The sequence below is a fragment of the Nonomuraea sp. NPDC004702 genome, from assembly GCF_053601695.1.
The window spans coordinates 1-55,253 of sequence record NZ_JBSGCE010000010.1; the positions used below are offsets into that span (position 1 = coordinate 1).

Consider the following 55,253-nt stretch of genomic DNA (forward strand, 5'->3'; position numbering starts at 1 on the left):
GCCTGCTGCCAGAGGGAGGCGCGGGTGCCGGGCCAGCCGGCGATCAGTACGGCGTCCAGGCCCGAGACGTCCACGCCGAGTTCGAGGGCGATCGTGGTGCCCAGCCAGCGCCAAGGCGGCGGGCACCGTCTGGGCGGCGCCCACGCCGTAGCTGTAGACGTGGTCGAGCAGCGCGGCGTCCAGCGCGGGCACCGCGCCGAACGGGTCACCCGCCTTCCGCGCCGCGGCCAGCGCCACCCGGGCGTTGTGCCCGATGGCGGTGTCGCCGGGCAGGACGGCGAGCGCCGCCTCCACGGCCTGGCCCACCGAGCCCGACGCGACCGCGGCGGCCACGGCGGCGGCCATGGCCTGGGCCCCGAGCAGGCCGTCGCCGGCGTTGGTCACCTGGGCGTCCTCGGTCGGGTCCTTGCCCAGGGCCCCGAACGCGACCGCCCGTACGGCGGCGGCGTCGTCGAAGTGGTGGGGATTGTCGTGCCCGGAGGCCGGCGGCTCGACGCCCCTGGCCAGGTTGTCCAGCGCGGTGGCCACCGAGATGCGCGCCCGGACGCCGGTCAGCTCCCGGAACGCCGCGGCCCGCGGCCGGTCGATCGTCAGCAGCGTCCAGGCCAGCCATTCGGCGTCGTCGGACGGCCCGACGGCCAGCGGCGCGATCGGCTGGTTGAGCGCGAACGGCACCGGCAGCGTGGTGACCCGGTGCTCCTCGGCGAAGGCGTCCAGCTCGCGGTGCAGGCGCCGGCTCCAGGGCGCGTGCAGGGCGGCGCGGTGCCTGGCCGCGGGCCAGCCGGCGGCGTCGCCCACGGCGAGCCCGATGAAGGCCCCCCTGATTCTGTCCCCCGACATGATGATCTACAGTCCTTCCGCCAGTTCGTCGGCGACGTCCAGCACGTGTCTTCCGGCCACGACGGGCAGGCATTTGCCGCTCACCGGGCCGATCCGGGCGGCCCATCGTCCGGGCACGCCCTGCTCTCCCTGGATCGCGCCGGCGACCGCGCCGGCGATGGCGCCGATCGTGTCGGCGTCCCGGCCCAGGCTGACCCCGAACGTCACCGTGGCCTCCACCTCGCCGCCGCCCGCCAGGACGGCGCCCAGCGCCAGCGCGACGGCCTCGGGCGCGAGGTCGGTCCAGGGGTAGTGCCGGACCACGACGGCCTCGTGCAGCGCCTCGATCAGGGCCAGGTCGTCGTCCGCGCCCGTCGCGAGCACGTCGCGCGCCCTGACGATCGCGCGGGCCGTCCAGGAGTCGGCGGGGATCACCGACAGCGCGGCGGCCACGGCCTCGGCGGGCGTGCCGCCCGCCATGGCGGCGGCCACGGCACCGGCGACCGCGCGGCCGCCGAGTATGCCCTCGCCCGACCCGCTGACCAGCCCGTCCTGCTCGATCAGGCGGGCCGCCTCGGCCGGGTCGCCGGGGCAGAAGATCCCGTACGGCGCCGCCCGCATGGCCAGCCCGTCGGACCAGCCGTGCTGGTGGACGCGCCCGGTCAGCGGCGGCTCCAGCCCCCGGCGGAGCGCTTCGATCGTGCCCAGCTCGGAGAACCCGGCGCCGCGCATCGGCCCGGTCACCGACGGGATGATCTCCTGTCGGTACGCCCGCGCGACGTCGGCCGCGGTCAGGGCGTGCCCGTGCCGGACGAGCAGCGAGGCGGCGAAGATGGCGTACTCGGTGTCGTCGGTGCCGCCGCCCTCGATCTCGGTGAGCCGGCCCCACCGCCGCCGGATCTCCGACGGCGACAGGTTCTCGGCGGGGGCGCCGAGGGCGTCGCCGGCCGCCAGGCCGAGCAGGCACCCCCGGGCCCTCAGGCGATGAGTCACTGCTGGTACCGCTCCAAGACCTGGTTGCCGTCCTCGACGAGCCGCTTGGCCGCGTCGTCGATGGTGATCTTATTGGCGAAGTACTCCTGGAGGACCGGCGTGGCGACCTTGCTCTTCCACTCGTCGAAGCCGTTCACCTTCAGGAACGGGGCCACGACCAGGTTCTTGGCGGAGGCGGTGGCGACGTCCCAGCCGTTGTCCTGGGTGGTCATCGCCGGGTCGGCGGCGGCCGTCTGCGAGGTCGGCAGCAGCCAGTCGCCCTTGGCGAGCTTGGCCTGGTTGGCGCCGTTGAGGAAGAACGAGATGAACTTCATGGCCTCGTCCGGGTGCTTGCTGTCCTGGGCGATCGACAGCGTCTGCGAGACCGCGCCCTGCTGGGCGCTGGTGCCCTTCGGCGCGGGCAGGGTCACCCAGTCGAAGTCGTCCGGGGCCTGCTCGGCGACCTGCTGGCGCAGGTAGACGCCGGCCGGCAGCAGCGCGAACTTGCCCTTGTAGAAGGCGGGCAGCGGGTCGGCGGTGCCCTGGCCGAGCGCGGCCGGGTCGGCGGACTTGTCCTTGTAGAGCTGGTCGTGGATGCGCTGGAGCACCTCGCGCTCCTCCGGTCCGACCTTGACCGTGGTCTTGCCGTCGGCGGTCTGGAAGAACGTGCCGCCGAAGTTGAGCGCCAGGTTGAGCGTCTTGTTGACCGGCGACTTCATCGGCCAGGCCACGCCGAACGTGCCGCCCTTGGTCATCTTCTTGGCGGCCTCGGAGAACTCGTCCCAGGTCCACGGGTTGTCCGCGGTGGGGACGCGCACCTTGGAGGCGTCCAGGAGCTTCTTGTTGGCGATGATGACCTGCGACTCCTGGAGGAACGGCACGCCGTAGATGCCCTGCTCGCCCTTGCCGCCGTTGAAGGTGACGGTGTCCCAGGCGGACTGCGGGATGTCGCCCTTGAGGTCGGCGGGCAGCTTGCTCGTCAGGTCGAGCAGGTAGCCGTCGGAGGCGAACCCGGCCAGCGCCGGCGAGTCGTTGTGGATCACGTCCGGCGCGGTGCCGCCGGCGAACTGGGTGACGAGCTGGTCGTTGACGTTGTCCCAGCTGCCCTGCACGTAGGTGACCTGGGTCTTGGGGTTGGCCTTGTTCCACTCGTCGACGATCTGCTTGTTGGCCGCGACGGACTCCTTCTGCCAGGCCAGGCTGAGGAAGTTGAGCTTCACCGGCTCGCCGGACGAGGCGGCCTCTCCACCGCCCCCTCCTCCGCTGCCGCCACACGCGGCGGCGAACGCGACGACGGCCGCCGCCGCCAATGCGGACTTGATTCGCATATGAGCCTCCTACTAGCCCTTCACGGCGCCGGCCATCAGGCCGGACTTCAGTCGCCGCTGAATGATTGCGAAGAAGATCAGGCTCGGGATCGTCGCCATGAGCGACGCCGCGGCCAGCGGGCCGAGCCTGGCCACCCCCTCGGGGCCGGTGAACCGCACCAGCGTGAGCGGGAGTGTCATCACGTCGGGGTCCTGGAGGATCACGAGCGCGAACAGGAACTCGTTCCACGACGAGATGAAAGAGAACAGCAGCGTGGCCACCACGCCGGGCGCGAGCAGCGGCGCCACCACACTGGCGATCGAGCGCAGCCGGGTCGCGCCGTCGACGGCCGCGGCCTCCTCCAGCTCGCGCGGCACGGCCCGCACGTAGCCCTGGAGCATCCACAGCGCGAACGGCAGCGTGAACGTCACGTGCACGACGACGAGCCCCGGCAGGGTGTTCACCAGCTCCAGATCCCGCAGGATCATGAAGAGCGGGATGATGATCAGGATGAACGGGAAGACCTGGCTGACCAGCACCCACCCGATCGCGACCTTGTTGAGCAGGCTGCGGTAGCGGGCCATGGCGTACGAGGCCGGCAGCGAGATCAGCACGGTGATCACGCTGCTGAACAGCGCCACGACCAGGCTGCGGCCGGCCGCGCCGATCAGGTCCTGCTCGCCGAAGGCGTCGGAGAAGTTCGACAGCGTCGGCTCGCGCGGGATCCACGTCGGGTCGGCCAGCGCCATCTCCTGCGGCGTCTTCAGCGCCGTGGACAGCAGCCAGAACAGCGGGAACGCCAGGAAGACGATGTACGCGACCAGCGCGACGTACTGCGGGGCGCGTCTCATCGGGTCTCCCTCATCTGGCGCCACAGGTACAGGCCGAGCACCGTGAGCACGACGATCGCCATGGCCAGGCCGAGCATCGAGGCGTATCCGGCCATCCGGTAGCGGAACGCCTCCTCGTAGGCGAACAACATCGGCAGCCGGGTCTGGCCGCCGGGCCCGCCCTGGGTGAGCACGTAGACCAGGCCGAACTGGTTGATGTTCCACACGAAGTCGAGCGAGGTGATAGACACGATCACCGGCCGCAGCTGCGGGAGCGTGATGCTCCAGAACCGCCGCCAGCGGCCTGCGCCGTCGACCTCGCCGGCCTCGTAGAGCTCCTTCGGGATGCCCTGGAGCCCGGCGAGCAGGACCACGGTGGTCTGCGGCATGCCGGTCCAGACGCCCACCACGATGATCGCGGGCAGCGCGAGCGAGAAGTCGGCCAGCCAGTTGACGTGCGTGCCGAGCAGGCTGTTCAGGATGCCCGCGTCGGGGTGGTAGACGAGCTTCCACATCAGGCCGATGACCACCGGCGGCATCGCCCACGGCACCACCGCGAGCACCCGGGCCAGGGTCCTGAAGCGCAGGTTCTGGTTGAGCAGCACCGCCAGGCCGAGCGCGGCCAGGAACTGCAGCACGGTCACCGAGACCGACCAGATCGCGCCGATCCGGAAGGAGGCCCAGAAGTCGTCGTCGGTGAGCAGCCGGCCGAAGTTCTCCAGGCCGACGAAGCTGGTCTCGTGGACGCGCGTGTTGCGGGCGTCGGTGAAGGCCAGGCCGATGCCGTACAGCAGCGGGCCGACGCTGAACAGCGCGACGGGCACCAGCGCGGGCAGCATGAGCAGCCACATCTCGCGGTTCCCGCGCGACTTGGGACGCCGCCGGGAAGGCGGGCGCCGGGGCGGTGCCGCCGTCGTCACGGTCGCGGTCACGTCCTGCCTCCCTCATGTCCGTAGGTCTCGCCCGCCGTCGAGGCCCGCACCACCAGGCGCGGCGGAACGGTGATCACGCGCGGCGCGGCGTCGTCGCCGTTCAGGCGGTCGAGCAGCAGCTCCGCCGCGGCCTTGCCGCGTTCGGCCGAGCCGAGCGAGACGCTCGACAGCGACGGCCAGGACGCGGCGGCCAGGTCGGTGTCGTCCATGCCGACCACCGCCACGTCCTCGGGCACCCGGCGGCCGGCGGCGCGCAGCACGTCGAGCGCGCCGAGCGCGATCAGGTCGTTGGCGCACATCAGCGCGTCGACGTCGGGCGCCCGGTCCAGCAGCTCGGCCACCGCGCGGCCCCCTTGCGCGCGGTAGAAGTCGCCGATCTGGACCAGGTCGTCGTCGTAGGGCAGGCCGAGCTGCTCCAGCGCCTCGCGGTAGGCCGCGCCGCGCGAGGCGCCGGGCCAGGTGTCGGGCGGGCCGTTGACCAGCGCGATGCGCCGGCGTCCGAGCGCGTGCAGGTGGTCGACTGCGAGCTTGACGCCGGTGCGCGAGTCGGCCCGCACGTTGTCCACCGGCGTGCCCTCCGGCACCGTGCCGATGATCACGACGGGCGCCCTGGCCGCGGCCAGCATCTGCAGGTGGGCGTCGGTGACCCGGAGCGGGCTCATGATCAGCCCGTCCACGTACCGCTCGCCCAGGCTGTGCAGCACGTCGATCTCGTCGGCCACGACGGCGTCGGTCGAGTGCAGGACGAGCCGGTAGCCGGCCGCCTTGAGCACCGGCTGAATCTGGCGCAGCATCGCCAGGTAGGCGGGGTTGCCGACGTCGGCCATGGCGAAGGCGACCTGGTGGGTGCGCCGGGACTTGAGCGACCTGGCCACGGCGTTGCGCACGTAGCCCAGCTCGTCGGCGGCGGCCATCACCTTGCGCACGGTCTCCTGCCTGGTCGGCAGGCCGTTGAGGACCCGCGAGACGGAGGCGATCGAGACACCGGCGCGCTCGGCGATCGTGGTGATCGTGGGTCCGTCGGCCAAGGCTGTCCTTCCAAGAAGGTAAACGTTTACGGGAAAGTGTCTGTAAACGTTTACCGTGTTTCGCACATGAAACCGGGCCCTCACTTCCGGGTCAAGTCACGATCCCATAACGCCAGGTCAGCGGGCATATGGGCGAAAGAAGAGCGCCCGCTCCCCCAGGTTCGGGGAAGCGGGCGCGTCAGAAGCGACCCAGGGCCGCGGGGAACGCCCGAGCGGCCACGCGGAACGTCCGGGGCCGCGCGGGACGCCCCGGGCCACGCGGGACGCCCCGGGCCGCGCGGGGCGTTCGGCCGCTACGCGGGGCGTTCGGCGGGGACGGGGGCGGGCGGCGACTGCCGGGTGAGCAGGCGGATCCCGGGGGCGCCGCTGAGCGCGACGACGGCGGCCAGGACGGCCGGGATGATCAGGGCGACGGGCAGCGACTCCGTGGCCTCGGCCACGTACCCGAGGACAGCCGGGCCGAGCAGCAGCCCGCTGTAGCCGAAGGCCGTCACCATGGCCAGCGCGCGCCCCACCGGTCCGCCCGCCGCGCCGACCGCGCTGAACAGCACCGGCACGACCGTGGCCAGCCCCACGCCCGCCAGCGCCCAGCCGGTCCACGCGCACACCACGCGCAGCGGCCCGCCGAGCGCCGGGGCCAGGAGCACCAGGACGTACCCCAGGGTGGCGAAGCCGCCGGCGAGCTGGATCGTGCGCACCGAGCCCAGCCTGGCCCTGATCGGATCGCCGAGCAGGCGGACGGTCGTCATCGCGACCGAGAAGATCGTGTAGGCCAGCGGCGCGTCGGCCGGGTCGGTGTGCAGCACCCAGCGGGCGTGCAGGGCGGCCCAGTCGATGGCCGCGCCCTCGCTCAGGTGCCCGGCGAAGGCCGCCACCCCGAGCAGCGCGATCAGCGCCCACTTCAGCGTGCCGCCGCCCTCGCCGCCGTCCGCCTGCTCGCCGGCCTGCCGGGCGGCGTCGGGCAGCAGCAGGCGGCAGGCCAGCAGGTACAGGAACGGGACGACGAGCGCCCCCGCCACCAGCAGCGCCTGCGGGTCGACCGACGCCCGCAGCGCCAGGGACGTCAGCACGCCCCCGGCCGCCCCGCCCAGGCTCCACGTGCCGTGGAAGGCCGAGATGATGGGCCGGCCGTAGACCCGCTCGACCTCGACGGAGTGGGCGTTGATGGCGACCTCGACCACCCCCAGCCCCATCCCGAACGCCAGCGCGAGCGCCATCAGCGGCCCGTACGAGGGGGCCAGCGCCGGCCCGAGGAGCAGCACGGCCGACAGCGGCCCGCCGATCCAGGACACCCGCCGGCTGGACCACCTGTCCACCAGCCGCCCGGCCACCAGCATCGACACCAGCGCGCCGCCGGAGATCAGCAACAGGACGGTGCCCAGCCTGGCGGCGCCGAGGCCGAGGCGGTCGTTCAAGGAGGGCAGGCCGGCCGCCCACAGACCCATCACGAATCCGCTCAGGGAGAAGAGACCGAAGACTCCGACACGTGCCCGTCTGGCATCAATGAGGCTTTTGTTCACGCCTAGAGCATAAGCTGGGAGTCGTGAAAAGTGCTACGACGAGCGGCGAACTTCGCGCGCACAACCGGGTCCGGCTGCTGCGCGCGGTGCACGACTGCGCGGCGACCCGTACCAGGTCGCAGCTCACCCGCGACCTCAACCTGGCCAGGGGCACGGCGTCGGTGCTGGTCGCCGGCCTGGCCGAGGACGCCCTGCTGCACGAGGAGCCCGCGGCCGGGCACACCAGGGGACGGCCCACCCAGGTGCCCGGCCCCCACCCGCTGGGCCCGCTGGCCCTGGCCGCCGACGTGCGCGAGGACGCCTGGGAGCTGGCGGCGTGCGAGCTGGGCGGACGGGTGAGCGTGCTGGAGGTCCAGCCGCACGACGGCACGCCGGAGGGCGCCCTGGCCTCGCTCGGCCAGGCGGTGGCCGACCACCTGTCGCGGCGGGTGGTCGGGCTCGGGGTGGCCCTCGCCGGCCCGGTCCGGCACGACGGGCTGGTGGACATCGCCCACCTGGGCTGGCGGTCGGTGGACGTGCCCCGCCTGCTGGGCCTCGCGTGGCGGCCGGCCGGCCCGGACCCGGTCCTGGTGGGCAACGACACGGGCCTGGCCGCCCTGGCCGAGGCCCGGCGCGGACGGCTGCGCGGCGTGCGGGTGGGCCTGCACCTGCACGTGGACTTCGACCTCGGCGGCGTCCTCGTCGTGGACGGCCGGCCGCTGGACGGCGCGAGCGGCCCCGGCGCCGAGTTCGGCCACATGCCGCTGGGCGGCGGCGACCGGCCGTGCGCGTGCGGCGCGACCGGCTGCTGGGGCCAGGAGGTGGGCGCGAACGCGCTGCTGCGCCACGTGGGCCTGGCCCACGGCGGCGGCCGGGGCCGCGCGCAGGCGGAGGAGGTGCTGGCGAGCAGCCCGGAGGCGGTCGAGGCCGGGGCCCGCGCGCTCGGCCGGGGCATCGCCGCCCTGGTCAACGCGCACGACCCCGAAGTCGTCACGCTCTCCGGGCACGGCGTCGCGCTGCTGGAGCGCGCGGGCGAGGCCCTGACGGACTCCTGCCGGCCCGCGCTGATGGCCATCCGGCGGGAGCGTCCGCCCCGGATCGAGGCCGCCGCGCTGGGCTGGCGCGCGGCCCTGCTGGGGGCCATGGAGTCGGTGTTCGACGCCTTCCTGACCCCCGAAGGGCTGGAGAGATGGCGCGAAAGGGGCCCCGACCAGGGCGCCGACACGCCCGGATCACGAAATGTGACGCATTCCACCCTCAAGAGGAAAATCTTGCAATAACTTCCGGCGGCACGAGCCCCGACCAGGCGATCTTGCGCCCCCCTCCCCCGGCGCTGTACGGATGGAAGAGCCCGGCGCGCTCATGATCATCGACGGGGGTGTGAACGCGTGGATCTCGAACTCGCGCTCCGCATGACCGAGGCCGCTCTGAAGCAGGCCGTCCGGGAGGGCGCGCTGGTCTCGGTGGCGGTCGTGGACGCGGGCGGACATCTGGTGTCTTTCCAGCGTATGGCGGGTGCGGAGATCGCCGGGCCGGTGCTCGCGCCGGGCAAGGCGTACACGTCGGTGGCCCTTCGCGCGGCCACCGCGGACCTCGCTGCGCTGGTGGCGCCGGGCGGCGAGCTCTTCGGTCTGACTGGTGACAGATTCGTCTGTTTCGGGGGTGGCATCCCCCTCTGGGCGGACAACGGCGAAGGGGAGCGGGTGGCCGGCGGCGTGGGGGTCAGCGGCGGCACGATCAGCCAGGACGTGGCGTGCGCCGAAGCGGCCGCCCTGGTGTGGCGGACGCGTTGAGCGGGCGCTTTCCGCAACACGAACCGCTGGTATCCGCCATGATTAGCCACTGCACCACGGGAAACAGTTTCCCGAACCCAACTCCCCGAGGAGAGAACGAGATGGCACTTCCCACTCTCACCCCCGAGCAGCGTCAGGCGGCTCTGGCGAAGGCGGCCGAGGCCCGCGCGGCCCGCACGGCCCTGCTCGCCAAGGTCAAGGCGGGCGAGCTGACCTTCGCCCAGCTCCTGGAGCGCGACGACGACATCGCCAAGAAGATCAAGGTGTCCCAGGCCCTGCGCGCCGTCAAGGGCGTCGGCCCGGCCAAGGCCACCGCGCTGATGGAGGAGGCCGGCGTCGACGAGAAGCGCCGTCTCGGCGGCCTCGGCGCCCAGCAGCGCAAGAAGCTGGTCGACGCGCTCGGCTAGGACCGGGCGGCCGGGTCCGCGCGCCACGTCGCGCGGACCGGCCGGCGACCCCTCGTAGGGCCAGGAGGGGCCGGAGAGCGGCGCACGCTCCACGGCGGGCCCGGCCGAGGGGTCAACCTCAGGCGGTCGACGTCAGGCTGAGGTCAGGACCTCAGGTAGGCCAGCACGGCGAGCACGCGGCGATGCTGGTCGCTGTCGTCGGCGTAGAGGCCCAGCTTGTTGAAGATGCTCCTGATGTGCTTCTCCACGGCGCCGTCGCTGATGACGAGCTGCCGTCCGATGGCCGGGTTGGACTTGCCCTCGGCCATCAGCCCGAGCACCTCGCGCTCGCGCGGCGTGAGCTGCGCCAGCGGGTCGTCCTTGCGTCTGCGGACCATCAACTGGGACACCACCTGCGGATCGAACACGGTGCCTCCCGCCGCCACCCGCCGCAGGCCCTCCAGGAACTCGTCGACGTCGACGACCCGGTCCTTCAGCAGGTAGCCCACCGCGCCACGGGCGTCGGCGAGCAGGTCGTCGGCGTAGGAGACCTCGACGTACTGCGACAGGATGAGCACCGGGGCGCCGGACACCCGGCGCCGGGCCTCGACCGCCGCCCGCAGCCCCTCGTCGGTGAACGACGGCGGCATGCGCACGTCGACCACCGACACGTCGGGTCTGTGCTCGACGATCGCCTCCACGAGGGCGTCGCCGTCCCCCACGGTGGCGACCACCTCGCAGCCGAACTCCTCCAGCAGCCTGACCAGGCCCTCCCTGATCAGAACCGCGTCATCGGCCACGACTACGCGCACGGCACCTCCGCCACGATCACCGTCGGCCCGCCGTCCGGCGACCTGACGGTGAGCTCCCCGTCGACGGCCCGGAGCCGGTCGGCCAGACCGGCCAGGCCGTGTCCCTTGGCGACGTGTGCGCCGCCCACACCATCATCCCCGATCGTGAGCATGAGGACGTCACCGATGCGGAGCAGCTGAACCGTGCAGATGGTCGCGCGGCTGTGTTTGGCCACGTTGGTCAGGGTTTCCGCGCAGACGAAGTAGATCGCGTTCTCGGTCGCCGCCTGGAAGCGGCCCACGATCTGCACGTCGAGGTCGACCGGCACCGTGCAGCGCCCGGCGAGGGCGGCCAGCGCGGGCGCGAGGCCGCGGTCGGACAGGATGGGCGGCGCGATGCCGCGCGAGAGGGCCCGCAGCTCGTCGAGCGTCTCGCGGGTGGCGCTGATCGCCGAGCTGATCGTGGCCGAGGCGGCCTCGGGGTCCTTGGCGAGCTGCCGCTGCGCCCTGGACAGCTCCATGGCCAGGGAGACCAGGCGCTGCTGCGGGCCGTCGTGGATGTCGCGCTCCAGCTTGCGCAGCGCGTTGGCCTCGGCCGACACGGCCGCCGCCCGGCCCTCGGCCAGGTCGTCGATGCGCTCCTGCAACTCGGCGACGCCGGTCAGCAGCGCGCGGCCGAGCCCGGCCCTGACCAGCGCGGCCCCGCGCACCATGAACGGCATGACGAACGTGAAGACCAGGCCGAGCGAGACGTAGAAGATCGTGTTCACCACGTAGCCGGAGCCCAGCCCGAGCAGCTCGGGCAGCTCCGAGTTGCCGGGGATGCGTGAGGTGACCAGGCCGTAGAGCGGATAGGTCAGCCCGAGGACGGGGATCGCCCAGAACACCACGGTCAGCACGAACGCCAGGATGGCGAACGGGAAGTTCAGGATGCCGTGCAGCAGGTCGAGCCACGACTGGCCGTTGGTCAGCGGGTTGACGATGCGGCGGAAGCGGCCCGCCCCCTCGGGCGCCGGACGGTAACGCGGCCGCACCGGCGGGCGCTTGAGCACGTCGGAGAGCCAGCCGCGCTCGGCGTCGGCGAAGCCCCTCGCGACCAGGAGCGTGCCGGCCAGCAGCGGCACGCCGATCCACACGATCGCGGTGCCGACGCCCGCGGCGAAACCGGCGACCATCGTCACGAAGCCGATGACGGCCGTCGGGAAACCGACCAGCGTGTAGCGGGTGTCGAGAAGGACACGCCTCATCAGGGAGCGCATGCCATGAAGGCTAAGTCCCCCGGCGCAGCGGTACGAGCAGGTACGCAGGCGTCCGGGGGTAGGGCTGGCCCTACCCCCCATGGTGGTGTGATCTTGACCTGAAGACGGCGGCCCGCGGCAGTGTGCTCAGGCGTCCGGGACGGAAGCCTTGAGTCATCCGCTCCCCGCTCGAAACGAGGCTCCCCCATGACCGTCCTGCTCGATCGTCCCGCCCCGGTACGGGCGCCGCGCGCGACGGCCAGGGACCCGTTCATCGACCTGCTGCGCGTGTTCGGCATGGCGCTCATCGTGCTCCAGCACTGGACGATCCCCGTCCTGTCCTACGAGGGCGGCCGGCTGACCACGGGCAACGCGCTGTCCACGCCGGGGGTGTGGGTGGTGACGTGGCTCAGCCAGGTCATGCCGCTGGTGTTCTTCGCCGGCGGCGCGGCCAACGCGATCAGCCGCGGCCGGTCGGCCAAGAGCGACCAGGAGTGGCTGGCCGGGCGGTTGCGCAGGCTGGCCTGGCCGCTGCTGCCGCTGGCGGCGGTGTGGATCCCGCTGCCCCACGTGCTGCTCACGCTGGGGGTGCCGGAGCAGCCGCTGGCGGTGGGCGCCAAGCTGACCGGGCAGCTGCTGTGGTTCCTGGCCGTGTACCTGATCGCGGTCACGGTCACGCCGTACGCGCTGCGCCTGCACCGCAGGTTCGGCGTGCTGGTCCCCGTCGCGCTGGCGGCCGGGGCGGTGCTGACGGACGTCGTGCGTTTCTCGACCGGCCTGGAGGCGGCCGGTTACGTGAACATCGTCTTCGTGTGGCTGGCCGTCCACCAGATCGGCTTCTTCTACGCCGAGGGCCGGGTGCGGCTGCCCGCGTTGCTGGCGGCCGGCGGGTTCGGCGTGGCGGCGCTGCTGGTCGGGTTCGGCCCCTACCCCGGCAGCATGATCGGCCTGCCCGGCGCCGAGGTGTCCAACATGGCCCCGCCCACGCTGGCCATCATGGCCGTCGGCATCGGCCAGATCGGCCTGGCCGTGCTGCTGCGCCCCTGGCTGGTCCGGCTGCCCCTGCGCCGCGTCCTGGACTGGGCCGGCCCGCGGATCATGACGGTCTACCTGTGGCACATGCCCGCGCTGTTCGCCGTGACCGGCGTGGTCGTGGTCCTGCTGGGCGTGGAGACGCCGGAGCCGGGCAGCCTGTTCTGGTTCGCCGGCTGGCCGGTGTGGTTCGGGATGTTGTGCCTGGTCATGTGGGGGCTGGTGCGGGCGTTCGCGAGGTTCGAGACGCCGCCGTCGCTGCCGTACGGGACCGCCGGCCGCGGGGTCATGCTGGGGGCGGCGGGGCTGGTCGGGGCCGGGATCCTGACGCTGACCGTGGGCGGCTTCGTGCCGGGCGGCGGCCCGTTCCTGGCGGTGCTCGCGGTGCTCGGCGGCCTGCTGCTGACCGCGCCGAAGGCCCGCGTGTAACACCGGCGAAACGCGTACCGGCCACAATCGGGCGGCATGACGACGATCCGCGACCTGACCGAGGCCGACGTGCCCGCCGTGACCGCCATCTACGCCCACTACGTGACCGGCGGCGTGGCCACGTTCGACGAGACGCCGCCGGGGGCCGGCGAGTGGCGGGCCAAGGCGGCGGCGCTCACGGCGGCGGGCCTGCCGTTCCTGATCGCCGAGGACGACGGCGGGGACGGCAGCGGGGAAGACGGCGCGGTCATCGGCTACGCCTACCTCAGTCAGTACCGGCCCAAGCCCGCCTACCGGCACAGCCTGGAGGTCTCGATCTACCTGGCACCCGGCGCCACCGGCCGCGGGCTCGGCCGCCTGCTGCTGAGCGAGCTGATCCGGCGGGCGTCGGCGACCGACGCCCGCTCGCTGATCGCGGTGATCGCCGACGGCGGCGACCCCGCCTCGCTGCGGCTGCACGCCGCCTTCGGGTTCCAGGAGGCGGGACGGCTGAGCAACGTGGGGTTCAAGCACGGCCGCTGGATCGACACCGTGCTGATGCAACTCGACCTCCGGTAGGGGCCGCGGGTTCGACCACCCGGCAAACTTCGGCAGGATAGATACGTGAGCCTTCTCGTTGACCGCCTGCCGGAAGACATCGACGCCGACCCCGACGTCATATTCGACGCGTTCGTCGCCTGGAACGCCGAACGGGGGCTCACGCTCTATCCCGCTCAGGAGGAGGCCCTCATCGAGGTCGTCTCCGGCAGCAACCTGATCCTCGCCACGCCGACCGGCTCGGGCAAGTCGCTGGTCGCCGCCGGGGCCCACTTCGCCGCGCTGACCCGTGACGTGCGCACGTTCTACACCGCGCCGATCAAGGCGCTGGTGTCGGAGAAGTTCTTCGACCTGTGCGCCGTCTTCGGCACCGCCAACGTCGGCATGATGACCGGCGACGCCAGCGTCAACCCGGGCGCGCCCATCATCTGCTGCACGGCCGAGATCCTGGCCAACGTGGCCCTGCGCGACGGCGCGGCGGCCGACATCGGCCAGGTCGTGATGGACGAGTTCCACTTCTACGCCGAGCCCGACCGCGGGTGGGCCTGGCAGGTGCCGCTGCTGGAGCTGCCCAATGTGCAGTTCGTGCTGATGTCGGCCACGCTCGGCGACGTGTCGATGTTCGAGCGCGACCTGACCAGGCGCACGGGGCGGCCCACGGCGGTGGTCAAGCACGCCGAGCGGCCGGTGCCGCTGGTGTACTCCTACCGGATGACGCCGCTGCACGAGACGCTGGAGGAGATGCTCACCACCGGGCAGGCCCCCGTCTACGTCGTGCACTTCACGCAGGCCGCGGCCATGGAGCGGGCCCAGGCGCTCATGTCGATCAACATGGCGACCAAGGCCGAGAAGGAGGCCATCGCCGCGTTGATCGGCGGCTTCCGGTTCACCACCCGGTTCGGCCGGGCGCTGTCGCGGCTGGTCAAGCACGGCATCGGCGTCCACCACGCCGGCATGCTGCCCAAATACCGGCGGCTGGTGGAGCGGCTGGCCCAGGCGGGGCTGCTGAAGGTCATCTGCGGCACCGACACGCTCGGCGTCGGCGTCAACGTGCCCATCCGCACGGTGCTGTTCACCGCCCTGTCCAAGTACGACGGCAACAAGGTCCGCCGGCTGCGCGCCCGCGAGTTCCACCAGATCGCCGGGCGGGCCGGGCGCGCGGGCTTCGACACCATCGGCTACGTCGCCTGCCAGGCCCCCGAGCACGACATCGAGAACGCCAAGGCGCTGGCCAAGATCGGCGACGACCCCAAGCGGCGGCGCGGCTACGCCCGCAAGAAGCCGCCGGAGGGGTTCGTCGGCTGGAGCGAGGAGACGTTCGAGAAGTTGCAGCAGGCCGAGCCCGAGCCGCTCAACTCCCGCTTCAAGGTGAGCAACGCGATGCTGCTGGCCGTGATCAACCGGCCGGGCGACTGCTTCCAGGCGATGAGACACCTGCTCACCGACAACCACGAAGACCGCAAGTGGCAGCGGCGGCACATCAGCCAGGCCATCGCCATCTACCGGTCGCTGCTGGCCGGCGGCATCGTCGAGCAGTTCGCCGAGCCCGACGAGCAGGGCCGGCGGGCCCGGCTGACGATCGAGCTGCAGGAGGACTTCGCGCTCAACCAGGCGCTGTCCACGTTCGCGCTGGCCGCCTTCGACCTGCTCGACCGCGAGTCGCCCTCGTACGCGCTGGACATGGTCTCGATCGTCGAGTCCATCCTCGACGACCCCCGCCAGATCCTGTCGGCGCAGCTGAAGAAGGCGCGCGGCGAGGCGGTCGCCCAGATGAAGGCCGACGGCATGGAGTACGAGGAGCGCATGGAGGCGCTCGCCGAGGTCATGTACCCGATGCCGCTCGACGACCTGCTGCTCGGGGCGTACGAGACCTACCGGCGCGGCCACCCGTGGGTCGGCGACTACACGGTCAGCCCGAAGTCGGTGGTGCGCGACATGTTCGAGCGCGCGATGACGTTCGGCGAGTACATCCAGTTCTACGAGCTGGCCCGCTCCGAGGGCACGGTGCTGCGCTACCTGGCCGACGCCTACCGCACGCTGTCGCGCACGGTCCCCGAGCACCTGAAGACCGAGGACCTGGTCGATCTCATCGAGTGGCTGGGCGAGCTGGTCCGGCAGGTCGACTCGTCGCTGATCGACGAGTGGGAGAAGCTGACCAACCCCGAGGAGGCGCTGGAGCGCCAGGCGCAGCTGGAGACCAAGGTGCGGCCGGTCACGGCCAACCCGCGGGCCTTCCGGGTGCTGGTGCGCAACGCCATGTTCCGGCTGGTCGAGCTGTGCGCCATCGAGAAGGAGGACGAGCTGGAGGAGCTGGCCCCCGACGTCGACTGGGGCGCGGCGCTCGACGCGTACTACGCCGACCACGAGGAGATCTTCACCGACGCCGACGCGCGCGGGCCCGCGCTGCTGCGGATCGAGGAGGAGAGCGGCCTGTGGCGGGTGCGCCAGACGATCAAGGACCCGGCCGGCGACGGCGACTGGGGCATCGACGCCCAGGTCGACCTGACCTCCTCCGACGAGGAGGGCCGGGCCGTGCTGCACGTGCTCGGCCTCAACCGGCTCTGAGCGGCCGCGGAAGGAGAACAAGCCGTGTGCCGGAACGGACTGGCAAGGGCGTTCCGGCACCGGCTTGTCGCTTCATTGTCGGACGGCGAAGTTAGGCGTCCGGTCATGGCGATGTCTCAAGATCGAGACATTCAGCACTCCGCCAGCTTGCAGATCTTGGCGAGCATCGTGCCCGCGTCCTTCCGCTGCCGGCTGAAGTCGGCCTTGGCGGGCTTGCCCCACTCGCCGCCGGCCGTGTAGACGATCAGGGCGTTGGCGCGGCGGGTCACGACGGCCCGCTCGCCGCCGACGGCCGGCTTGCCGTGGTCGTAGGCCTGGCCGGTGACCAGCAGGCCCTCGTCGCCGAGCGCGATCTTGGATGCGCCGTACCGGTACGCCGCGGTGCCGCAGGCCCGTACGGCCGCCCTGAGGTCGCCGACCGCCTTGCCGGCCGCCTCCGGCGAGGAGTAGAGGATCACCTGCTCGGACTTGGAGTAGTCGGGCACCGACGTGTAGACGATCGTCCTGGCCGCCGTGCGCCCGGCCTGGCCCAGCCCGGCCTTCTGGCACGGGTTCACGACGAGCTGGGCGTTCTTCCTGCCCGACACCGTCCAGCTGTGCTCGGGGTTGGGGTCCTTCTTGGCGGCGTCCTTCTCGTACAGCAGGAAGTTGCCCGGGATGGCCAGGCCGACGGCGACGAACAGTGCTGCGATCATGGGACAAAATGGTAGGGGTGAGCGACGAAGACCTCAGACGCGTGCTCGGGTTGCTCTGCCAGGACGACACCCTGCGCGCACTCGCGTCCCTGGTGCTCGGTGACACCGGCGACCTGCCCCCCAAGGCGCTCGACCGCCTGGCCAGCGGCGGCCTGGCCGAACGCGACGACGACGGCAAGTGGCGGGCCCGGCCGGAGCGCTTCCGCGAGCTGCTGCGGGAGCGGGCCGAGCCGCCCGCCGAGCTGAGCGCCGAGGAGCGGGTGCTGCGCACGTTCCTGGTCGACGGCCGGCTGACCACCATGGGCATGCGCCGCGACAAGCGGCTGATCGTGCTGCGTTACGTCTCGCGGGTGTTCGAGCCGGGCGTGCGCTACCCCGAGGCCGACGTCAACGTGGCCCTGCGGGCCTTCCACGACGACTTCGCGGCGCTGCGCCGCTACCTGGTGGACGAGGGGCTGCTGTCCAGGGAGGGCAACGTCTACTGGCGCAGCGGCGGCCCGGTCGAGGTGTGAGCCGGTCGAGGTCTGAGCCGGTCGAGGTCTGAGCCGGTCGAGGTGTGAGCCGGGCGAGGTCTGAGCCGGTCGAGGTCTGAGCCGGTCGAGGTGTGAGCCGGTCGAGGTCTGAGCCGGTCGAGGTCTGAGCCGGTCGAGGTCTGAGCCGGGCCGGGGCTGACGGGGGTCAGGGGCGGCGCAGGCGGGCGCGGTAGTCGCGGGGCGGCAGGCCGTACTCGCGCCTGAAGGCGCGGCTGAAGTGGAACGGGCTGACGAACCCCGAGGCGGCGGCCACCTGACCGACGTCCAGGTCGGTCACCTCCAGCAGGCTCGCGGCGTGCCGCACCCGCGCCCGGCGCACGGCGCCCATCGGGGTCTGGCCGGTCTCGGCCGCGAACAGGTGCGCGAACCTCGACGGCGACAGCGCCACCGCGCGGGCCAGCGAGGCGACCGAGTGCTGGGCCCCGGGCTCGGCGGCGATGAGGTCGAGCACCCGGCGCACCCGCTCGTCCCCGTCCTCGGCCCCCGGCGCGGGAACGGCCCCCGCCGAGGCCGTGGCCAGCACCAGCACCTCCTCCACCGCCCCCAGCACCAGCTCCCGGGCGGGACTGGCCATGACGACCGCAGGCGCGGGCGACGGCGACCCGGCGGGCGCGGCGGACGGCAGCCCGGCAGGCACGGCGGGCGGCGGCCCGGCGGGCACGGCGGGCGGCAGCCCGGCGGGGGTGGTGTGGCCGGGGATCCAGCGGGCGTCCTGGAACGCGCGGTCGAAGGCCCGGTCGACGCGGTCGCGCACCCCGACGGGCACACCCTCGACCAGGTGACAGCCGGTGGCCAGCGCGTACGGCGCCAGCCAGGCCGTCCAGGACGGGCGCGGCTGGAAGTGCACCCACCAGAACCGCCATCTCCCCGCCCCGGGCGCGACCCGGTAACGCTGCGCCGAGCCCGGCCCGAGCACCGCCAGATCCCCCTCCCGCACGGTGAACGCCGCCCCCGCCTGCTCGACCCGCCCCTCCCCCGCCTGGGTCCACAGCAGCAGCCAGCTCGGCGAACCGTGGGGGCGGCGGGTGCCGTATCCGGCCGGCTTGTCGTAGTGGCCGACGATCATCAGCTCGGCAGCAGGAACAGACAGGTTCTCAGCGGTCACGGTCATACCGTCCCACGCGCCGGGTCCCTACGGTGAAGGGCATGAGGCTGAACGACTTCCACGACCGGGGGTACGTGCTCGTCCCCGCGCTGCTGGCTCCCGAGGAGGTGGCCGAGCTGCGCGATGAGTTCATGGCTCTGCACGCCGCCGGCCCGATACCCGGGCATTTCTCGCCCGTCCCCCAGGAGCCGGGCGCGCCCTACGACGCCCTGCGCGACTACCCCCGGATCATGCACCCCCACCAGGTGAACGACGTCGCCCTGCGCTACCTGCTCGACGCCCGCTTCGCCGCGATCCTGCGCGAGCTGCTGGGCGAGGAGCCGATAGCAGCCCAGAGCATGTTCTACTTCAAGCCGCCGGGCGCCCGCGGGCAGGCGCTGCACCAGGACAACTTCTACCTGCGCGTCGAGCCGGGCACGTGCGTGGCCGCCTGGGTGGCGCTGGACCGCGTCGACCGCGCCAACGGCGGCCTGGAAGTGGTCCCCGGCACCCACCTGATGGACCTGTTCTGCCCGGAGGAGGCCGACCAGGACCTCTCCTTCACCCGCGAGTACGTCCCGCCGCCGCCGGGCCTGGAGCGGGTGCCCGTGGACATGCAGCCCGGCGACGTGCTCTTCTTCAACGGCAGCCTGGTGCACGGGTCGGAGCCGAACAGCACGGCCGACCGGTTCAGGCGCAGCTTCATCTGCCACTACACCGGCCGCTCGACCGAGCGCATCTCGTCCTGGTACGAGACGCTGACGATGGACGGCGAGCGCGTGCTGCTGGAGCCGTCGGCCGGCGGCGGCCCCTGCGGCACCGAGGCCACCGGCCCCCACTGACCGCCCCACCAGGAACCGGTCCGTCAGCCGCCGGATATGTCCGACGGCCGGCCGGACGCCCACTCCGCCCCCGCCGTCAGCCGCCGGAAATGTCCGACTCCGCCTCGTCCGGGACCACGCAGTCCCACGGGTCGTCGAGCCACCCGTCAGGCAGTTGCACCTTCTGACGCTCGCCCGACTTGCCCCGGGGCGTGTCGGTGTTCGGCGGCCACGGCTGGTCGTGGTCGAGCTTGGCCAGCCCCTCACGGAGCCCGTCGAGCGACTCGGCCGTGGCCAGCTCCCGCCGCAGCGCGCTCCCGACCTCGAACCCCTTGAGGTACCACCCGACGTGCTTGCGGAAGTCCGCGATCGCGTACCGCTCGGTGTCGAAGCACTCGGTGAGGCCGGCCGCGTGGCGTTCCATCGTCCCGGCCACCTCGCCGAGCGTCGGCCTGACCCGCTCGGGGCTGCCGTTGAACGCGTTCTCCAGGTCCTTGAACAGCCACGGACGCCCGAGGCAGCCGCGCCCCACCACGACGCCGTCGCAGCCGGTGCGCGCCACCATGCGCAACGCGTCGTCGGCCGACCAGATGTCGCCGTTGCCCAGCACCGGGATCTCGGGCACGGCCTCCTTCAGGCGCGCGATCGCCGCCCAGTCGGCCACGCCGCCGTAGTGCTGCTTCGCCGTGCGGGCGTGCAGGGCGATCGCCGCGACGCCCTCCTCGGCCGCGATGCGGCCGGCGTCGAGGTAGGTCAGGTGGTCGTCGTCGATGCCCTTGCGCATCTTCATCGTCACCGGCAGCGCCCCGGCGTTCGCCACCGCCGCCCGCAGGATCCGCCGCAGCAGGTTCCTCTTGTACGGCAGCGCCGACCCGCCCCCGCGCCTGGTCACCTTGGGCACCGGGCAGCCGAAGTTGAGATCGACGTGGTCGGCGAGGTCCTCCTCGGCGATCATCCGGACCGCCCGCCCGACGATGTCGGGGTCGACGCCGTAGAGCTGCAGGCTCCTCGGCCGCTCCGACTCGGCGAACCTGATCATCCTGAGCGTCTTGGGATTGCGCTCGACCAGCGCCCGCGTCGTGATCATCTCGCACACGAACAGCCCGGCGCCCTGTTCCCGGCACAACACCCGGAACGGCGCGTTCGTGATGCCCGCCATGGGCGCCAGCACCACGGGCGGCCATGCCCCAATCGGCCCAATCTTCACTCCGTCAGTTGTAGCGCAGCTCAGGCCGGAAGCGGTATTCGCCTATAGGCTGTGGACGGCATCACCAGGGAGGGATCGATGCTTCTTCGCGTGCGCGTGGCGCTGCCCGACCGTCCGGGGTCTCTGGCCCAGGTCACCAAGGCCCTGGGCACGGCGGGGGCCGACATCACCCAGGTCACCGTCCTCGACCGGGGGGCCGGCTCGGCGGTCGACGACATCACCGTCTTCTGCCCCGAGAGCACCCCGCGGGAGGTGCTGGTCAAGAGCCTGGAGAGCGTCGACGACGTCCGCGTGGAAGGCATCTGGACCACCCGCGAGACCGCCGGCACCTACCCTGAGCTGGAGATACTCAAGTACATCACCACCGCGGGCGACCGCGCGCTGACCACGCTCGTCGACTCGCTGCCGGTGCTGTTCAGCGCCGACTGGGCCGCCACCGCCGCCGACCACGGCGTGGTCTACGCGAGCTGGCGCGCCCCGCAGGGCCTGACCGTCCCCAGCCCGGCCCCGCCACGCCCGGCGGCCCTCACGCTCGACGGCGGCGTGCACGCCATCCACGCCCCGCTCCCGCCGCTCGCCCTGACGTTGCTGCTGGCCCGCTCCGAGGGTCCGGCCTTCCACCGCATCGAGGTCCACCGGCTCACCCGGATCCTGGAGATCTTCCTGAGCCTGCCGGCCACCGAACGCGGCGTCGCCCGCCGGCTCCGCAAGTAGCGGGAAGCATCTGGTCGGAAAAGGCGCTAGAGTTAGGCACGCAACAGCGCGGAAGTGGCTCAGTGGTAGAGCATCACCTTGCCAAGGTGAGGGTCGCGGGTTCGAATCCCGTCTTCCGCTCGGAGTGGTTCGACTCGGTGGAGTGGCCGAGAGGCGAGGCAGCGGCCTGCAAAGCCGTCCACACGGGTTCAAATCCCGTCTCCACCTCCAAGGACGATTAGCTCAGCGGGAGAGCGCTTCCCTGACACGGAAGAGGTCACTGGTTCAATCCCAGTATCGTCCACCACACTCCAAGGCCAGACCCAGAACGACGGGGTCTGGCCTTTCGGCTGTCCGGGCCCGGCCTCCCTCGATGACGGGATCCGACCCGCCGCCCTCACCGTGACCAGCTCCGCCCTCAACGTGTCGGGCTTCGGCCTGCTGTCGCGAAACGGACGCAGGTTCGCGGCGCCCGGCACGTCCTGATCGGGGTGGCCGGCGACTCCGTATCTCTCGTGACCAGTAACGTGATCTTGAGAGGATTCGCTGGAGGGGACGTTGGGCCGTCGTGAGCAGCCGCTGGACCCGGCCTCCGGGCCCGTCGCCCGATTCGCGTACGAGCTGCGCAAGTTACGCCAGGAGGCCGGCGGGCTCACCTACCGGGCGATGGCGGCCCGCGCCCACTACTCCGCCGCCACCCTCGCCCAGGCCGCCGCCGGTTACCGGCTGCCCTCGCTGCCCGTCGCCCTGGCCTACGTCCGGGCCTGCGGCGGGGACGTCGAGACCTGGCGGCGGCGCTGGGAGGAGGCCGATCGGGAAGCCCTCGCCCAGGCGGCCACCGAGGACGACTCCCCCGCCCCGTACCTGGGCCTGGCCCGGTTCGAGACCAGCGACCAGGACCGCTTCTTCGGGCGCGGCGCGCTGGTGGAGCGGCTGGCGGCGCTGGTCGGCGAGCACCGGCTGGTGCTGCTCGTCGGGCCGTCCGGCAGCGGCAAGTCCTCCCTCCTGCGCGCGGGGCTGGTGCCCCGGCTGCTGCGGACCGGCGACTCCGGCGGCCGGCCGCCGGTGGTCCGCGTGGTCACGCCCGGTCCCGAGCCGCGGCCGGAGGAGGCCGGCGTGCGGGCGGACGTGCTCGTCGTGGACCAGTTCGAGGAGGTCTTCGCCCTCTGCGCCGATCCGGCGCGGCGGGCCGCCTTCATCGACGCGCTGCTGGCCGCCGCGCGGGCCGGGAAGGGGCCGCGGGTCGTGCTGGCCGTACGGGCCGACTTCTTCGGGCAGTGCGCCGGGCACCGGGGGCTGGCCGAGTCGGCCAGGGACGCGACGTTGCTGATGAGCCCGATGAGCGCGGCCGAGCTGCGGGCGGCGATCGTCAGGCCGGCGGCCGGGGCCGGGCTGGTGGTGGAGCGCGAGCTGACCGCCATGATCGTCGGCGAGGTGGAGGGCGAGCCCGGCGCGCTGCCGCTGATGTCGCACGCGCTGCTGGAGACCTGGCGGCGGCGGCGCGGCCGGGTGCTGACGGTGGCGAGCTACACGGCCGCGGGCGGCCTGCGCAGCGCCATCGCGCGCACGTCCGAGGAACTGTACGCCGGCCTGTCCCCCGCGCGGCGGGAGCGCCTGCGCCACCTGATGCTCCGCCTGGTCACCCCCGGCCAGGACGGCCAGGACACCCGCCGCCCGGTCGAGCGCGCCGAACTGCTCACCGGCGAGCCGGACGACGAGACCGGCGAGCTGCTGGAGCGGCTGGCCGGGGCGCGGCTGGTCACCCTCGACGAGGGACGCGTCGACCTGGCGCACGAGGCGCTCCTCACCGCCTGGCCCCGGCTGCGCGGCTGGATCGAGGAGGACCGCGAACGCCTGCGCGTGCACCGCCGTCTGACCGAGGCGGCCGGCGCCTGGCAGGACCACGACCGCGACCCGGGCGGCCTGTACCGGGGGGTGGCGCTGGCCGTCGCCGACGAGCACCTCGGACGGGCCGGCGTCCTCACGCCGCTGGAGCGCGACTTCCTCACGGCGAGCCGCGCCGCCCGCGACGGCGAACGACGGCGGCGCAGGCGGCGCACGACGGCCACCGCCGTGCTGCTCGTGCTCACCCTGACCGCGGCGCTGCTGGCCTGGCAGCAGAGCAGGACCGGCGAGCAGCGGCAGCGCGAGGCCGAGGCCCGCCGCACCGCAGGCGTGGCGGCGAGCCTGCGCGACTCCGACCCGCGCGCCTCGATGCGGCTGGCCCTGGCCGCCTGGCGGCTGGCCGACCTGCCGGAGACCCGTTCCGCCCTGCTGGCCGCGGCCGTCCAGCCGGCCCAGGACGTCTTCACCGACCCCGCCGGCGGCAGCCTGACCAGGCGGCACCTCAGCGCCGACGGGCGGACCCTGCTCAGCGTCGGCGCCGACCAGGTCACGTCCTGGGACCTGGATGCCCGCCGCGCGACGGGCTCCATGCCCGCCCCCGGCGCGACGCTCGACCAGCTGGGCGCCCGCAGAGGCGACGCGTGGACGCTGCCCATGCGCCTGGCGGACGGCGAGGTGGGCCTGTGGGACCTGCGGACCGGCAGCCGGGCCCCGGCCGCCCTCGGCCGCGCCCCGGACGGGTTCGAGGCCGGCCCGGACGGGCGCACCGTCATCGGCTACGACGCCGGGCGGGACACCTACCGGGTCCGGGTGTGGGACACGCGGACCCGGCGCGAGCTGCTGACGGTCGAGTTCCCCCGCCGGGCGCCCGCCGACCCGGCGGAGATCACCTGGGAGTTCGGGACGGCGTACCTGCGCAGCTCGGCCGACCGGCGCGACTGGGCGGACCCGTCGTTCCCGGACGCGACGCTCGGCCCGGACGGCCGCCTGCTGGCGCTCTGCGTGCCCGGCGAGCCGTTGCAGCTGTGGGACGTCGCGGCGGCCCGCCGGATCGGCACGCCGTGGGCGCCCGTCCTCACCCGCGAGCAGTGCCAGTACGAGCGGGTGCGCTTCACCCCCGACGGCGGGCGCCTGGCGGTCGTCACGACGGAGAAGGTCCGCATGTGGGAGCTCGCGTCGGGCAAGGAGCTGCCGGGCGTCGTCCGCCGCGACGTCAAGGAGGTGTCCTTCAGCGCCGACGGCGCCTTCCTGGCCGCCTCCGACGGCGCCGCGATCGTCCTGTGGCGCCTGGCCTCCCCCGAACTGCCGGTCTTCCGGCATCCCCTGTCCGGCGAGCAGGCCGTGGACCTGCGGGTGGACCCGGGGGCGAACCGGATCCGCTACCTCGCCGGGTCCGGCTCCACGTGGCCCGCGACCGTGCGCACCCTCGACCTGGGCGGCGCGGCGAGCCCCGGATGGCGGGCGGAGGCGGCCGCCGCGGCGGCCTTCGGCCCGGACGGCGCCGCGCTCGCCCTCGGCTACCCGGGGCACGAGACGGGCCTCGTGCGTTTCCGGCTGTACGACCGGCGGACCGGCCGGCCCACCGCCGACCTCCCGGAGGTGGCCTGCCCCGAGCCGAAGTCGCAGATCCCGCAGTGCACGTTGCTGCTGGCCTTCGACGACGACGGGCGGCGGCTGGCCTACGGCGGCTCCCCCCTGGGCTACCGCTCGCTGCCCACCCGGGTGTCGGTGTGGGACGTCGCCCGCGCCCGCCTGTCGGACAGCCTGACGCTGGACGGCGACGCCCGCTCGGTCGGAGCCCTGGCCTTCGGCCCCGGCGGCACGCTGCTGGCGGCCTCCCCGCCCCTGGTGGGCCGGCTGAGCGTCTGGGACCCGCGCAGCCGGACCGTCACCAAGACGCTCCCCGACGTCACCGGCCACGAGCTGCGGACGGACCCCGACCGGCGGCTGCTGGTCACCTCCATGGGCGACCTCGTCGACCTGCCCTCGACGCGGCGGATCCAGGGCCGGTACGGGCCCGGCCAGACCACCTCGCTGGCCTTCAGCCCGGACGGCCGGTACCTGGCCGCCGGGGACGCCACGGGCCGCACCGTCCTGTGGGACGGCCGCGCGGAGCGCCGTCTCGGCACGCTGGCGATCCCCACGACGGCCGCCGCCGACCGCAGCGTCATGGTCAACGCGCTGGCGTTCTCGCCGGACGGCACAGTCCTCGCGACCGGCGGCGCGAACGGCTCGCTGCAGCTGTGGGACGTGGCCTCCCGGCAGCCGATCGGCTCGCCGCTGCCCACGCCGGGCGACGCCGTCCTCGCGCTGGCCTTCGGCGACGGCGGCCGGGTCCTGTACGTGGCCGGGGAGCACGTCCCGGTCCAGCGGTACGAGCTCGATCCGGCCGCCTCGGCCGCCGTCCTGTGCCGGCGGGCCGGGGAGCTGACGTCCGCGGAGTGGCGGACGCACTTCCCGCAGCGCCCGTACCAGTGGGGTTGCCCGCCCGTCCGGCCGGAAGCGGCGGGCCGCGGGAAAGAATCGTCCCCATGGACTTCGAACGTGCCCGCACCGCCCTCGCCGCCGCCTACCGCGAGTTCACGGCCGCGGTGAGCGAGACCGACCCGCTCAGGCCCACCCGGTGCGCCGGTTGGGCCGGGGTGGATCTGCTCTTCCACGTGCTGTGCGACGCCCAGCGGGCCCTCGTCGCGTTCGCCACCCCGGCCGACGGACCGCCCGACGTGGACCACGTCACCTATTGGAGCTCCTTCCAGCCCGTCCCGGACGCCCCCGAGGGCGCCGGGGGCGGCGCGGACGCCCACGCCTGGTGGGTGCGCAGGTCCGCGTCCGCCTTCACCCGGCCCTCCGGGGTGCTGCGGGTGTGGCAGGACACCGCCCCCGCCGCCGTGCGGGCGGCGCTGGCGGCCGACCCGGCGGGATGCGTCGCCACGCAGGGGCACGTGATCGCCGTGCCCGACTTCCTGGCCACGCTGGCGACCGAGGCCGCCGTCCACCACCTCGACCTGCAGGCCGCGCGGCCGCCCGCCCGGGAGGCGCTGGAGCTGGCCGGCGAGACCCTCGACGGGCTGCTCGGCGCGGACCGCCCGGCCCATCTGGACCTGACGGCGTACGTGCTCGAAGCCACCGGACGGCTCCCGTCCGCCGACGACCGCTTCCCGCTGCTGGGCTGACCACCGCGGAGCCGAGGACGGCCGTGCTCCGGCGCGGGGTCAGGCGTCGTCCGGGTGCATGCGGAAGTCGTAGCGTCCGGGCAGCGGGTCGGCGGTCAGGCGTGACCACGTGTCGTGCAGGACGGGCTCGCCCTCCCGCAGGTCATCGACGTCGAAGCCGGCGTCGAACAGCGCGCGGGCGCCGTCCCGGTCCCCGGCGGCGAGCAGGGCGCGGGCGCGGAGCAGGACGGCCCGGCCGGTCGCGGGAAGCGTGTCCAGGACGGCCAGGCACTCGGCGGCCCTCCCGGCCTCCAGCAGCGCGACGGCCGCCTCCGCCGCCAGGCGCTCCCGGACGAGTCCGGCCGTCCGGTGGAGGGCCGCGAGGTACAGGGTGGCCCGTTCGTCCGGGTTCGCGGTGGTGCGGGCCAGGCAGCGGGTCGCCCAGGGGTTCGGGCGCAGCTCGGCGGAGCGCCGCCACGCGCGTGCGGCCTCCCCGCGGTCCTGCGCGTGCCAGGCGGCCACGCCCAGGTGGTAGGCCGTCACCCAGGTCTCCGGCGCCCGCTCCAGCAGCCGCCGCCACGGCCCGGACACGAGGCTGTGCCCGGGATCCGCGCCGGGAGAGGGCTCAGGACGGGGGAAGGCGCCGGTGGTGAGGAGAGTCAGCCAGGGCGACTGGTCGGCGCCGAGGGTGGACCGGGGGAACGGGGTGCCGGGCGTGGCGACGCCGGCGCGTGCCACCTCCAGGGCGCCCCAGCCGGACCCCTCCGCCAGGATCCGGACGGGCTCCTGGTCGGCGTGCGGCCGCCACTTGCGCCAGGCGGCGGACACCTCGGCGGCCGGCAGCCGGGCCGCCAGCTCCTCCTCGGCCGCCCGCACCGCCTCCGACCAGTCCGTGCCGTGCACGGCGGCGGGGTCGGCGCGCAGCGGCCCGTACGCCTCCAGCCAGGAGAACTCGCCCCCGCCGGGCAGCGGCACGTGTTCGAGCTGGGTACGGGCCAGCCCCGCCTGGATCTCCAGGTAGCCGCCGGTGCCGGGCTCGGTGAGCCAGTCCTGCCAGCGGCGCCCGCCGGGCCCGCGTCCCCACAGGAAGAGCTTGCGCCCGCGCAGCGACCGGGTGGAGGTGTGCACGAGGCCCGCGCCGGAGCCGTCGAGCGCGGCGATCCACGGACGGCGGTCGCCGAGCTCGAAGAAGTAGTCGGCGGCGTGGTCCGCGCGGGCCGGGTAGCTGCGGTCCAGGCCGTCCCAGAGCGGGATGGGGACCCGTTCGAGCCGCCCGGCGTAGCCGAAGTGCCAGGCCGTGCCGGCCGGGGCGAGCACGCGCGTCCGCCCGGTCTCGGGGACGGCGATGTTCGACCACCAGTACGCCGGCACCTCGTGCGGGTGCGGGTTGCGCATGCGCACGCCCACGTACAGGAAGTCCGACCCGCGCGGCAGCCAGAAGTCCACCTGGTACGGCAGGTCCCGGGTGCGTTCCCACTCCCACACCCGGACCATCGGCGTGCCGTCGGGCCCCTCGGCCTCCCCGGCGAACACCGGGCGGCAGGTCAGCGTGGTGTGCCCGGTCGAGCCGGAGTTCCACTCCACGCCGCCGGAGAACCAGGCGCCGGTCAGCCCGAAGTTCGCCGGTTGCAGCACCGGGTTCCGGTAGAGCAGCTCGCCGTGGTCGCGGTGGACCAGCGAGTACAGCCGTCCGCCCCAGCCGGGCAGCACGGTCGCGGTCAGCCGGTCGTTGGCGAGCTGGATCGCCTCGACCCGGCGGGGCCGGCGCGCCCGGTCGTAGCCGTCCTGGACGCGGCAGGGCAGCACGGAGGCGAGCCTGCCGTAGGAGAGCTGGAAGGCCATGTCGGGCGGCGCGCCGGCGACCGTGGGCGCGGGCCCGGCGGCCTCGCCGAGGGGCGGCAGCGGGTTGTCCGGGCCGGGCGGGGCGACCGGCAGAGTGATCATGATGCGGCGGACGGTCGTCGTCATTTCCCCATCCCCAAGGTGATGCCTTCGGTGACGCGGCGTCCCACCCAGGCGAACAGGACCACCATGGGCAGCACGACCACGCAGACGCCGGCGAACATACCGCCCCAGTTGGTGCCGGTGTACTGCTGTTGCTGGGCGAAGCCGATCAGCGCCACCGGCAGCGTCTCCTTCTCGTCGTCCTGCATCAGCACCAGGGCGAGCATGGTCTCGTTCCAGGAGACGATGAGCTGCAGCACGAACACGGTGACCAGCCCCGGCCGGGCGACCGGCACCACGATGCGCAGGAACGTCCGCCACACCCCGGCGCCGTCCAGCGCGGCGGCCTCCTCCAGCTCGCCGGGCAGCGACCGGAAGAAGCCGGTCAGCAGGAAGACGGTGAACGGCATGGCCGTGCCGACGTAGGCCAGGGTGAGGCCGGTCAGGGTGGAGGTGAGCTCCAGGCTGCTCAGCATGAGGAAGATCGGCAGCAGGATGACCTGCGTGGGCACGCCGGTCCCGAGCGCGAACAGCAGCGTCAGCGGCCGTCCCGCGCGGTTCGCGGTCCGGGTCAGCGCGTACGCGGCCGGCGCGGCGACCACCACGGCCAGCACCGCGGACAGCACGCCCACGACCGCGCTGTTGACCGCGGCCCGGCCGAAGTTCCCGACCTCCAGCGCGGTCAGGTAGTTGTCCAGCGTCGGCGGGATCGGCAGCCGCCACGGATGGTCGAACACGTCGCGGGTGCTCTTCAGCGATGTGATCAGCACCCACGCCAGCAGCGCCACGTCGGCGGCGACGACCGCCCAAACGGCCGCCTTCATGGGCGCGAGCCTCGTCGGTCTCATGGTCGGCCCCCCTTTCAGAACCGGACGGCTTCACGGTCGAGCGCCCGCCGCAGCAGGAGCACCACGGCCGCCGCGATCAACAGGCTGAACAGCGCGCTGGCGGCGGTCATCCCCAGCTCGGGCGGCGAGCCGGAGCCGCCGTACGTGGCCGCGTAGCTGTAGAGGGCGACGGTCCAGGTGCTGCTCGGCGGCGTGCCCGCGGTGCCGCCGCCGAACACCAGCACCAGCTCGAACACCTTGATCGAGCTGATGGTCCACAGCAGCGCGCAGACGCTGAGCACGTCCCAGGTCAGCGGGATCGTGACGTGCCGCAGCCGCTGCCAGGACGTGGCCCCGAGCAGCGCGCAGTCCTCGTGGAAGGAGGCGGGGATGCGGTCGACGGCGGCCATGATGATCGTGGTGTAGTACCCGACGGCCGCCCAGATCGCCACGATCATGATGAGCGTGAACGTGTTGTCCACGGCCAGCCACTTGGGCGGGTCGCTCACCCCGAAGACGCCCTTCAGCACGGTGTTGACCAGCCCGTCGGGGTTGAACAGGAATCCCGCCACGATGGCCGGCACCAGCGCGCTGACGATGTTGGGGAAGAACAGGATGTTGCGGGCGATCAGCCGCCCGCGCATCTCCCTGAGCACCATCGTGAGCGCGAACCCGGCGGCGAACGTCACGCCCCCGCCGACGACCAGCAGCTTCAGGGTGTTGAGCAGCGCGGTGTGGAAGACCGGGTCGCCCAGCAGGCGGGCGTAGTTGCGCAGGCCGACGAAGCGCGAGTCGCCGTACCCGGCGGTCTGCTGGAGGCTGATCCACACCGCGTAGCAGGCCGGGCCGAGGACGAAGACGCCCAGCAGCGCCAGGGCCGGGCCCACCATGGGGACGAAGGCCCGCTGCCGGGCCCGTACGGCCGGGCCGGGCCGCGTCCCGGGTTCGGCCGCCATCAGCTGCCCTGGTTCTTCCAGAAGCCGGCCTGGACCGCGGTGATCTTGTCCACGAACCCCTGCGCGGTGAGCCTGCCGTTGAACAGCTCGCCCACCGTCGGGTAGTAGACCTTGTCGGTCCAGCCCGGCACGCTCAGCCCGGCCGCGAACGGGTAGGTCTCGGGCACGCTGTCGAGCTGCCGCTTCACCCCGGCCAGCGCCTCGGGCACGAACGCGTCCGCGCGCGGCGAGAGCACGGAGGCCGTCCTGGCCAGGTCGTCGGCGAACTCCTTGGTCGTCAGGTACGCGATGAACCGCTCTCCGGCCTCGACGTTCCTGGCCTTGGCGGGCATCGCGAAGCCGAACTGCACGACCTCCTCGCCCCTGGCCGGCCCGCCGACCTCGGGGAAGGGCATGGAGGCGGGCTTGAACCCGGCCCTGGCGTACGAGCCGACCTCGCTGGGCAGCCAGGAACCCATGATCATGAACGCGGCCCGGCCCTGGGCCCAGTTCTTCTGCTGCTCGGGGTATTTGCTGGCGTCGTACCCCTTGAGCAGGTAGCCCTCCTTGGCGAACCGCTCGATCTGCCGGGCGGCGGCCAGCACCTCGGGCTTCCTCCACGACTGCCCGGTCCGGTCCTCGGCGATGGCCTTGAGGCCGTCCGCGCCGATCGTCCGGTAGAGGTAGTAGTTCATCCAGTACGAGTCGGACCAGTACTGTTCGCCGTCGGCGGTGAGCGGGGCCGTCCGCCCGCCCGCCTTGAGGGTGCCGAGCAGCGCCAGGAACGCCGTCCAGTCCTTCGGCGGCGTCTCGGTGAGGGTGGCGGCGTCGTAGAACAGGCCGATGCCGGCCACGCTGTAGGGCACCATGTACGGCTGGCCGTCCGGCAGCCGCAACGCCGGGCTCAGCGAGTACTTGGCCGGGATGACGTCCTTGACCTTCTTGCCCGCCTCGCCGGGCACGTCGGCCTCGTACACCTTGGCCAGCCCCCGGGCCACGCCCGGGGTCACCATGTACGGCCGGATCGTGTCGTCGGACTGGTCGACCACGTCCGGCACCTTCGACGTGGTGAGCGCGGCGGGCAGTTTCTGCTTGACCACGTCGCGGCCGGCCCACTCGACCTTGACCTTGATGCCGGTGGCCCGGGTGAAGCGGTTGATCGCGGCCTGCAGGGCCGCCTGCTGGGGTTCGCCCTGCTTCCACATCGACCAGTAGACGAGCTCCTTGCCGGACGCGTCCTGGGCGTCGCCGCCGCAGGCGGTGACCAGGCCGAGGGCCAGCGCGCCGGCGGCGAGCCCGGCGAACGTCCTGCGGATGGGGAGGGATCGGGATGAGCTCATCGAGCGGCACCGCCTGTCCTGTGAGATTCGGGGGGTGGCCCGGCGGGGCCCGGACGGGGCCCCGCCGGAGGAGAGTCAGCCGACGGTCCAGCGCTGCAGCGCCGAGCCGGTGTCGGCCTGCTGGGTGACGAGCGCGCCGTCGGCGGTGGAGGCCGTGGTGAGCAGCAGCCCGCTCTTCTGCGAGGCGATCCGGTAGCCGCCCGCAGGGGCAGGGGTGACCTGCCAGCGCTGGTTCGCGGCGCCGGTGCACGTCCACTGGATGATCTGGGCGCCGGCGGCGGTCGAGCCGCCGCCGACGTCCACGCAGAGCTTCGACAGGCCGTTGGCGATCTGGTAGGAGCCGTCGGGCTGACGGGTGAAGGCCCAGCGCTGGTTGGCGCCGGAGTTGGGGGTCCAGGTGATGAGCTGGGTGCCCGGGGTGGTGGAGTGGTCGGGGTCGTCCAGGGCCTTGCCGGCGGCGGTCAGGGTGTGGGTGCCGCTCAGGTCGCCGCCCGAGGCGCCGGTGTCGGTCAGCGTCAGGGTCTGCTCGGCGGCCGTGCGGCGACCGCCGACCGTCCCGCCGGAGGTGTCGCTCCAGTGGCGTACGGGGGTGGTCTCGGCCGGTCGGGACGCGTCCGCCGTCAGGGCGAGCGCGAGGCCGCTGTAGCGGTTGACCAGCCGGTGGCCGCTCCCGCCCGGCACCACGAACCACTGCTGGCCCGCGGTGGGCCCGCCGGCGCCGGGCGCGGTGACGACCGGTTTCGCCCCCCAGGCGCGGCCGGCCGTCGTGGCCGCGTCCACGCCGAGCAGCCCGCCGGTGGAGGCGTTGGCGATGCGGTAGGAGCCGTCGCCGTTGGGGGTGAACGTCCAGTTCTCCAGGGGCGAGCCCGTCGGGGCGGCGGCGGAGGTGGTCGCCGGGCCGCCGGAGACCTGGGCCAGGACGCGGCCCGCCCCGGTGCCGATCCGGTAGGTCCTGGCCGGGTCCGCCGGGGCGGGGGCGGGCGCGGTGGAGGTGACGGTGAGGTTCGCGTACTCGCCGCTGGAGGTCGCGCACTCGATCGAGCAGTACGAGCGGAACGTCCGGCCGACGATGGCGGAGCCGGTTCTGCTGACGTCGTCGAGGAACCAGCGGTACCAGGAGCCGGAGACGTAGCTCCCGGTGTCGCCGATCAGGCGCCACCGCTGGGTCGACAGGTCGTCGGTGACGTAGAGGCGCTGCGGCTGACGGCCGGAGACGACCTCGGGCTCGCCGAGGTAGAGGCCGAGGTGGGCGTCGTAGGCGATGTTCATGATGAACAGGTCGGACTTCGGCGGCAGCTCCCCGGCGGCGATCTGCTGGTCGACCGTGCCGGTGTTGGCCGGGTCGTAGTCGCCGCCTACGGGCGTGTAGCCCCGGGGGTTCGCGGCGGTGACCGGGACCATGTTGCTCTCCTTGCCGCCGACGCCGGGCTGCGACCAGGAGCCGTCGTACCACTTGGTCCACGAGCCGGTCGCCATCTTGGCCGACATCGGCGCCCGCGCCACGTGGGCCAGGCCGCCGTTGCCGCCGCCCACGCCGCCCTTCGGGATGATCCGCGAGCCGTAGTAGACGTAGAAGTAGCCCGAGACCGGGTCGGCGAACAGGCGCGGGTCGCCGTCGCCGTAGTCGTAGGTCTGGTGGGGGAAGGCCGCGGCGTCGTTGCGCTTCGTGCTGTACGGCGAGGTGATCGCGTGGCCGAGGATGGTCCACACCCGGCCCTGGTTGCGGGAGACGGCGTAGTCGAGCGAGTCGTAGTGCAGGCCGTCGCCGAAGGGCTGGGGGGTGAACTCGTTGTGCACCAGGCCGTACCAGTCGCCGGTGTCGGGGTCCACCCAGACGCCGACCAGGTCGCAGTAGTTCTTGTGGGCGTATCCCGAGCCCGCGCCGGCGGGGGTCGCCTCGACGCCGGTCGGGCTGTTGTTGCAGCGCCAGGTCGTGTCGTTGTTGCGGTCGGCGGAGTTGGCCGGGTTGACCGCGTCGCTGATCGCGGCCGAGCGGGTGGCGGTCTCGAAGTTCGAGCCGGTGAAGAAGTCCCAGTAGCGGGGGTCGGAGGCGCCGTAGAGGGCGGCCGACTGCTGGAAGTAGAAGGTGCCGTCCTTGTCGATGTAGGTGGCGGCCGGGGTGTCGGTGGGATGGGCGTAGCGGCCGGTGGAGCCGACGGTGATCGTGTAGGTGGCGTCGGGCGGTGCGGCCGACGCGGCCGGGACGGCGAGGGAGCCGCCCAGGACCAGCGTCAGGGCCGCGGCGGCGGCGGTGAGCACGTTGCGATGGGGGGACACGGGTGCTCCTTTCTGTCGGGCACGCCACATCGGGCGGGCCCTTGGGGGGGACCACGAGCCGGAACCGCGTGGCCGGACCATACGCCAGATTTGACCGCTCAAACAAGGCCCGAATTCGCGTTCTTGCTCTCTTGTCCGGTCAAAAGGCACGTAATGCGCACGATGGTTGACGAGATCGGAGCCTGGCGGCTACCTTTCGGGGCGACGTCATTGGACCGGTCAAACCTTTAGGAGGCCGCGTGGTCACGATGCAGGACGTGGCCGAGCGGGCCGGGGTCACCAAGCAGACGGTCTCCAACGTGGTCACCGGCCGCGTCCGCGTCCGCCCCGAGACCGAGGCCAGGGTCCGCGCGGCCATCGCCGAGCTCGGCTACACGCCCAACCTGGTCGCCCGCTCGCTGGCCACCGGCACCACCATGACCGTCGGCCTGTTCGTGCCGACGGTGGCCAGCTCGTTCTACTCGGCCGTGGTCGAGGAGGCGGAGAACGTCCTGGAGGAGCACGGCTACCACCTGCTGCTGTGCACCACCCGCCTCGACGGCGACCGGGCCCGCCGGCACATCACCGGCCTGACCAGCCGCTCGGTCGACGCCCTGCTGATCGCCGGCGACAACGGCCTCACCGAGCACCTGCCGCTGCTGGCCGACGCGCGTTTCCCCGTGGCGCTGTGCGCGTGGGAGAGCGAGGTGCCCGACACCCTGCCCGTCGTCACGATCGACTACGAACAGGCCGGCTACCTGGCCGGGCGGCATCTGCGCGAGCTGGGCCACGAGCGGGTCGCGGTGCTGAGCAGCGCGCCGCACGCGCTGCGCGTGCAGGGGTTCCGGCGCGCGTTCGCCCGCGACGGCCTCGACGTCCCGGCCGCGGCCGTCTTCACCGCGCCGGAGCCGACGGCCATGGGCGGCTTCACCGCCGCCACTGCGGCCCTGACCGCCGACCCCGGCGTGACCGCCCTCTTCTGCACGCACGACATCCTCGCGCTGGGCGCGCTGGAGGCGGCCCGGCTCGGCGGCCGCTCGGTGCCCGGCGACCTGTCGGTGGTCGGCCACGACGACATCGACGAGGTACGGGTGACACACCCCGCCCTCACCACGGTCGCCGTCCCGAGCAGGGAGATGACCAGGCAGGCCATCGAGCTCCTGCTGCGCGCCCTGGACGAGGGCCGTCCGCCGGTCAACTCCCTGCAGTTGCTGCGCTCGACCCTGATCGTCCGGGCCAGCAGCGGCCCCGCCTGACCTCCTGCGGCGCGGCGCAGGCGGCCAGCGTGCGGCGCAGCCAGCGTCCGCAGCCCCGGGCGCTCAAGCCCGCCGCCGCCCCCACGGCGACCCCGGCCAGCACGTCGCCCGGGTAGTGGGCGCCCACGTACACGCGGGAGGCGGCCACCCCGGCGGCGAGCAGCGTGACGGAGGTGGCGACCGGCAGCGGCGCGTCCCTGGCGACCGCCACCGCGAAGGCGACCGCGGACGCGCTGTGCCCCGACGGCAGCGACGAGGACGCCGGCACCCGGCGGCGCCGGATCACCGGGATGAGGTCCGTCAGCGGGCGCGGCCTGCGGATCGCCTGCTTGACGACCATGCTGGTCAGCGGGCTGGCCAGCGAGATCGCCAGCAGCCCGCGGACGCCCGCCCGCTGCAGGCGCGGCCGGCCCGTCATCATCAGGACGCCCGCCACCAGCCCCCACAGGACCGAGTTGTCGGCCGCCGACGACAGATGCGGCAGCAGGGCGTCGAGCACCGGCAGGTCGGAGCGCGCGACCCGGTCGAAGGCCCGCTTGTCCCAGGCGTCGAAACGTTCGAGCAGCATCATCCAGCCGATCACCTCCGCGACGGCCCTACACCTGCCCGCCGATCATGCCGGTCATGCCCGGGACGGCCTGGCTCCCGTGCTCTCCCTGACCACGAGCTCGGGCTCGACCAGCCGCCGCGCCTCGGGCTCGTGCCCGGCCATGAAGTCGAGCAGCAGGTGGAAGGCGTGCCTGCCGACCTCGCCGAAGTCCTGGCGCACGGTGGTCAGCGGCGGCCAGAAGTAGGCCGACTCGGGGATGTCGTCGAACCCGGCCACGCTGACGTCCTCGGGCACCCGGCGGCCGGCCTCGCGCAGCGCGCGCAGCACGCCGAGGGCCATCTGGTCGTTGGCCACGAACACGGCGGTGACGTCGGGGTTCTCGCAGAGGCGGCGGCCGAGCTGGTAGCCCGAGCGGGCGCTCCAGTCGCCGCGCAGCACCTCGGGCACCTCCCGGCCGGCGGCCTCCAGCACGCCGCGCCAGCCCTCGATGCGGCCGTTGGCGTCGAGCCAGTCGGCCGGGCCGGCGACGTGCCAGACCGTCTCGTGGCCGAGGCTGAGCAGGTGACGGGTGACCCGCCTGGCGCCCGCCTGCTGGTCGACCTTGGCCACCGGCACGGGGATGTCGTCGCCGGCGTCGACGGCCACCACCGGCATCTCCGGCGGCAGGTGGCGCAGGCCGTCGGCGGCCGACTCGTGCGGCGCCACGATGATCACGCCGTCGACCGCCTGGGCGCGCAGCCGCTGCACGCCCTCCTCCATCGACCTGCGGCTGAGCGAGGGCAGGCTGGCGATGCTGACGTTGTAGCCGGCCCGCCTGGCCGCCTGCTCGATGCAGTAGAGCGTGGAGGCCGGGCCGTAGAGGGTGGTGTCGATGCTGACCACGCCGAGCACCCCGGACCTGCCGGTGACGAGCTGGCGGGCGGCCTGGTTGGGCCGGTAGTCGAGCTCGCGCACCGCGGCCATGACGCGGGCCCTGGTCTCCGCGCGGACCCGGTCGGGCGCGTTGAGCACGCGCGAGACGGTCATGGCCGAGACCCCGGCGAGCACGGCCACGTCCATGAGCACCGCCGGCCTGTCGCCCTTCGCTTTCACCGCCGCTCACCTCCTGTCAGCGGTAACGCTAACAGGCCCGGGGCGCTCCCGCGCGACCGCGCGGCAGCCGCGCACGGCCCCCGCGAACCCGCGGTACGCCTGGTCGGCGGCCTGACGCTGCCAGGTAACTGCCAGGAACGGTAGGTAGTCTGCCTCGCCATGAACTGGCAGCGGCACGTCAACAAAGCGCTGGTCAGGTTCACCGGATTCCAGATCGAGCGAGTCGGGAACACGCCCTCTCCCCCGCCCGCTCCCGAGATCAGACCGCCCGCGGATCCGCTAACCGACCGGCTGCTCGAATCCCCCGTCTTCCTCCTGTCCCCCGTACGGTCCGGCTCCACGCTCCTGCGCGCGATCCTCAACGCCCACCCCGACCTGCACGCCCCCCACGAGCTGCACGTACGCCGGTTGCGGGTGCAGTTCGGCACTCCGCTGGCCGCCAAGGCGATGGCCGCGCTCGGGCACAACCAGGCCGACCTGGAACACCTGCTGTGGGACCGGGTGCTGCACCGCGAGCTGGTCCGCAGCGGCAAGCGGTACGTCGTGGACAAGACCCCCGCCAACGCCTTCGCCCACCAGCGCATCGCCGCCTGCTGGCCGGACGCCCGCTTCGTCTTCCTGCTGCGCCACCCCGCCTCCATCGCCACGTCCTGGCACGAGGCCGCCCCCGACCGGCGCACCCCCGAGGAGGCCGCCCTCGACGCCCTGCGGTACATGAAGGCCGTGCAGCGGGCCAGGGCCGCGCTGCCGGGGCTGACCGTCAGGTACGAGGAGCTGAGCGCCGAGCCCGAGCGCGTCACCCGCGAGATCTGCGCGTTCCTCGGCCTGGAGTGGGAGCCGCGGATGCTCTCCTACGGCGAGCAGCAGGTGCTGGAGAAGGGGCTCGGCGACTGGCGGGACAAGATCAGGACCGGGACCGTCCAGCCCGCCCGCGAGCTGCCCTCCCCCGACCAGATCCCCGAACCCCTCAAGCCCATCGCCCGGACCTGGGGGTACCTCGCGTGAAGATCCGCTACCTGATGCTGCACGCCTACGGCATGGGCGGCACGATCCGCACGGTGGTCAACCAGGCGAACGCGATGACCGCGGCCGGGCACGACGTCGAGCTGGTCAGCCTGGTACGGCGGCGCGAGGCCCCGCAGTTCGCCATCGACCCCCGCGTCACCGTCACCACGCTGGTGGACCAGCGCGGGGGCAGACAGCCCGACTCCGTCGGCCGCAGGGCGTGGCGGCGGATCCGCGGCAAGATCGTGCCGCGCGGCGAGTTCGCCGCCGACTACTTCACCGAGCGGGTGGAACGGGCCGCGATGGACTACGTCTCCGGCCTGTCCGGCGGCGTCCTGGTGACGACCAGGCCCGCGCTGAACCTGATCTCCGCCCGCCGCACCCCCGCCGACGTCGTCAGGATCGCGCAGGAGCACATGAACCTGTCCGCCTACCCCGACACGATCCGCAGGGAGATCGCCCGCCACTACGGCAGGTTCGCCGCGGTCACCGTGCTGACCAGGACCAACAAGCTCGAATACCAGCGCCTGCTGCCGGACACGCCGGTGGTGGTGATCCCGAACGCCGTCCACCGCGTGGAGCAGGAACCGTCCCGGCAGGTCAACCCGGTGGTGGTGGCGGCCGGGCGGCTGGTGCCACAGAAGGGGTTCGACCTGCTCATCGAGGCGTTCGCGCAGGTCGTGCGGGTGCATCCGGAGTGGCGGCTGCGCGTCTTCGGCACCGGGCCGCGCCGCAGCCAGCTCGCCGGGCTGGTCGCGCGGCACGGGCTGGCGGAGCACGTGACGCTGCCCGGCCGTACCGAGCGGCTGGAGAAGGAGCTGGCCGAGGCGTCGGTGTACGCGCTCAGCTCCCGCTTCGAGGGACTGCCCATGGTGATGATCGAGGCCATGACGCACGCGCTGCCCGTGGTCGCCTTCGACTGCCCCACCGGGCCGCGGGACGTGCTGACCGACGGCGTGGACGGCGTCCTGGTGCCGCCCAGGGACGTGGACGCGCTGGCCGCGGCGCTGATCCGGGTGATCGGCGACCGGGAGCTGCGGGTGCGGATGGGCGAGGCGGCGGCGGCGACGTCGCGGGCGTACGGGCCGGAGGTGGTGATGCCGATGTGGGAGGAGCTGTTCGCCGGGCTGACGCGGGGGCAACGGGTGCCGGACAACCTCTGGACGGGCCGCTGAGGGGCCCGGCACGAAAGATCTACCTGACGGATCCTCCGGCGTCGGCGGGGTTTCTAACGATTCGGTCACAGATTTTGCCGCAAATCGTTAAACGCACGCCAAACCGGGCGGCAGCCTGGGTGCATGCGTAACCGGAAAGCTCGACTCACCGCGTTCGCAGGCGCCTTCGCCCTGGTCACGGGGCTGGGCGTGCCCGCGTACGCGCAGACCGCGACCCCGTCCGCCGCGATCCCCTCCGCCGCGACCCCTTCCCTCGTCGCCTCCGCCGCCGACGCCGGGGCGCCCGCCGTGTACGGCCGGGCCGCCTACCTGATGGACGCCCGGTCCGGCGGCGCGCTGTTCGGCAAGGCCGCCGACACCCGCATGCCGATCGCCAGCCTCACCAAGACGATGACGGCGTACGTCGTCCTGCAGTCGGCCAGGCCCACGGACATGGTGGAGATCGCCCCCCAGGACGCGCGGTACGCCGAGGAGGGCGGCGGCACCACCGCCGACCTGCGGCCCGGCGACCGGCTGCCGGTGGGCGAGCTGCTCTACGCGCTCATGCTGCCCTCGGGCGCCGACGCCGCCCACGCGCTGGCCCGTACGTACGGGCCCGGCGTGCCGGGGTTCGTCGACAAGATGAACGCCACCGCCCGCTCACTCGGCATGAACGACACCCGGTACGTCAACGCCGACGGGCTGCCCACGCCGGCGGGCGACGGCTGGTCCACCGCCCGCGACCAGGCCGTGCTGGCCGCCAAGGCCCTCCAGGTGCCGCTGATCGAAGGCGTGGCCGGGACCCGGTACCACGAGGTCGCCGCGACCGAGGAGCACGGCGCGTACGGCTGGCGCAACACCAACCGCCTGCTCGCCGAGCCGGGGGTGATCGGGCTGAAGACGGGGTTCACCCGGGCGGCGGGGTACAGCCTGGCCTTCGCCGGTGAGCGGGACGGGCAACGGCTGGTGGGCGTGATCCTGGGCGAGTCGGTCTCCAGCCGCCGCTTCGACACCGCCCAGTCCCTCCTCACCTGGGCCCCCACCCGCACCGCCGCCTGACCTCCCCCACCTCCACCCACACCGCGGCCCACCCCCCATACCTCCCAGCGGCACCGCGGCCTGACCCCTCCCACATCTCCACCCGCACCGCGGCCCGCTCCTCACACCCCCCAGCGGCACCGCCGCCCGACGACCTGCCACATCTCCCCACCCGCACAGCCGCCCGCCCCCCTGACGGGCCCCTCCAAGCCCCCTACCTGACAGGCGTCGTCTCCCGGGGGATCAGGCTGTCCGCATGATGGACGCTCGTGATCTCTTGGGTTAGTTTGCCCGGCATGAACGTTCGCATCGCGATGAGCGTGTTGTCCGCGGCGCTCGTGCTCGCCGCCCCGCTCCCCGCCCACGCCACCACCACCGGCCCCGGCCCGGACCTCGGCTGGGAGCTGAAGGAGACCGGCGTGACCGCCCGCTTCCGTGGTCTCGCGCCCGTGAGCAGGGACGTGGCGTGGGCCGCCGGCACCGGCGGAACCGTCCTGCGCACCGTGGACGGCGGACGCACCTGGCAGAACGTCTCCCCGCCCGGCACCGAGTCACTCCAGTTCCGCGACGTGGAGGCGTTCGACGCCCGCCACGCCCTGGTCCTGTCCATCGGCACGGGCACGGACGGCCGCGTCTACCGCACCGAGGACGGCGGCCGCACCTGGACCGAGTCCTTCAGGAACGACGAGCCGAACGCCTTCTACGACTGCATGGCCTTCTTCGACCGCCGCCACGGCCTGGCCATGAGCGACCCGGTGAACGGCAGGTTCCGCCTCCTGGCCACCGAGGACGGCGGCCGGAGCTGGCAGGTGCTCCCGTCCACCGGCATGCCGGACGCGCTGCCCGGCGAGGCCGGTTTCGCGGCGAGCGGCCAGTGCCTGGTGACCGCGGGCGGACGCGACGCCTGGATCGCCACCGGCGGCGGCGAGCGGTCACGCGTGTTCCGCTCGGCCGACCGCGGGCGTACGTGGACCGTCTCCGACACCCCGATCCCGGCCGCCGACCCGGCGAAGGGCGTCTTCGCGCTGGCCTTCCGCGACCGGCACCGCGGGATCGCGGTCGGCGGCGACTACCAACCCGGCCTCCCCTCCCCGAACGCCGCCGCGGTCACCGGGGACGGCGGCGCCACCTGGCGGCCCGCCACGACCCCGCCGCCCGCGTACCGGTCGGGGGTGACGTGGCTGCCGCACCTGCCGTTCGCGGCGATCGCGGTCGGCCCCACGGGCAGCGACGTGACGTACAACGGCGGGGCCCGCTGGGAGACCTTCGACGGCGGCTCGTTCGACACGGTCTCGTGCACCCCGGACCTGTCCTGCTGGGCCTCCGGCGAGCAGGGCCGCATAGCCCGTCTCCGCCTCCGCTAGCACGAGGGGCGCACGGGGGCTCGCGGAGCCCGCGGGGCCCACGGGGCCCACGGCGGGCGCGGGGCCCACGGCGGGCGCGGCGGGCGCGGCGGGCGCGGCGGGCGCGGCGGGCGCGGCGGGCGCGGCGGGCCGGGTCAGCGGACGCCGCGCGGCCTGAACTGGATGCTGATGCGCGGCCCCGCGGGCCGGGCGGTCTTGGGGATGGCGTGCTCCCACGTCCGCTGGCAGCTGCCGCCCATGACGATCAGGTCGCCGTGCCCGAGGTCGCGGCGGATCGAGGGGCCGCCGCCGCGCGGGCGCAGCAGGAGCGGGCGCGGGCTGCCCACCGAGACGATCGCGACCATGGTGTCCTCGCTGCTGCCCCGGCCGATGGTGTCGCCGTGCCAGGCCACGCTGTCGCGGCCGTCGCGGTAGAAGCACAGGCCCGCGGTGCGGAAGGGCTCGCCCAGCTCCTCGCCGTAGTGGGCGTCGAGCGCCGCTCTGGCCTGGTCGAGGACGGGGTCGGGCAGCGTCTCGCCCTCGTCGTAGAACTTGAGCAGGCGCGGGACGTCGAGGACCCGGTCGTACATGCGGCGGCGCTCGGCACGCCACGGCACCGTCTCGGCCAGCCGCGCGAACAGCGTGTCGGCCCCCGTCAGCCAGCCGGGCCGCAGGTCGATCCAGGCTCCGTGGTCGAGGTACGTCCGGCGGACCGTGGCGCCCAGCCGCCCGACGCCGAGCTCCTCGTCGAGACCCAGCAGAGATGCTTGGAACGCGGCTTTCATGAGGCCGAGTCTATGCCATTGTTCAAACACATATTCGACTCGGGGGCCTGGAAGATGCCCGGCCTGTGCGGTACGCAGTCCGTACAGGCCGGGCGGGTCGCCGCCGGCGGGCGCGAGGCCCGCGCGGGACGATCACCCGAGCCCTTCCCCGCCCGGACCGTCCCTTAACACGGATCCTGTAACGTCTTGCTGGTGCTGACGCGTTACATGGCCGGGGTGGTCGCGGCCCGGACCGGCGACGAGATGTCCGGGCCCGCCCTCCTGGTGGCCGGGCTCGCCGCCACCGGCTCTCCGCTGCTCGGGGCGTCGCTGCTGGCCGGGCTGACCGTCTCGGCGGCCGTCGGCGGGCCGCTGCTCGGCGTGCTGCTGGACCGCGCCCGCCGTCCGGGCCGGTTGCTGGCGTGCTGCCTGCTCGGGTACGCGACCGGCCTGCTGCTGGTGGCGGGCGGCGTCGGACGGGTGCCCGGGACGGCGCTGGTGGCGCTGGCCGTGGTGACCGGGCTGGCGGGCCCCGCGCTCACCGGCGGCTGGACGGGACAGCTCCCCCTGGTCTCCGGGCCCGACCGGGGACGGCTGGCACGGGCCACCGCGCTGGACGCCATGACGTACAACGTGGCGGGGCTGGCCGGTCCGGCGGCGGTCGGCGTGATCGCGGCCGTGGCGGGCGGTCCGGCGGCGGTCCTCGTCTCCGCAGCCCTCCTCCTGACCGCCCTCCCCGCCGCCTGGACCCTCCCTAGGCGCACCCCCCAGAACCGGCCCACCCACGCCCACCCCACAAGCGCCCCACCCACGGGCGCCCGGCCGCACGACCGACCCGCCCTTGACCACCCCACGCTTGACCGGCCCACCCACGCCCACCCCACCAGCGACCTCCCCGCAGGCAACCGGCCGAGCGGCGAGCGGCGGCGCTTCGGCGGCCTCAGCTCGCCCGTACGGGCTGCGGGAGCGGTCGCGCGGGAGATGGCCGCCGGGATTCGGGCGGTGCTCGGGAACCGGGTGCTGGGACGGGCCACCGCCGGGTCGATGGTCTCGTGCGCCGGGGCGGGCATGTTCGTGGTGTCGGCGCCGGTGCTGGGGCTGGAGCTCACGGGCGACAGCAGCCGCGGCACGCTGCTGCTGGCCGTCACGGCGGCAGCCGGCCTGGCCGCGAACGGACTCCTGGCCTGGCGCGGCGGCCCCCGTCGACGGAACCCGGCACCGGCGTGGGACGCGACCCTGGCCTGGTCCACCGCGCTGGTCGGCGCGGGCATGACGTTGGCCGCCATGGCAGGAACGGCCCTGGTGGGGGCGTATTGGATCGCGGTGGTCGCGGCGGGGCTGGTGGGCGCGGGCGAGGGGCCGCAGTTGACGGCGCTGTTCGCGGTGCGGCACCGCGAGGCCCCCGCCGGGCTGCGCAGTCAGGTGTTCACGACCGGCGCCAGCCTCAAGATCACCTCGTTCGCCGTCGGATCGGCGCTGGCAGGCCCGCTGAGCACCCAGTCGGCCACTGCCGCCCTGCTGACCGGCGCGGCCTTACAGGCCGTGGCCGTCCACGTTCTCCTCCGCCGCCGCGGTTCGCGAGCGTCAGCGGGCGACGCGGGCACCGACAGGCCGTGAGCAGGCGCGGGCCGGCTGGGACGGGCCGGCTGGGACGGGCGCGTGGCGTCAGGGGGCGGGCGCGGTGGGCGGCGACGCGGGCTCGGGTAGGGACGGCGCTTGGTGTCAGGGGGTTGGCTGGGGGCGGGCGCGGTGGGCGGCGACGCGGGCGCGGGTGGCGCAGCGGGTGCCGCAGTAGCGGCGGGGGCTGCCGCCACCCAGGTCCAGGTACGGCCGTCCGCACCCCGCGGCCGCGCACAACCCGCCCGGAACGCGCTGATGGTCGGCGACCAGCACGGCCAGGGCCATCGCCGACGAGGCCAGGAACCACTCGGCCCACGGCGCGTCGTCGCCGCTGTCGACGTGCAGATGCCAGGACGTCGTGCCCCGGTGGCTGGTCAGCCTGGGCGGCCGGGCGGTGTCGGCGAGCAGGCGGTTGAGCAGGCCCGCCGCCTCCCCGGCGTCGCGCGCGCCCAGCACGTCGCGCAGCCGGGCCGCCGCCACCCGCATCACGGCCACGTCGGAGTCGTCGAGGCCGAGGTCGCCGTGCTCGCCGTGGCGGCGCAGGACGTCCGTCACGGAGGCGGGCGTCGGCTCTTCGTGCAGCAGCGCCACGCACAGCTCGACGGCCCTGACGGCCATCGCCCTGGTCGAGTGAACCTCCACGCGGCAAGCGTATCCACGGCGGGACTCCCCCTGCCCCGCCGTGGACGCTGCCCCGCCGTGGTGTGGGCTCAGCCGCCGCAGGCGGCGAAGACGAAGCTGTCCTTCAGGACGGTGTACCGGTCCCTGACCCGTACGGCGCCCGTCCCCGTGTCGACCTGGACGATGGTCATCCTGGACGAGCCGGACACCAGGTGCAGCGTGACCTGCGTGTCCCCGGTCCAGTCGATCATGCTGAGCTCGCCGTCCGGCAGCTTGATCTTCCTGCGTCCGGTGACCTCGTCGGTGGCGAGGTCGTAGGTGAGCAGCTCGGTCTTCCTGCCGCGGATCACGACCGCCGCCGTGTGCCCGTCGCCGGCCAGCGCCTGCGGGCCGTTGGCGGCCACGACCTGCGGCGGCGTGACGCGTACGAGATGCTCGCCCGTCTGGTCGCGCACGACCAGGTCGGTGACGGAGTCGTCGGACTCGATCGAGGACAGCACCTCGTCGCCGTCGCCGCTGAACCCGAGGAGGGTCTCGTCGGCGGGCACGGTGCCGAGCAGGGCCCCGGTCGCGGTGTCGAAGATCTTCGTGGCGGCGGGCCGGTCGCTCTGGACCACGACGGCCAGCCGCGCGCCGTCGCCGGAGAGCAGCAGCGTCACCTCGTTCTGGGCGACCCGCGGCAGCGCGTCCTCGGGCAGCAGCGTGACGCCGCCGCCGAGCACGCGTACGGCCGGCCGTCCGGTCTTGGTGAGGTACGCCACGCGCTGCCCGTCGCCGCTGACCGCGATCGGCGCCGGCGAGGTGACGGTGGACCTGCGCCTGGCGTCGAGCGCGACGACCTGGGCATCGGGCAGCGTCCTGCGCCCGCCGTCGTGCATGACCAGCCGCCACTGCCCGCAGGGCCGGGACGTGCCGTCCTTGGCCGGGCAGCCCTTGACGGAGGCGTACCGGATGCTGTCGTGGCCGTGGCTGTGGTCGTGGCTGTGGTCGTGGTGCGGCGCGGCCTGGACGGCGGCGGCCGGCACGGCGGTGAGGGTGAGCAGGGCTGCGGTCAGCAAAGGGACGATTCTCACGATGGTCACTCCCCCGGGAACACGATGGTGTGAGGGTCGGGGCCCACCTTGTAGGTGTCGGTACGGCGGGCCTGGCCGGAAGCGGGGTCGACGGTGAGCACCCGTACCACCGTCGACTTGGTGGAGCTGCTGTCGTAGGAGTAGGCGGCGAGCCGTCCGTCAGGGGTCCAGCGGGCGTGGTCGGGCGAGGCGTCGCCGGCGAGGGGCAGGTTCACGCCGTCGGCGAGCCGGGCGGTCTCCAGGTCGTACGTGCGCATCCGGGGCGGGCCGCCACGGCTGCCGCCGGAGCTGAACGCGGCGACGGTGTGCCCGTCGGGGGACAGCGCGAGGGTGACGGCGTTGGCGACGAACTGGGGGGCCTGGCTCCTGAGCGCGCGGCCGTCGAGCCCGTAGGAGTACAGCCATCTGGTGCCGTCGCTCAGGTCGCGGGTGGTCAGCACCTCGTCCCCGTCGCCGCTGAAGCCGGCCGGTTCGCCCTTGACGGTCAGGCCGGTGATCCTGCCGGTGGCCAGGGTGAGCACGTCGACGTGGCCTCGGCGGCCGACGAGGAGCCGGTCGCCGGCCGTTGACAGGTAGAGGGCGTCGTCCGCGCCGGGCCGCAGGGACCTGGGCAGTTCCTTGACCGGGCCGCCGGCCGCCGCGCGTGCGACCAGGCGGTGGTCGCGGGCCCGCTGGTAGACGATGGTCCGGCCGTCGCCGCTGAGGGCGAACAGGGAGGTCGCGCGGCCTTTGGCGCGGGCGGCGGAGTCGCCGACGGTGACCTTGCGGCCGTCACGGAGAAGCAGGTGCCAGGGGCCGCACGGGGACGTGCCCTCGACGGGCAGCTCGCAGGCGGTGACCCAGGCCGCGCGGGCCTGCGGCGGCCCGGTGTGCGCGGGTGCGGCGGCGGCCGGGAGCCCCAGCCCGCCGGCGACCGCCGGCGGGAGGAGCGCGGCGGCCGCTGAGGATAGCCTCATGAGTGGTGATCCTTTCGCTCACCTGGTTAGACCCATGGGCACGGTGGCGAGTTGGTCACAGGTAGGCCACGCTTCAGGGCAGCGGGCGCCGCCCCGCGAAGCCCAGATCCGAACGGTGGTACCAGGCGAGCTCGGGCTCCCCCTCGATCCAGCACAGCCGCACCGACGCCCCGCCGAGCACCGAGGGGAAGTCAATCAACAGCGGCGCGACGCCCTTGACCTCGATCCCCTGCTCGCTCCACCGGGTCAGCGTCTCCTCGATGCGCGCCTCGATCGCCTTGATCTCGGGCAGCCCGCCGAGCCGCGACCCGCCGGCGGCCTCCCGGTCGAAGGCGATCTCGGCCAGGTCGGCGCGGCCCGCGACGATCTCCCGCGCCTCGGCGATGATGCCGGGCAGCAGGGCGCGCGCCTCGTCCAGGGTGAAGATCCGGTCCATGCGGAAAACGCTACCCGTTCGGCTGGTAGGCGTGGATGAGAAGCCGCTCGGCCTCGTCGAAGTAGTCGTCGAGGTAGGCCGCCGCCTCCTCGGCGCGACCGGCCGCCAGCAGGGCGAGCAGCGCGCGGTTGCGTTCGATGAACGGCTCGTGGAAGGCGCGCGGGTTGTCCATCACGTGGAAGACCAGGCGCAGCTCGGCCAGGAGCTGCCGCATGGCCTCGTCGAGGCGGGGGCTGCCGTGCAGGCCGACCAGGGCCTGGTGGTAGCGGATGTTGGCGGTGCCGACGCCCTGCCAGTCGCCCTGGGCGGCGGCCCGCTCGGCGTCGCGCACGGCCTCCTCGATGAGCGCCAGCGCCTGCCGCGACGCCTTGCGCCGGACGGCCGCCCCTTCCAGCACCCGCCGCATCGTGTAGAGGTCGGAGACGTCCTCCACGGACGGGAGCCGGACGAAGACGCCCCGGTTGAGCCGGTGGTCGAGCAGGCGTTCGTGGCCGAGCAGGCGGAACGCCTCGCGCAGCGTGTTGCGCGAGACGCCGAGCCCTTCGGAGATGGCCTCCTCTGACAGCCGCGCGCCCGGCGGGAAGGCGCCTTCGATGATGCTGTCGCGGAGGATGTCGGCCACGCGCTCGGCCGTGCTGCTGCGGTTCAGTCTCGACCGGTGCCGGGCGAGGTCCGCGACCACGTCTTCCACGTGCGCCAGGGAATCATGGAGCAAACCTCTTGTCGAATTGTTCAACAATCCTTACGTTGAAACTATCCCCTCGACCATCTGGGAGCCTTCGATGTCAAGCTCCGCGCACCAGACCCGCCGGGTGATCATCGCCGCCCTCGTCGGCACGTCCCTGGAGTGGTACGACTTCTTCCTCTACACCACGGCCGCGACGCTGGTCTTCGGCAAGCTGTTCTTCCCGTCGCTCGACCCGCTCAACGCGACGCTGGCGGCCCTGACCACCAACGCCGTCGCGTTCGTCGCCAGGCCGCTCGGCGGCGTGGTGTTCGGGCACTTCGGCGACCGGGCCGGCCGCAAGACCGTGCTGGTCGTGACGCTGCTGCTGATGGGCCTGTCGACGTTCCTCATCGGCGTGCTTCCCGGCTACGCGAGCGTGGGGGTGGCCGCGCCCGTCCTGCTGGCCGTGCTCCGCTTCGTCCAGGGCTTCGGGCTCGGCGGCGAGTGGGGCGGCGCGGTGATCATGTCGCTGGAGCACGGCGACAGCAGGCGGCGCGGCTTCAACGCGAGCTGGCCGCAGGTCGGCGTGCCCGCCGGGTACGTGCTGGCCACCGGCCTGCTCGCGATCCTGTCCTTCGCCCTGCCGGACGCGGCCTTCCAGGCGTGGGGATGGCGGGTGCCGTTCCTGCTGTCGGGCGTGCTGGTGCTGGTCGGGCTGTGGGTGCGGACGCGGGTCGCCGAGTCGCCGCTGTTCTCCCGCGTCGAGAAGCACGGCGCGACGGCCAGGATGCCGCTGGTCGAGGTGCTGCGCACGCATCCGCGGGCGCTGCTGTCGGCGTTCACCGCGCGCATCGGGGTGGACGTGGCCTTCTACACCTTCACCGCGTACATCATCGTCTACCTCACCGGGCAGCTGAAGCTGGACCGGTCGGTGGCGCTGTACGCGGTGCTGATCGGCTCGGTGCTGCAGCTCGGCCTGATCCCGCTGTTCGGCGCGCTGTCGGACCGGCTGGGCCGGCGGCCGGTCTACTTCGCGGGCGTGCTGGCTGCGGCCGGGTGGGTGTTCGCGTTCTTCCCGCTGCTGGACACGAAGTCGTTCCCGCTGATCGTGCTGGCGGCGGTGGTCGCGCTGGCCGCCCACGCCGCCATGTACGGCCCGCAGGCCGCCTTCATCGCCGAGCTGTTCAGCACCCGCCTGCGCTACAGCGGCGCGTCCATGGGCTACCAGGTGGCCGGGATCGTCGGCGGCGCGCTGGCCCCGATCATCGCGCTCAAGCTCTTCGACCTGTACGGCACCACGCTTGCCGTGTCCCTGTACGTGGTTGTCGCGCTGGCCGTCACCGCCGTAGGTTTGGCCATCGCCCCGGAAACCCGCGACCTGGACATCGCCGCCGGCGAGAGCGGCACCGCCAGGAGGCTGCCCGGCCAGGTGGGTCCCTTCGCCTGAGTGCGGGGGAAGGCGGGAACGCCGCGAAGGCGTGGGCGGCGGCTGCCACCGCCGCCCACGCGCGCCGCTCGAAGGACTTCTGGGACGGTTCAGACGGCGGTCTCGGGCTCGGCGACCCGCGGGCGCCTGCGCCAGTCGCCCTTGAACGCCGCCATCGAGGCCAGGAACACGACCTGCCCGGCCAGCGCCACGGCGAGCCAGGCGCCCCAGCCGCCCGCGGAGACCACCATGGGCGAGACGACCAGCAGCACCACGATCATGACGCGGACGACCATGCCCCAGATGCCCAGCGCCGAGCCCTGCAGGCGCGACTCGACGTCCTCGGCGTTCTCGGAGAAGTTGGCCATCCACGGCACGTACGCGACGCCCATGAACAGGAAGAGCAGCGCGTAGACGGCGGTGACGTGCCCCGGGGAGACGCCGGGGCCGACCATGCCGATGAAGTAGGCGAGGGTGAGGACGGTCAGCGCGGTGCCGGCGGCCGTGAACGGCTTGCGCAGCCGCAGCCGGTCGGAGACCCGGCCGACGACGACCACGGCCACCGCGTTGAGCACGATGCCGAGCGCCACCACCCGGTTGGCCCCCGCGGGCTCCAGGCCGAACGCCTCCACCAGGATCGTCTGCCCGAAGATCGCGAACGTCCAGTAGAGCACCTGCCAGCCGGTGTTGCCCAGGACGTGGGCCCACAGGTGGGGATGGCGGAACAGCTCGCGCACCCGTCCGGCGTCGATCTTCTCCTCCGCCGCGACGGCCTCCTCGGCGTCGAGCACCTGGGCCCGCAGCGCCGCCGACGGCTCGGCGATCTTCCAGACGATGACCGCGCACATGGCCAGCGAGACGACGCCCATGATGATCGCCTGCGACTGCCAGGCGTTGTCGAACAGCGGCAGCGTGAACCCGGCGATGAACGAGGCCAGGAAGGACGCCCCGACCGGCCCCCACGTCCAGAACGCGAACGCCTGGGCGCGGCCGAGGCGCGGGGAGAAGTCGCGGACGAGGGAGGCGGTGATGGTGATCCCGGCGCCCTCGATGAACAACATCAGGCAGCGCACCCAGAACAGGCCGGCCACGGTGTCCACGGTGGCGAGCAGGAAGTTGCAGGCCGCCGTGACGGTGAGGGTGGGCACCAGGAGCGTGACCCGTCCCCAGCGGTCGGACAGGATGCCGCCGACGCCCGCCGACAGGCCGCCGATCAGCACCGATCCCGCGGCGAGCAGGCCGTAGACCGTGAGCGACATGCCCAGGTCCTTCATCAGCAGCGGCAGGATCGTGGCGAGCGTGGTCTCGAAGTTGGCCACCAGGCTCGCCAGCACGGCTATCGCCAGCAGGAAGATCCGCCGGCGACCGACCGGGTACACGCTCAGCTCGCGGACATAGAACGGCTTCATTCCCATCCTCCGGGGACGGTGTGTGACGGTCGCTCTAGAACGCGTTTCTAGTTGCCTCAGAGTTGCCCTTCTCAGGGGTGTTCGTCAACGGCGGCGGCGGTCACGATGTGATCTCGATCACAGCGTTCCCGTTGTGACGGAATCGCTCCCGATTCACAGAACAACCAGCCGCGAATAGGCATAAACTGCGCGCCTGTGAGCCTGCCTGTACGTGAACGTTCCCCCCGGCCCGGCGGCGGCCGGCACCGCCGCCCCGTGCCCACGTCCCTGCCGCCGGACGCGCCCATGCTCGTGCTGGCCACCCCCGGCGGCACCGGCGGCGTGGCCGAAGAGATCGCGGCCGTGGTGCGGGTCGACAACCCGCAGATCGAGGTGCGGCTGACCGCCGTCGCCGACCTGGCAGACGCGCTGCCCGCGGGCCGCGACGCCGTCGTGGTGCCCCTGCTCACCTGGGACGACCCGGTCGTCATGGCCGAGATCGGCAAGGCCATCGCGGCCGCCGGCTCCGGCGCGGTCGCCACCGAGGCGCTCGGCCCCCACCCGCTGCTCGCCGAGGCCCTGCACATCAGGCTGGCCGAGCGCGGCCTGGCCAGGGCCGACCGGGTCCGCCTGCTCAACGTCTCCAGCCCCGTCGACGCCGTCATCCTCGGCACGGTGGGCGGCGAGCGCGCGGTGCACGCCGTCCAGGCCACGGCCGTGCTGCTGGCCTCCAGGCTCACGCTGCCCGTCGTCGCCGCCTCGCTGGACAGCGAGCCCGGCGTGGACGTCGCCGCCCAGCGCCTGCGCGCCGCCGGGGCCGAGCGGCTGGCCATCGCGCCCTGCCTGATCGGTCACGAGGCCCCGGCGGAGCTCGTCGAGCGCGCCGCCGCCGCCGTCGAGGCCGGTCACGCCGAGCCGCTCGGGGCGCACAGCGCCGTCGCCGAACTTGTCGCGCGGGCTTACGGCAGTCAGCTGGCGACTTGACACCCTTGTAAAGATCGCGATAGTCGCGTTACCTTCTGCGCATGCGGCGCGTGATGGTCATCGGCGAGCGAATCGGACTTCGTGACCTCACCGACGCCGACGTCGTCCCGCTGCACTCCGTCTACGGCGATCCGGCGGCCACGCAGCACATGCCGTTCGCGCCGCGCAGCGTGCAGGAGGTCGCCGCCCTGGTCGGCCAGGCCATGGAGGCGGCCGCCGCCGAGCCGCGCCGCCTCTACGTGCTGGCCGTCGTGGACGCCGACCGGCGGCACGTGATCGGCGTGGCCCGCCTGAAGATCGACCCCGACCTGCCCCACAGCGCCGAGATCGGCTTCGGCCTCCATCCCGACCAGTGGGGCCGTGGCATCGGCACCGACCTGGTGCGCCTGCTGCTGTCGTTCGGCTTCAAGCAGCTCGGGCTGCACCGCGTCTGGGGCGCGAGGTCGCCGGCCAACCTGCCCGCCCAGCTCGCCATGCTGACGGCCGGCATGGTCGAGGAGGGACGGATCCGGCACCACGTGCACACCCCGCACGGCTGGCGCGACTCCATCGTGCACGCGGCGATCCAGGACGAATGGACCGAGCGCTAGCGGCGACGAGCGGCCCGGGCGGTGGACGGTGAGTGGCGCGCCGCGGAATTGTCGGTGGCAGGTCCTACGATGAGCCTCCTCACGGAGGGATAGCCGCATGCCTGACTCGCTGATCGTGCCCCTGTTCGTCACCACCGACCTCCCGCCGCACGCGGACCTGGCCGAGTTCGGTGAGCTGCTGGCCCGCACGGCGCGGGTGCTCGGCCCCGACGGCCCCGACGGCCCCGCGGCGGTCCTGTCCGGCAAGGTGTTCTGGCTCGACCGGCCGGTGCTGCCGGCGCAGCGGCCCGCCGCCGACGACGAGCTGCGCTTCGCCGGGATGCTCGGTCACCTCGTCACGTCCGGGCCCGGCGTCCGCGAGGTGGTGGCCGGCGTGCGGCGGGCGATCGGCGCGGCGGTGACCGAGCGCTACGGCGACGTGGGCGCGGCGCCCGCCGTGTTCGCGATCCGCGACCGCGACGTGCGCGAGCGCACCCCCGACTCGGCCCTCCCGCTCGACAGCCGGCGGGCCGCCGAGCTGGTCGGCGCGGCACGGTGAGGACACCCCCGCGCGGGGTAGTCCAGAGGCATGCTCTATGGCAAGGAACACGTGCAGCGCTATCAGGCCACCGACGGCGCGGAGGGGCACGACTGGAACAACACCACCGTCCTCCTCCTGACCACCAAGGGGCGTAACTCCGGCAGGCCGTACACCACGCCGCTGATCTACCAGCGGTTCGGCGACGACTTCCTCGTGGTCGCGTCCAAGGGCGGCGACCCCGAAGATCCCCAGTGGTACAAGAACCTGCTGGCCCATCCCGACGTCGAGGTGCAGGTCAAGGGCGACAGGTTCAAGGCGCGCGCCCGCACCGCCTCGGCGGAGGAGAAGCCCGAGATGTGGCGGACGATGACCCGCACCTGGCCCCAGTACGACGAGTACCAGGAGAAGACCGACCGCCAGATCCCGGTGGTCGTGCTCGAACGCACCACCTAGGCGTCAGGCCCGGTGGTCGTGCTCGAACGCACCACCTAGCGTCAGGCCACCACCAGGGCCTCGTCGGCCTCGGGGAGCCAGGAGCCCGGCGGGCGGCGCAGCCAGTGGCGGGCCCGTCCCAGCTCGGCGACGGCGGCCAGGAGCGCGGCGAGGCCCGGGTGGCGCAGGCCCTTGGGATGCACCAGGTTCTGCAGGCCGAGCGGCACGGGCTCGGCCAGCGGCCGGTTCACCGCGCCCGGGATCCCGCCGATCCCCACGCTGGACAGCACAGGCTCGCGATGCCGGCGCAGGTAGTGCCCCATCTCCGCGGCCCCCTCGGGCGCGGCGTGCGGCCGGGCCAGCCGCAGCCCGAACGCCTCGGCCAGCCGCTCCCCCAGGTCGCTCCACTCCCGCGTGCCGGCGTTCCCGCCCATGACGTCCAGCGGGAAGGCGGCCAGCGCGGCGAGCGGCACGGCGTCCAGTTCCGCGAGCGGGTGGTCCGCCGGCAGGAGCACGGCCAGGGGCTGCAGGCGCACCGGGACCTGGGCCAGCCGGGCGCGCACGTCCGCGGGCAGCCCGGCGAAGCGCCCGAACGACACGTCGAGCCGTCCGTCGAGGATCGCGGCCGCGCCCGCGGCCAGGCCGCCGTGGAAACGGGCCAGCATCTCGGTCCCGGGGGCCAGTTCCCGGGCTCTGACCAGCGGCTCGGGCAGGTCGGGGCCCTGCATGGTGACGTCCACGAGCAGCGGGCGATCGGCGCCGAGCACGTCGGCGACGACCTCGTCGTGCAGCGCCAGCAGCCGCCGCGCCCCGGGCAGCAGCCGGGCGCCGGCGGGGGTCAGCTCCACCCGGCGGGTGGACCGGACGAACAGCGGCGTCCCGAGCCGGGCCTCCAGCGTGCGCACGTCCCGGCTGAGCGCCTGCTGGGCCACGAAGAGCCGGGCGGCGGCGCGCCCGAAGTGCAGCTCCTCGGCGACGGCGACGAAGACGCGCAGCAGCCGGGGGTGCAGATCCACGACGCCACATTAACCACAAAAGCGCGTCAATCGCGATATTTCGGTGTTGGACCGGGCGCAGGCGTCACCGCGACGCTGGGAAGCATGATCCGCCGTCTCCTGACCCGCCTCCCGACCCGCCTCCTCCGCCCCACGCCACCGGCTCCGGCCCAGGTCCGCGCGCTGTTCGGGCTGCCACGGCCGCCCGGCACGTGCGGTTGCCTGCTCGACCTCCCGCACGACCCGTCCGCCCATCCGGCGGGCCCCTGAGCCCGGCGCGGAACGCGGGGGCACGTCCCGTTCGTTGGCCGGGCATGGCTGACATCCCCTACGACCGCAAAGAGCAGTTCAAGCAGATCGAGAGCGGCCTGCTCCCCGGTGAGCAGATCATCGCCGTCTACGACGCGATCGGGGCGGGCACCGGGTTCCTGGGGCTCACGGACCGGCGGGTGATCGTGCAGGACAAGTCGTTCGTGGGCAAGCGGATCGCGATCACCAGCATCCCCTACGCCAAGATCTCGGCGGTGAGCGTCGTGAGCAACAAGTCGCTGGCCGGCGGGTTCTTCTCCTCGGGCGCCATCGCCATCCACGTCGGCACGCACACCTACGAGGTGGACTTCCGTGGCGACAACAAGGCCCACCACGTGCACAACGTCATTCTCCACTACATTTCGCAGGGCTGATCGGCGTCACGCGTGGTCTCCTGGGCAGGGTGAGCGTATTCTGCCGATGATCACGAAGGGGGCGAGGTGCGGCGTTCCGTACGTGCCCGCGTGGCCGGTCTCGGCGTGCTGCTGGCGCTCCCGGCCTGCGCCGGGCCTCCCGGGCGGGACGTCCCGTCCGCTCCGGCGGTGAGCCTCACGGTCCAGGCCCGCTGCCCCCGGCCCGGCGGCGACGACCTGCGCGCCGAGCCCGTACGGTCCCCGTGGCGGACGGTCCCGGCGGGCGACGGGCACGGCACGCTCGACCGGCTCGCGGTCGCCCCCGACGGGACGGTGTGGGCGGTGCGTTCCGTCCAGCGCGAGACGTCCGCCGGGATGGAGACGACGTCCGGCGGGCTGAGCCGGTGGGACGGCGCGCGCTGGCGCACGTACGCGCTGCCGTCCCGGATGACGGTCGCCGCGGTCGGGGCGGTCTCGGGCGAGCGGGCGTGGGCCTTCGGGACCGGCGACGACGAACGTCCCGGCCTGGTCGCCGGCGTCACGGACGGCGCCGTGAGCGCCTCCACGCCGCTCAAGGAGCGCGCCTCGGCCATCGGCCTGCACGGCACCGCGGCGAGCGGCCCGTGGGCCGTGTCCGGGCGCGACGCGCTGCGCTGGGACGGCTCGGCCTGGCGCGCGTACCGGCTGCCCGCCCCGGCGCGGGCCCTCGGCGGCGAGGGCGCGGACGTGTGGACGGTCGGCCGGACCGCGCACGACCCCGCCGCCCGCTGGAACGGCGTCGCGTGGCAGGCGGTGCACCTGCCCGAGCCGGGCGCGCCCGAGGGCGCGCGGCCGGCCCGCACGGAGCTCGGCGACGTGGCCGTGCTCGGGCCGGACGACGTGTGGGTGGTCGGCGGGGTGTCCTGGTTCCCGCCCGACGAGTACGACGAGCAGGGCGAGCCCCTGGAACGCCGCCGCCCGCTGGCGCTGCACTGGGACGGCTCGGCCTGGCGGTGCCGCTGGGGCCCGGAGGGCGCGGCCTTCACCGAGGCCGAGCCCGACGGCCGGGCGGGCCTGTGGGTGCTCGACTCGACCCGCTCCCGGCTGCACCACTACACGGCCGGCCGCTGGACGACGACGACCGTGCGCGGCACGGTCACCGCCCTGGCCCGCCGCCCCGGCACGACCGAGGTGTACGCGGCGGGCTGGAC

51 protein-coding genes, 3 tRNA genes and 1 pseudogene (1 of these 55 running past the window's edge) are annotated in these 55,253 nt (G+C 73.5%); 28 read left to right on the forward strand and 27 right to left on the reverse strand.

Annotated features, from left to right (window positions below):
• Nucleotides 1-147: 147 nt before the first annotated feature.
• The 7 genes and pseudogenes from ACWEJ6_RS15100 to ACWEJ6_RS15130 form a co-directional block, all read right to left on the reverse strand.
• A pseudogene (locus ACWEJ6_RS15100) lies at nucleotides 148-840 on the reverse strand (ADP-ribosylglycohydrolase family protein); the annotation flags it as partial.
• Between the two features lie 6 nt (nucleotides 841-846).
• Nucleotides 847-1,812, reverse strand: coding sequence for an ADP-ribosylglycohydrolase family protein (locus tag ACWEJ6_RS15105; protein WP_358285530.1), 966 nt, complete (start codon nucleotides 1,810-1,812; stop codon nucleotides 847-849).
• Nucleotides 1,809-3,119, reverse strand: a complete 1,311-nt coding sequence (locus ACWEJ6_RS15110; RefSeq protein ID WP_352361224.1) for an ABC transporter substrate-binding protein — start codon at nucleotides 3,117-3,119, stop codon at nucleotides 1,809-1,811. The genes ACWEJ6_RS15105 and ACWEJ6_RS15110 overlap by 4 nt, the downstream gene beginning before the upstream one ends.
• 12 nt (nucleotides 3,120-3,131) lie before the next feature.
• Nucleotides 3,132-3,950 (reverse strand): carbohydrate ABC transporter permease, encoded by an 819-nt coding sequence (locus tag ACWEJ6_RS15115; RefSeq protein ID WP_357706637.1) that lies wholly within the window; start codon nucleotides 3,948-3,950, stop codon nucleotides 3,132-3,134.
• Complete coding sequence (locus ACWEJ6_RS15120; protein WP_357964307.1) at nucleotides 3,947-4,861, reverse strand: carbohydrate ABC transporter permease; 915 nt, start codon at nucleotides 4,859-4,861, stop codon at nucleotides 3,947-3,949. Before ACWEJ6_RS15120 ends, ACWEJ6_RS15115 begins: the two co-directional genes overlap by 4 nt.
• Entirely contained in the window at nucleotides 4,858-5,889 is a 1,032-nt protein-coding gene (locus ACWEJ6_RS15125; protein WP_352361218.1) for a LacI family DNA-binding transcriptional regulator, read from the reverse strand. The genes ACWEJ6_RS15120 and ACWEJ6_RS15125 overlap by 4 nt, the downstream gene beginning before the upstream one ends.
• A gap of 293 nt (nucleotides 5,890-6,182) precedes the next feature.
• Nucleotides 6,183-7,409, reverse strand: a complete 1,227-nt coding sequence (locus ACWEJ6_RS15130) for an MFS transporter (protein ID WP_452424084.1) — start codon at nucleotides 7,407-7,409, stop codon at nucleotides 6,183-6,185.
• A 23-nt stretch (nucleotides 7,410-7,432) separates the two neighbouring features.
• On the opposite strand from ACWEJ6_RS15130, the gene ACWEJ6_RS15135 reads away from it, so the two are divergent.
• The 3 genes from ACWEJ6_RS15135 (at nucleotide 7,433) to mihF (ending at nucleotide 9,588) form a co-directional block, all read left to right on the forward strand.
• Nucleotides 7,433-8,668 carry an ROK family protein gene (locus ACWEJ6_RS15135; protein WP_452424086.1) on the forward strand — a complete coding sequence of 412 codons (1,236 nt, stop codon included), beginning with the start codon at nucleotides 7,433-7,435 and terminating at the stop codon, nucleotides 8,666-8,668.
• Nucleotides 8,669-8,776: 108 nt separating this feature from the next.
• Nucleotides 8,777-9,181 carry a GlcG/HbpS family heme-binding protein gene (locus ACWEJ6_RS15140; RefSeq protein ID WP_387664870.1) on the forward strand — a complete coding sequence of 135 codons (405 nt, stop codon included), beginning with the start codon at nucleotides 8,777-8,779 and terminating at the stop codon, nucleotides 9,179-9,181.
• A gap of 101 nt (nucleotides 9,182-9,282) precedes the next feature.
• Complete coding sequence (gene mihF, locus ACWEJ6_RS15145) at nucleotides 9,283-9,588, forward strand: integration host factor, actinobacterial type (protein WP_043641121.1); 306 nt, start codon at nucleotides 9,283-9,285, stop codon at nucleotides 9,586-9,588.
• Between the two features lie 143 nt (nucleotides 9,589-9,731).
• Here the strand turns inward: mihF and ACWEJ6_RS15150 are convergent, their stop codons facing one another.
• Together ACWEJ6_RS15150 and ACWEJ6_RS15155 are read right to left on the reverse strand one after the other, a co-directional pair.
• Complete coding sequence (locus tag ACWEJ6_RS15150) at nucleotides 9,732-10,379, reverse strand: response regulator transcription factor (protein ID WP_358285518.1); 648 nt, start codon at nucleotides 10,377-10,379, stop codon at nucleotides 9,732-9,734.
• Nucleotides 10,370-11,617: a sensor histidine kinase gene (locus tag ACWEJ6_RS15155; protein WP_452424089.1), complete on the reverse strand. Its 1,248-nt coding sequence runs from the start codon at nucleotides 11,615-11,617 to the stop codon at nucleotides 10,370-10,372. Before ACWEJ6_RS15155 ends, ACWEJ6_RS15150 begins: the two co-directional genes overlap by 10 nt.
• 186 nt (nucleotides 11,618-11,803) lie before the next feature.
• Here ACWEJ6_RS15155 and ACWEJ6_RS15160 point away from each other — a divergent pair, with 186 nt between their 5' ends.
• The 3 genes from ACWEJ6_RS15160 to ACWEJ6_RS15170 are packed head-to-tail and all read left to right on the forward strand — an operon-like array spanning nucleotide 11,804 to nucleotide 16,159.
• Nucleotides 11,804-13,057, forward strand: a complete 1,254-nt coding sequence (locus ACWEJ6_RS15160) for an acyltransferase family protein (RefSeq protein WP_452424091.1) — start codon at nucleotides 11,804-11,806, stop codon at nucleotides 13,055-13,057.
• A 36-nt stretch (nucleotides 13,058-13,093) separates the two neighbouring features.
• Nucleotides 13,094-13,615 carry an N-acetyltransferase family protein gene (locus ACWEJ6_RS15165; protein WP_452424093.1) on the forward strand — a complete coding sequence of 174 codons (522 nt, stop codon included), beginning with the start codon at nucleotides 13,094-13,096 and terminating at the stop codon, nucleotides 13,613-13,615.
• 45 nt (nucleotides 13,616-13,660) lie between these two features.
• Nucleotides 13,661-16,159: a DEAD/DEAH box helicase gene (locus ACWEJ6_RS15170; protein WP_452424095.1), complete on the forward strand. Its 2,499-nt coding sequence runs from the start codon at nucleotides 13,661-13,663 to the stop codon at nucleotides 16,157-16,159.
• A 131-nt stretch (nucleotides 16,160-16,290) separates the two neighbouring features.
• Here the strand turns inward: ACWEJ6_RS15170 and ACWEJ6_RS15175 are convergent, their stop codons facing one another.
• Complete coding sequence (locus ACWEJ6_RS15175) at nucleotides 16,291-16,854, reverse strand: hypothetical protein (protein ID WP_387664857.1); 564 nt, start codon at nucleotides 16,852-16,854, stop codon at nucleotides 16,291-16,293.
• Nucleotides 16,855-16,862: 8 nt separating this feature from the next.
• Here ACWEJ6_RS15175 and ACWEJ6_RS15180 point away from each other — a divergent pair, with 8 nt between their 5' ends.
• Complete coding sequence (locus ACWEJ6_RS15180) at nucleotides 16,863-17,366, forward strand: DUF2087 domain-containing protein (RefSeq protein WP_352361199.1); 504 nt, start codon at nucleotides 16,863-16,865, stop codon at nucleotides 17,364-17,366.
• 166 nt (nucleotides 17,367-17,532) lie between these two features.
• Here ACWEJ6_RS15180 and ACWEJ6_RS15185 read toward each other — a convergent pair whose 3' ends face one another.
• A complete protein-coding gene (locus ACWEJ6_RS15185) occupies nucleotides 17,533-18,492 on the reverse strand; it encodes a helix-turn-helix domain-containing protein (protein ID WP_452424098.1) in 960 nt (319 codons plus the stop codon).
• Nucleotides 18,493-18,533: 41 nt separating this feature from the next.
• Here ACWEJ6_RS15185 and ACWEJ6_RS15190 point away from each other — a divergent pair, with 41 nt between their 5' ends.
• Nucleotides 18,534-19,313: a phytanoyl-CoA dioxygenase family protein gene (locus ACWEJ6_RS15190; RefSeq protein ID WP_452424100.1), complete on the forward strand. Its 780-nt coding sequence runs from the start codon at nucleotides 18,534-18,536 to the stop codon at nucleotides 19,311-19,313.
• Between the two features lie 76 nt (nucleotides 19,314-19,389).
• Here ACWEJ6_RS15190 and dusB read toward each other — a convergent pair whose 3' ends face one another.
• The gene (gene dusB, locus ACWEJ6_RS15195) at nucleotides 19,390-20,499 is read right to left on the reverse strand and encodes a tRNA dihydrouridine synthase DusB (protein ID WP_352325166.1); all 1,110 of its coding nucleotides are present in this window, start codon (nucleotides 20,497-20,499) and stop codon (nucleotides 19,390-19,392) included.
• Between the two features lie 78 nt (nucleotides 20,500-20,577).
• On the opposite strand from dusB, the gene ACWEJ6_RS15200 reads away from it, so the two are divergent.
• The 6 genes from ACWEJ6_RS15200 (at nucleotide 20,578) to ACWEJ6_RS15225 (ending at nucleotide 26,210) form a co-directional block, all read left to right on the forward strand.
• A complete protein-coding gene (locus tag ACWEJ6_RS15200) occupies nucleotides 20,578-21,213 on the forward strand; it encodes an ACT domain-containing protein (protein WP_358285500.1) in 636 nt (211 codons plus the stop codon).
• A 48-nt stretch (nucleotides 21,214-21,261) separates the two neighbouring features.
• Nucleotides 21,262-21,333, forward strand: a tRNA-Gly gene (locus tag ACWEJ6_RS15205).
• A gap of 16 nt (nucleotides 21,334-21,349) precedes the next feature.
• Nucleotides 21,350-21,423: transfer RNA gene (locus tag ACWEJ6_RS15210), tRNA-Cys, on the forward strand.
• 1 nt (nucleotide 21,424) lies between these two features.
• A tRNA-Val gene (locus tag ACWEJ6_RS15215) sits at nucleotides 21,425-21,499 on the forward strand.
• Nucleotides 21,500-21,750: 251 nt separating this feature from the next.
• Nucleotides 21,751-25,632: an nSTAND1 domain-containing NTPase gene (locus ACWEJ6_RS15220; protein ID WP_452424103.1), complete on the forward strand. Its 3,882-nt coding sequence runs from the start codon at nucleotides 21,751-21,753 to the stop codon at nucleotides 25,630-25,632.
• Nucleotides 25,569-26,210 carry a maleylpyruvate isomerase N-terminal domain-containing protein gene (locus ACWEJ6_RS15225; protein WP_452424105.1) on the forward strand — a complete coding sequence of 214 codons (642 nt, stop codon included), beginning with the start codon at nucleotides 25,569-25,571 and terminating at the stop codon, nucleotides 26,208-26,210. The genes ACWEJ6_RS15220 and ACWEJ6_RS15225 overlap by 64 nt, the downstream gene beginning before the upstream one ends.
• A 39-nt stretch (nucleotides 26,211-26,249) precedes the next feature.
• Here ACWEJ6_RS15225 and ACWEJ6_RS15230 read toward each other — a convergent pair whose 3' ends face one another.
• The 5 genes from ACWEJ6_RS15230 to ACWEJ6_RS15250 form a co-directional block, all read right to left on the reverse strand.
• Nucleotides 26,250-28,157: a DUF5107 domain-containing protein gene (locus ACWEJ6_RS15230; RefSeq protein WP_452424107.1), complete on the reverse strand. Its 1,908-nt coding sequence runs from the start codon at nucleotides 28,155-28,157 to the stop codon at nucleotides 26,250-26,252.
• Nucleotides 28,154-28,957 carry a carbohydrate ABC transporter permease gene (locus ACWEJ6_RS15235; RefSeq protein WP_452424109.1) on the reverse strand — a complete coding sequence of 268 codons (804 nt, stop codon included), beginning with the start codon at nucleotides 28,955-28,957 and terminating at the stop codon, nucleotides 28,154-28,156. Before ACWEJ6_RS15235 ends, ACWEJ6_RS15230 begins: the two co-directional genes overlap by 4 nt.
• Nucleotides 28,958-28,995: 38 nt before the next feature.
• Nucleotides 28,996-29,916 carry a carbohydrate ABC transporter permease gene (locus ACWEJ6_RS15240; protein WP_452424111.1) on the reverse strand — a complete coding sequence of 307 codons (921 nt, stop codon included), beginning with the start codon at nucleotides 29,914-29,916 and terminating at the stop codon, nucleotides 28,996-28,998.
• A complete protein-coding gene (locus tag ACWEJ6_RS15245; RefSeq protein WP_452424113.1) occupies nucleotides 29,916-31,235 on the reverse strand; it encodes an ABC transporter substrate-binding protein in 1,320 nt (439 codons plus the stop codon). Before ACWEJ6_RS15245 ends, ACWEJ6_RS15240 begins: the two co-directional genes overlap by 1 nt.
• 75 nt (nucleotides 31,236-31,310) lie before the next feature.
• Complete coding sequence (locus ACWEJ6_RS15250) at nucleotides 31,311-33,512, reverse strand: RICIN domain-containing protein (RefSeq protein WP_452424115.1); 2,202 nt, start codon at nucleotides 33,510-33,512, stop codon at nucleotides 31,311-31,313.
• 248 nt (nucleotides 33,513-33,760) lie between these two features.
• Between ACWEJ6_RS15250 and ACWEJ6_RS15255 the strand changes: the two genes are divergently transcribed.
• Nucleotides 33,761-34,747, forward strand: a complete 987-nt coding sequence (locus tag ACWEJ6_RS15255; RefSeq protein ID WP_352361449.1) for a LacI family DNA-binding transcriptional regulator — start codon at nucleotides 33,761-33,763, stop codon at nucleotides 34,745-34,747.
• On the opposite strand, the gene ACWEJ6_RS15260 is transcribed toward ACWEJ6_RS15255, so the two are convergent.
• Both ACWEJ6_RS15260 and ACWEJ6_RS15265 read right to left on the reverse strand, forming a co-directional pair.
• Nucleotides 34,686-35,330, reverse strand: coding sequence for a phosphatase PAP2 family protein (locus tag ACWEJ6_RS15260; protein ID WP_452424117.1), 645 nt, complete (start codon nucleotides 35,328-35,330; stop codon nucleotides 34,686-34,688). The genes ACWEJ6_RS15255 and ACWEJ6_RS15260 overlap by 62 nt on opposite strands.
• Nucleotides 35,331-35,369: 39 nt before the next feature.
• The gene (locus tag ACWEJ6_RS15265; protein WP_452424119.1) at nucleotides 35,370-36,389 is read right to left on the reverse strand and encodes a LacI family DNA-binding transcriptional regulator; all 1,020 of its coding nucleotides are present in this window, start codon (nucleotides 36,387-36,389) and stop codon (nucleotides 35,370-35,372) included.
• 159 nt (nucleotides 36,390-36,548) lie between these two features.
• Between ACWEJ6_RS15265 and ACWEJ6_RS15270 the strand changes: the two genes are divergently transcribed.
• From ACWEJ6_RS15270 to ACWEJ6_RS15285, 4 genes are all read left to right on the forward strand, one after another.
• Nucleotides 36,549-37,394, forward strand: coding sequence for a sulfotransferase family protein (locus ACWEJ6_RS15270; protein WP_358285479.1), 846 nt, complete (start codon nucleotides 36,549-36,551; stop codon nucleotides 37,392-37,394).
• On the forward strand, nucleotides 37,391-38,569 hold the full coding sequence (locus ACWEJ6_RS15275) for a glycosyltransferase family 4 protein (RefSeq protein ID WP_452424121.1): 1,179 nt from the start codon (nucleotides 37,391-37,393) through the stop codon (nucleotides 38,567-38,569). The genes ACWEJ6_RS15270 and ACWEJ6_RS15275 overlap by 4 nt, the downstream gene beginning before the upstream one ends.
• A gap of 123 nt (nucleotides 38,570-38,692) precedes the next feature.
• Complete coding sequence (locus ACWEJ6_RS15280) at nucleotides 38,693-39,607, forward strand: D-alanyl-D-alanine carboxypeptidase family protein (RefSeq protein WP_452424123.1); 915 nt, start codon at nucleotides 38,693-38,695, stop codon at nucleotides 39,605-39,607.
• A gap of 275 nt (nucleotides 39,608-39,882) precedes the next feature.
• A complete protein-coding gene (locus ACWEJ6_RS15285; protein WP_452424125.1) occupies nucleotides 39,883-40,950 on the forward strand; it encodes an oxidoreductase in 1,068 nt (355 codons plus the stop codon).
• A 134-nt stretch (nucleotides 40,951-41,084) separates the two neighbouring features.
• On the opposite strand, the gene ACWEJ6_RS15290 is transcribed toward ACWEJ6_RS15285, so the two are convergent.
• Nucleotides 41,085-41,714 carry an alpha-ketoglutarate-dependent dioxygenase AlkB gene (locus ACWEJ6_RS15290; protein ID WP_358285470.1) on the reverse strand — a complete coding sequence of 210 codons (630 nt, stop codon included), beginning with the start codon at nucleotides 41,712-41,714 and terminating at the stop codon, nucleotides 41,085-41,087.
• A gap of 192 nt (nucleotides 41,715-41,906) precedes the next feature.
• Between ACWEJ6_RS15290 and ACWEJ6_RS15295 the strand changes: the two genes are divergently transcribed.
• A complete protein-coding gene (locus tag ACWEJ6_RS15295; protein ID WP_452424127.1) occupies nucleotides 41,907-43,310 on the forward strand; it encodes an MFS transporter in 1,404 nt (467 codons plus the stop codon).
• Nucleotides 43,311-43,415: 105 nt separating this feature from the next.
• Here ACWEJ6_RS15295 and ACWEJ6_RS15300 read toward each other — a convergent pair whose 3' ends face one another.
• The 5 genes from ACWEJ6_RS15300 to ACWEJ6_RS15320 all read right to left on the reverse strand — a co-directional run bounded on the left by ACWEJ6_RS15300 (nucleotide 43,416) and on the right by ACWEJ6_RS15320 (nucleotide 47,099).
• Nucleotides 43,416-43,955 (reverse strand): CGNR zinc finger domain-containing protein, encoded by a 540-nt coding sequence (locus tag ACWEJ6_RS15300; protein ID WP_452424129.1) that lies wholly within the window; start codon nucleotides 43,953-43,955, stop codon nucleotides 43,416-43,418.
• A gap of 68 nt (nucleotides 43,956-44,023) precedes the next feature.
• Nucleotides 44,024-45,007 (reverse strand): hypothetical protein, encoded by a 984-nt coding sequence (locus ACWEJ6_RS15305; protein ID WP_452424131.1) that lies wholly within the window; start codon nucleotides 45,005-45,007, stop codon nucleotides 44,024-44,026.
• Nucleotides 45,008-45,012: 5 nt separating this feature from the next.
• Nucleotides 45,013-45,963, reverse strand: a complete 951-nt coding sequence (locus ACWEJ6_RS15310) for a hypothetical protein (RefSeq protein ID WP_452424133.1) — start codon at nucleotides 45,961-45,963, stop codon at nucleotides 45,013-45,015.
• A gap of 73 nt (nucleotides 45,964-46,036) precedes the next feature.
• Nucleotides 46,037-46,399 (reverse strand): DUF2203 family protein, encoded by a 363-nt coding sequence (locus ACWEJ6_RS15315; RefSeq protein ID WP_452424135.1) that lies wholly within the window; start codon nucleotides 46,397-46,399, stop codon nucleotides 46,037-46,039.
• A gap of 10 nt (nucleotides 46,400-46,409) precedes the next feature.
• Nucleotides 46,410-47,099: a GntR family transcriptional regulator gene (locus ACWEJ6_RS15320; protein ID WP_387665313.1), complete on the reverse strand. Its 690-nt coding sequence runs from the start codon at nucleotides 47,097-47,099 to the stop codon at nucleotides 46,410-46,412.
• Nucleotides 47,100-47,181: 82 nt separating this feature from the next.
• On the opposite strand from ACWEJ6_RS15320, the gene ACWEJ6_RS15325 reads away from it, so the two are divergent.
• A complete protein-coding gene (locus ACWEJ6_RS15325; RefSeq protein ID WP_397216124.1) occupies nucleotides 47,182-48,513 on the forward strand; it encodes an MFS transporter in 1,332 nt (443 codons plus the stop codon).
• 89 nt (nucleotides 48,514-48,602) lie between these two features.
• Here the strand turns inward: ACWEJ6_RS15325 and ACWEJ6_RS15330 are convergent, their stop codons facing one another.
• Nucleotides 48,603-49,901, reverse strand: a complete 1,299-nt coding sequence (locus ACWEJ6_RS15330) for an MFS transporter (protein ID WP_387664804.1) — start codon at nucleotides 49,899-49,901, stop codon at nucleotides 48,603-48,605.
• Between the two features lie 195 nt (nucleotides 49,902-50,096).
• Between ACWEJ6_RS15330 and ACWEJ6_RS15335 the strand changes: the two genes are divergently transcribed.
• The 4 genes from ACWEJ6_RS15335 (at nucleotide 50,097) to ACWEJ6_RS15350 (ending at nucleotide 52,427) form a co-directional block, all read left to right on the forward strand.
• Complete coding sequence (locus ACWEJ6_RS15335) at nucleotides 50,097-50,864, forward strand: sirohydrochlorin chelatase (protein ID WP_387664801.1); 768 nt, start codon at nucleotides 50,097-50,099, stop codon at nucleotides 50,862-50,864.
• A 41-nt stretch (nucleotides 50,865-50,905) separates the two neighbouring features.
• A complete protein-coding gene (locus ACWEJ6_RS15340; protein WP_387664798.1) occupies nucleotides 50,906-51,454 on the forward strand; it encodes a GNAT family N-acetyltransferase in 549 nt (182 codons plus the stop codon).
• A 97-nt stretch (nucleotides 51,455-51,551) separates the two neighbouring features.
• Nucleotides 51,552-51,992, forward strand: a complete 441-nt coding sequence (locus ACWEJ6_RS15345; protein ID WP_387664795.1) for a hypothetical protein — start codon at nucleotides 51,552-51,554, stop codon at nucleotides 51,990-51,992.
• Nucleotides 51,993-52,022: 30 nt separating this feature from the next.
• Nucleotides 52,023-52,427 carry a nitroreductase family deazaflavin-dependent oxidoreductase gene (locus ACWEJ6_RS15350; protein WP_387664792.1) on the forward strand — a complete coding sequence of 135 codons (405 nt, stop codon included), beginning with the start codon at nucleotides 52,023-52,025 and terminating at the stop codon, nucleotides 52,425-52,427.
• Between the two features lie 41 nt (nucleotides 52,428-52,468).
• On the opposite strand, the gene ACWEJ6_RS15355 is transcribed toward ACWEJ6_RS15350, so the two are convergent.
• Nucleotides 52,469-53,422 (reverse strand): LysR family transcriptional regulator, encoded by a 954-nt coding sequence (locus ACWEJ6_RS15355; protein WP_452424138.1) that lies wholly within the window; start codon nucleotides 53,420-53,422, stop codon nucleotides 52,469-52,471.
• 84 nt (nucleotides 53,423-53,506) lie between these two features.
• Here ACWEJ6_RS15355 and ACWEJ6_RS15360 point away from each other — a divergent pair, with 84 nt between their 5' ends.
• The 3 genes from ACWEJ6_RS15360 to ACWEJ6_RS15370 all read left to right on the forward strand — a co-directional run.
• Nucleotides 53,507-53,671 (forward strand): hypothetical protein, encoded by a 165-nt coding sequence (locus tag ACWEJ6_RS15360; RefSeq protein ID WP_452424140.1) that lies wholly within the window; start codon nucleotides 53,507-53,509, stop codon nucleotides 53,669-53,671.
• Nucleotides 53,672-53,715: 44 nt separating this feature from the next.
• The gene (locus ACWEJ6_RS15365) at nucleotides 53,716-54,084 is read left to right on the forward strand and encodes a PH domain-containing protein (protein ID WP_352361137.1); all 369 of its coding nucleotides are present in this window, start codon (nucleotides 53,716-53,718) and stop codon (nucleotides 54,082-54,084) included.
• Between the two features lie 66 nt (nucleotides 54,085-54,150).
• On the forward strand, nucleotides 54,151-55,253 hold the 5' portion of the coding sequence (locus ACWEJ6_RS15370) for a hypothetical protein (RefSeq protein ID WP_387664783.1). The gene runs 49 nt beyond the window's last position; the window shows 1,103 of its 1,152 coding nt (coding positions 1-1,103); the start codon lies at nucleotides 54,151-54,153; its stop codon lies off the right edge, out of view.

What these genes read in the sequence shown, in the direction of transcription:
- ACWEJ6_RS15315 (WP_452424135.1), bottom strand. Translation starts at nt 46,399, where the DNA reads ATGGACCGGATCTTCACCCTGGACGAGGCGCGCGCCCTGCTGCCCGGC.
- ACWEJ6_RS15330 (WP_387664804.1), bottom strand. Translation starts at nt 49,901, where the DNA reads ATGAAGCCGTTCTATGTCCGCGAGCTGAGCGTGTACCCGGTCGGTCGC.
- ACWEJ6_RS15325 (WP_397216124.1), top strand. Translation starts at nt 47,182, where the DNA reads ATGTCAAGCTCCGCGCACCAGACCCGCCGGGTGATCATCGCCGCCCTC.
- ACWEJ6_RS15290 (WP_358285470.1), bottom strand. Translation starts at nt 41,714, where the DNA reads ATGAAAGCCGCGTTCCAAGCATCTCTGCTGGGTCTCGACGAGGAGCTC.
- ACWEJ6_RS15165 (WP_452424093.1), top strand. Translation starts at nt 13,094, where the DNA reads ATGACGACGATCCGCGACCTGACCGAGGCCGACGTGCCCGCCGTGACC.
- ACWEJ6_RS15340 (WP_387664798.1), top strand. Translation starts at nt 50,906, where the DNA reads ATGCGGCGCGTGATGGTCATCGGCGAGCGAATCGGACTTCGTGACCTC.
- ACWEJ6_RS15350 (WP_387664792.1), top strand. Translation starts at nt 52,023, where the DNA reads ATGCTCTATGGCAAGGAACACGTGCAGCGCTATCAGGCCACCGACGGC.
- ACWEJ6_RS15180 (WP_352361199.1), top strand. Translation starts at nt 16,863, where the DNA reads ATGGTAGGGGTGAGCGACGAAGACCTCAGACGCGTGCTCGGGTTGCTC.
- ACWEJ6_RS15245 (WP_452424113.1), bottom strand. Translation starts at nt 31,235, where the DNA reads ATGAGCTCATCCCGATCCCTCCCCATCCGCAGGACGTTCGCCGGGCTC.
- ACWEJ6_RS15345 (WP_387664795.1), top strand. Translation starts at nt 51,552, where the DNA reads ATGCCTGACTCGCTGATCGTGCCCCTGTTCGTCACCACCGACCTCCCG.
- ACWEJ6_RS15240 (WP_452424111.1), bottom strand. Translation starts at nt 29,916, where the DNA reads ATGGCGGCCGAACCCGGGACGCGGCCCGGCCCGGCCGTACGGGCCCGG.
- ACWEJ6_RS15190 (WP_452424100.1), top strand. Translation starts at nt 18,534, where the DNA reads ATGAGGCTGAACGACTTCCACGACCGGGGGTACGTGCTCGTCCCCGCG.
- ACWEJ6_RS15110 (WP_352361224.1), bottom strand. Translation starts at nt 3,119, where the DNA reads ATGCGAATCAAGTCCGCATTGGCGGCGGCGGCCGTCGTCGCGTTCGCC.
- ACWEJ6_RS15310 (WP_452424133.1), bottom strand. Translation starts at nt 45,963, where the DNA reads ATGAGGCTATCCTCAGCGGCCGCCGCGCTCCTCCCGCCGGCGGTCGCC.
- ACWEJ6_RS15155 (WP_452424089.1), bottom strand. Translation starts at nt 11,617, where the DNA reads ATGCGCTCCCTGATGAGGCGTGTCCTTCTCGACACCCGCTACACGCTG.
- ACWEJ6_RS15255 (WP_352361449.1), top strand. Translation starts at nt 33,761, where the DNA reads ATGCAGGACGTGGCCGAGCGGGCCGGGGTCACCAAGCAGACGGTCTCC.
- ACWEJ6_RS15365 (WP_352361137.1), top strand. Translation starts at nt 53,716, where the DNA reads ATGGCTGACATCCCCTACGACCGCAAAGAGCAGTTCAAGCAGATCGAG.
- ACWEJ6_RS15225 (WP_452424105.1), top strand. Translation starts at nt 25,569, where the DNA reads ATGGACTTCGAACGTGCCCGCACCGCCCTCGCCGCCGCCTACCGCGAG.
- ACWEJ6_RS15230 (WP_452424107.1), bottom strand. Translation starts at nt 28,157, where the DNA reads ATGACGACGACCGTCCGCCGCATCATGATCACTCTGCCGGTCGCCCCG.
- ACWEJ6_RS15235 (WP_452424109.1), bottom strand. Translation starts at nt 28,957, where the DNA reads ATGAAGGCGGCCGTTTGGGCGGTCGTCGCCGCCGACGTGGCGCTGCTG.
- ACWEJ6_RS15175 (WP_387664857.1), bottom strand. Translation starts at nt 16,854, where the DNA reads ATGATCGCAGCACTGTTCGTCGCCGTCGGCCTGGCCATCCCGGGCAAC.
- ACWEJ6_RS15115 (WP_357706637.1), bottom strand. Translation starts at nt 3,950, where the DNA reads ATGAGACGCGCCCCGCAGTACGTCGCGCTGGTCGCGTACATCGTCTTC.
- ACWEJ6_RS15270 (WP_358285479.1), top strand. Translation starts at nt 36,549, where the DNA reads ATGAACTGGCAGCGGCACGTCAACAAAGCGCTGGTCAGGTTCACCGGA.
- ACWEJ6_RS15280 (WP_452424123.1), top strand. Translation starts at nt 38,693, where the DNA reads ATGCGTAACCGGAAAGCTCGACTCACCGCGTTCGCAGGCGCCTTCGCC.
- mihF (WP_043641121.1), top strand. Translation starts at nt 9,283, where the DNA reads ATGGCACTTCCCACTCTCACCCCCGAGCAGCGTCAGGCGGCTCTGGCG.
- ACWEJ6_RS15285 (WP_452424125.1), top strand. Translation starts at nt 39,883, where the DNA reads ATGAACGTTCGCATCGCGATGAGCGTGTTGTCCGCGGCGCTCGTGCTC.
- ACWEJ6_RS15160 (WP_452424091.1), top strand. Translation starts at nt 11,804, where the DNA reads ATGACCGTCCTGCTCGATCGTCCCGCCCCGGTACGGGCGCCGCGCGCG.
- ACWEJ6_RS15360 (WP_452424140.1), top strand. Translation starts at nt 53,507, where the DNA reads ATGATCCGCCGTCTCCTGACCCGCCTCCCGACCCGCCTCCTCCGCCCC.
- ACWEJ6_RS15200 (WP_358285500.1), top strand. Translation starts at nt 20,578, where the DNA reads ATGCTTCTTCGCGTGCGCGTGGCGCTGCCCGACCGTCCGGGGTCTCTG.